Source organism: Bacillus sp. SD075 (assembly GCF_017355165.1).
Classification (GTDB): Bacteria; Bacillota; Bacilli; order Bacillales; family DSM-1321; genus Peribacillus.
In genome coordinates this window covers 1-57,671 of sequence record NZ_JADILK010000022.1, presented here as the reverse complement: position 1 = coordinate 57,671, position 57,671 = coordinate 1, and the positions used below count along the sequence as shown (strand labels likewise).

At 40.0% G+C, this 57,671-nt stretch carries 57 protein-coding genes and 1 riboswitch (1 of these 58 running past the window's edge); of the genes, 6 read left to right on the top strand and 51 right to left on the bottom strand.

Annotated features, from left to right (window positions below; all coding sequences use genetic code 11):
- The 11 genes from folE to IOC57_RS15435 all read right to left on the bottom strand — a co-directional run.
- On the bottom strand, positions 1–33 hold the beginning of the coding sequence (folE, locus tag IOC57_RS15485) for a GTP cyclohydrolase I FolE (protein WP_063233209.1). It extends 534 nt beyond the left edge of the window; the window shows 33 of its 567 coding nt (coding positions 1–33); its start codon is at positions 31–33; the stop codon falls past the left edge of the window.
- 302 nt (positions 34–335) lie between these two features.
- On the bottom strand, positions 336–608 hold the full coding sequence (locus IOC57_RS15480) for an HU family DNA-binding protein (RefSeq protein ID WP_034308023.1): 273 nt from the start codon (positions 606–608) through the stop codon (positions 336–338).
- 504 nt (positions 609–1,112) lie between these two features.
- A complete protein-coding gene (gene spoIVA / locus IOC57_RS15475; protein WP_207439562.1) occupies positions 1,113–2,591 on the bottom strand; it encodes a stage IV sporulation protein A in 1,479 nt (492 codons plus the stop codon).
- Positions 2,592–2,823: 232 nt separating this feature from the next.
- Entirely contained in the window at positions 2,824–3,549 is a 726-nt protein-coding gene (locus IOC57_RS15470; protein WP_207439561.1) for a hypothetical protein, read from the bottom strand.
- A 13-nt stretch (positions 3,550–3,562) separates the two neighbouring features.
- The gene (locus IOC57_RS15465; RefSeq protein ID WP_048681698.1) at positions 3,563–3,760 is read right to left on the bottom strand and encodes a DUF2768 domain-containing protein; all 198 of its coding nucleotides are present in this window, start codon (positions 3,758–3,760) and stop codon (positions 3,563–3,565) included.
- Between the two features lie 270 nt (positions 3,761–4,030).
- Positions 4,031–5,404, bottom strand: a complete 1,374-nt coding sequence (locus IOC57_RS15460) for a putrescine aminotransferase (protein WP_207439560.1) — start codon at positions 5,402–5,404, stop codon at positions 4,031–4,033.
- 300 nt (positions 5,405–5,704) lie between these two features.
- Positions 5,705–7,810: a sigma 54-interacting transcriptional regulator gene (locus IOC57_RS15455; RefSeq protein WP_207439559.1), complete on the bottom strand. Its 2,106-nt coding sequence runs from the start codon at positions 7,808–7,810 to the stop codon at positions 5,705–5,707.
- 900 nt (positions 7,811–8,710) lie between these two features.
- Positions 8,711–10,048 carry an APC family permease gene (locus tag IOC57_RS15450; RefSeq protein WP_207439558.1) on the bottom strand — a complete coding sequence of 446 codons (1,338 nt, stop codon included), beginning with the start codon at positions 10,046–10,048 and terminating at the stop codon, positions 8,711–8,713.
- A 385-nt stretch (positions 10,049–10,433) separates the two neighbouring features.
- A complete protein-coding gene (locus tag IOC57_RS15445; protein WP_207439557.1) occupies positions 10,434–11,486 on the bottom strand; it encodes an NAD(P)H-dependent glycerol-3-phosphate dehydrogenase in 1,053 nt (350 codons plus the stop codon).
- A gap of 16 nt (positions 11,487–11,502) precedes the next feature.
- Positions 11,503–12,813, bottom strand: a complete 1,311-nt coding sequence (gene der / locus IOC57_RS15440; RefSeq protein ID WP_207439556.1) for a ribosome biogenesis GTPase Der — start codon at positions 12,811–12,813, stop codon at positions 11,503–11,505.
- 498 nt (positions 12,814–13,311) lie between these two features.
- Positions 13,312–13,932, bottom strand: coding sequence for a YphA family membrane protein (locus IOC57_RS15435; RefSeq protein WP_207439555.1), 621 nt, complete (start codon positions 13,930–13,932; stop codon positions 13,312–13,314).
- A gap of 113 nt (positions 13,933–14,045) precedes the next feature.
- Between IOC57_RS15435 and IOC57_RS15430 the strand changes: the two genes are divergently transcribed.
- The gene (locus IOC57_RS15430; protein ID WP_069981702.1) at positions 14,046–14,177 is read left to right on the top strand and encodes a YpzI family protein; all 132 of its coding nucleotides are present in this window, start codon (positions 14,046–14,048) and stop codon (positions 14,175–14,177) included.
- 65 nt (positions 14,178–14,242) lie between these two features.
- On the opposite strand, the gene fni is transcribed toward IOC57_RS15430, so the two are convergent.
- The 20 genes from fni to IOC57_RS15330 all read right to left on the bottom strand — a co-directional run bounded on the left by fni (position 14,243) and on the right by IOC57_RS15330 (position 33,141).
- Positions 14,243–15,289, bottom strand: coding sequence for a type 2 isopentenyl-diphosphate Delta-isomerase (gene fni, locus IOC57_RS15425; RefSeq protein ID WP_207439554.1), 1,047 nt, complete (start codon positions 15,287–15,289; stop codon positions 14,243–14,245).
- A 19-nt stretch (positions 15,290–15,308) separates the two neighbouring features.
- Complete coding sequence (rpsA, locus tag IOC57_RS15420; protein WP_207439553.1) at positions 15,309–16,448, bottom strand: 30S ribosomal protein S1; 1,140 nt, start codon at positions 16,446–16,448, stop codon at positions 15,309–15,311.
- Positions 16,449–16,663: 215 nt separating this feature from the next.
- Positions 16,664–17,251 carry a lysophospholipid acyltransferase family protein gene (locus tag IOC57_RS15415; protein ID WP_207439552.1) on the bottom strand — a complete coding sequence of 196 codons (588 nt, stop codon included), beginning with the start codon at positions 17,249–17,251 and terminating at the stop codon, positions 16,664–16,666.
- Positions 17,248–17,922 (bottom strand): (d)CMP kinase, encoded by a 675-nt coding sequence (cmk, locus tag IOC57_RS15410; RefSeq protein ID WP_207439551.1) that lies wholly within the window; start codon positions 17,920–17,922, stop codon positions 17,248–17,250. The genes IOC57_RS15415 and cmk overlap by 4 nt, the downstream gene beginning before the upstream one ends.
- Positions 17,923–18,397: 475 nt before the next feature.
- Positions 18,398–18,583, bottom strand: coding sequence for a YpfB family protein (locus tag IOC57_RS15405; protein WP_207439550.1), 186 nt, complete (start codon positions 18,581–18,583; stop codon positions 18,398–18,400).
- Positions 18,584–18,705: 122 nt separating this feature from the next.
- Positions 18,706–19,002 (bottom strand): PilZ domain-containing protein, encoded by a 297-nt coding sequence (locus tag IOC57_RS15400; protein ID WP_207439549.1) that lies wholly within the window; start codon positions 19,000–19,002, stop codon positions 18,706–18,708.
- A 257-nt stretch (positions 19,003–19,259) separates the two neighbouring features.
- The gene (gene ypeB / locus IOC57_RS15395; RefSeq protein ID WP_207439548.1) at positions 19,260–20,615 is read right to left on the bottom strand and encodes a germination protein YpeB; all 1,356 of its coding nucleotides are present in this window, start codon (positions 20,613–20,615) and stop codon (positions 19,260–19,262) included.
- 14 nt (positions 20,616–20,629) lie between these two features.
- A complete protein-coding gene (gene sleB / locus IOC57_RS15390) occupies positions 20,630–21,436 on the bottom strand; it encodes a spore cortex-lytic enzyme (protein ID WP_286184906.1) in 807 nt (268 codons plus the stop codon).
- 158 nt (positions 21,437–21,594) lie between these two features.
- Positions 21,595–22,281 carry a glutamic-type intramembrane protease PrsW gene (gene prsW / locus IOC57_RS15385; protein WP_207439547.1) on the bottom strand — a complete coding sequence of 229 codons (687 nt, stop codon included), beginning with the start codon at positions 22,279–22,281 and terminating at the stop codon, positions 21,595–21,597.
- A 97-nt stretch (positions 22,282–22,378) separates the two neighbouring features.
- The gene (locus IOC57_RS15380) at positions 22,379–23,344 is read right to left on the bottom strand and encodes an asparaginase (protein WP_207439546.1); all 966 of its coding nucleotides are present in this window, start codon (positions 23,342–23,344) and stop codon (positions 22,379–22,381) included.
- Between the two features lie 24 nt (positions 23,345–23,368).
- The gene (locus IOC57_RS15375) at positions 23,369–24,337 is read right to left on the bottom strand and encodes a YpdA family putative bacillithiol disulfide reductase (protein WP_207439545.1); all 969 of its coding nucleotides are present in this window, start codon (positions 24,335–24,337) and stop codon (positions 23,369–23,371) included.
- Between the two features lie 155 nt (positions 24,338–24,492).
- On the bottom strand, positions 24,493–25,770 hold the full coding sequence (locus IOC57_RS15370) for a Glu/Leu/Phe/Val family dehydrogenase (protein ID WP_048681753.1): 1,278 nt from the start codon (positions 25,768–25,770) through the stop codon (positions 24,493–24,495).
- 266 nt (positions 25,771–26,036) lie between these two features.
- The gene (locus tag IOC57_RS15365; RefSeq protein WP_207439544.1) at positions 26,037–26,612 is read right to left on the bottom strand and encodes a genetic competence negative regulator; all 576 of its coding nucleotides are present in this window, start codon (positions 26,610–26,612) and stop codon (positions 26,037–26,039) included.
- A 91-nt stretch (positions 26,613–26,703) separates the two neighbouring features.
- The gene (locus IOC57_RS15360; RefSeq protein WP_207439543.1) at positions 26,704–27,597 is read right to left on the bottom strand and encodes a MerR family transcriptional regulator; all 894 of its coding nucleotides are present in this window, start codon (positions 27,595–27,597) and stop codon (positions 26,704–26,706) included.
- A gap of 98 nt (positions 27,598–27,695) precedes the next feature.
- On the bottom strand, positions 27,696–28,511 hold the full coding sequence (locus IOC57_RS15355) for a metallophosphoesterase (protein WP_207439542.1): 816 nt from the start codon (positions 28,509–28,511) through the stop codon (positions 27,696–27,698).
- A gap of 94 nt (positions 28,512–28,605) precedes the next feature.
- Positions 28,606–29,064, bottom strand: a complete 459-nt coding sequence (locus IOC57_RS15350; RefSeq protein ID WP_063233188.1) for a YpbF family protein — start codon at positions 29,062–29,064, stop codon at positions 28,606–28,608.
- A 140-nt stretch (positions 29,065–29,204) separates the two neighbouring features.
- On the bottom strand, positions 29,205–29,978 hold the full coding sequence (locus IOC57_RS15345; RefSeq protein ID WP_207439541.1) for a LysM peptidoglycan-binding domain-containing protein: 774 nt from the start codon (positions 29,976–29,978) through the stop codon (positions 29,205–29,207).
- Positions 29,956–30,582, bottom strand: a complete 627-nt coding sequence (locus tag IOC57_RS15340; RefSeq protein WP_207439540.1) for a CPBP family intramembrane glutamic endopeptidase — start codon at positions 30,580–30,582, stop codon at positions 29,956–29,958. Before IOC57_RS15340 ends, IOC57_RS15345 begins: the two co-directional genes overlap by 23 nt.
- Complete coding sequence (locus IOC57_RS15335; protein ID WP_207439539.1) at positions 30,572–32,077, bottom strand: RecQ family ATP-dependent DNA helicase; 1,506 nt, start codon at positions 32,075–32,077, stop codon at positions 30,572–30,574. Before IOC57_RS15335 ends, IOC57_RS15340 begins: the two co-directional genes overlap by 11 nt.
- Positions 32,077–33,141: a YpbB family protein gene (locus IOC57_RS15330; RefSeq protein WP_207439538.1), complete on the bottom strand. Its 1,065-nt coding sequence runs from the start codon at positions 33,139–33,141 to the stop codon at positions 32,077–32,079. Before IOC57_RS15330 ends, IOC57_RS15335 begins: the two co-directional genes overlap by 1 nt.
- A 290-nt stretch (positions 33,142–33,431) precedes the next feature.
- Here IOC57_RS15330 and IOC57_RS15325 point away from each other — a divergent pair, with 290 nt between their 5' ends.
- Positions 33,432–33,680 (top strand): ferredoxin, encoded by a 249-nt coding sequence (locus IOC57_RS15325; RefSeq protein ID WP_207439537.1) that lies wholly within the window; start codon positions 33,432–33,434, stop codon positions 33,678–33,680.
- Positions 33,681–33,822: 142 nt separating this feature from the next.
- Here the strand turns inward: IOC57_RS15325 and IOC57_RS15320 are convergent, their stop codons facing one another.
- Entirely contained in the window at positions 33,823–34,404 is a 582-nt protein-coding gene (locus tag IOC57_RS15320; RefSeq protein ID WP_207439536.1) for an ECF transporter S component, read from the bottom strand.
- Positions 34,405–34,569: 165 nt separating this feature from the next.
- Positions 34,570–34,706: riboswitch (FMN riboswitch) on the bottom strand.
- Between the two features lie 328 nt (positions 34,707–35,034).
- Between IOC57_RS15320 and serA the strand changes: the two genes are divergently transcribed.
- Entirely contained in the window at positions 35,035–36,609 is a 1,575-nt protein-coding gene (gene serA, locus IOC57_RS15315; protein WP_207439535.1) for a phosphoglycerate dehydrogenase, read from the top strand.
- A gap of 100 nt (positions 36,610–36,709) precedes the next feature.
- Here the strand turns inward: serA and IOC57_RS15310 are convergent, their stop codons facing one another.
- The 18 genes from IOC57_RS15310 to IOC57_RS15225 form a co-directional block, all read right to left on the bottom strand.
- Positions 36,710–37,930 carry a hypothetical protein gene (locus IOC57_RS15310; RefSeq protein ID WP_207439534.1) on the bottom strand — a complete coding sequence of 407 codons (1,221 nt, stop codon included), beginning with the start codon at positions 37,928–37,930 and terminating at the stop codon, positions 36,710–36,712.
- Positions 37,896–38,456, bottom strand: a complete 561-nt coding sequence (gene sigX / locus IOC57_RS15305) for an RNA polymerase sigma factor SigX (RefSeq protein ID WP_207439577.1) — start codon at positions 38,454–38,456, stop codon at positions 37,896–37,898. Before sigX ends, IOC57_RS15310 begins: the two co-directional genes overlap by 35 nt.
- Before the next feature lie 221 nt (positions 38,457–38,677).
- Positions 38,678–40,471 (bottom strand): ATP-binding protein, encoded by a 1,794-nt coding sequence (locus IOC57_RS15300; RefSeq protein ID WP_207439576.1) that lies wholly within the window; start codon positions 40,469–40,471, stop codon positions 38,678–38,680.
- Positions 40,468–41,184: a response regulator gene (locus IOC57_RS15295; protein WP_207439533.1), complete on the bottom strand. Its 717-nt coding sequence runs from the start codon at positions 41,182–41,184 to the stop codon at positions 40,468–40,470. Before IOC57_RS15295 ends, IOC57_RS15300 begins: the two co-directional genes overlap by 4 nt.
- A 295-nt stretch (positions 41,185–41,479) precedes the next feature.
- Positions 41,480–42,658 carry a c-type cytochrome biogenesis protein CcsB gene (gene ccsB, locus IOC57_RS15290; protein WP_207439532.1) on the bottom strand — a complete coding sequence of 393 codons (1,179 nt, stop codon included), beginning with the start codon at positions 42,656–42,658 and terminating at the stop codon, positions 41,480–41,482.
- Positions 42,651–44,300, bottom strand: a complete 1,650-nt coding sequence (gene resB / locus IOC57_RS15285) for a cytochrome c biogenesis protein ResB (protein ID WP_207439531.1) — start codon at positions 44,298–44,300, stop codon at positions 42,651–42,653. Before resB ends, ccsB begins: the two co-directional genes overlap by 8 nt.
- An 18-nt stretch (positions 44,301–44,318) precedes the next feature.
- Entirely contained in the window at positions 44,319–44,849 is a 531-nt protein-coding gene (gene resA / locus IOC57_RS15280; protein ID WP_207439530.1) for a thiol-disulfide oxidoreductase ResA, read from the bottom strand.
- 209 nt (positions 44,850–45,058) lie between these two features.
- Positions 45,059–45,799: a 23S rRNA pseudouridine(2605) synthase RluB gene (gene rluB, locus IOC57_RS15275; RefSeq protein ID WP_207439529.1), complete on the bottom strand. Its 741-nt coding sequence runs from the start codon at positions 45,797–45,799 to the stop codon at positions 45,059–45,061.
- Positions 45,800–46,111: 312 nt separating this feature from the next.
- Positions 46,112–46,639 carry a spore maturation protein gene (locus tag IOC57_RS15270; protein WP_396020833.1) on the bottom strand — a complete coding sequence of 176 codons (528 nt, stop codon included), beginning with the start codon at positions 46,637–46,639 and terminating at the stop codon, positions 46,112–46,114.
- A 13-nt stretch (positions 46,640–46,652) separates the two neighbouring features.
- The gene (locus tag IOC57_RS15265) at positions 46,653–47,246 is read right to left on the bottom strand and encodes a nucleoside recognition domain-containing protein (protein ID WP_207439527.1); all 594 of its coding nucleotides are present in this window, start codon (positions 47,244–47,246) and stop codon (positions 46,653–46,655) included.
- Positions 47,239–48,399, bottom strand: a complete 1,161-nt coding sequence (locus IOC57_RS15260) for a D-alanyl-D-alanine carboxypeptidase family protein (protein WP_207439526.1) — start codon at positions 48,397–48,399, stop codon at positions 47,239–47,241. The genes IOC57_RS15265 and IOC57_RS15260 overlap by 8 nt, the downstream gene beginning before the upstream one ends.
- Positions 48,400–48,556: 157 nt before the next feature.
- Positions 48,557–50,203 (bottom strand): FAD-dependent oxidoreductase, encoded by a 1,647-nt coding sequence (locus IOC57_RS15255; RefSeq protein ID WP_207439525.1) that lies wholly within the window; start codon positions 50,201–50,203, stop codon positions 48,557–48,559.
- A gap of 180 nt (positions 50,204–50,383) precedes the next feature.
- Positions 50,384–50,947: an alkyl hydroperoxide reductase subunit C gene (gene ahpC, locus IOC57_RS15250; protein ID WP_063233159.1), complete on the bottom strand. Its 564-nt coding sequence runs from the start codon at positions 50,945–50,947 to the stop codon at positions 50,384–50,386.
- Between the two features lie 443 nt (positions 50,948–51,390).
- On the bottom strand, positions 51,391–52,266 hold the full coding sequence (locus tag IOC57_RS15245) for a superoxide dismutase (protein ID WP_207439524.1): 876 nt from the start codon (positions 52,264–52,266) through the stop codon (positions 51,391–51,393).
- Positions 52,267–52,387: 121 nt separating this feature from the next.
- Positions 52,388–52,876: a YpuI family protein gene (locus IOC57_RS15240; RefSeq protein WP_207439523.1), complete on the bottom strand. Its 489-nt coding sequence runs from the start codon at positions 52,874–52,876 to the stop codon at positions 52,388–52,390.
- Positions 52,877–52,908: 32 nt separating this feature from the next.
- The gene (locus IOC57_RS15235; RefSeq protein WP_286184897.1) at positions 52,909–53,316 is read right to left on the bottom strand and encodes a hypothetical protein; all 408 of its coding nucleotides are present in this window, start codon (positions 53,314–53,316) and stop codon (positions 52,909–52,911) included.
- Between the two features lie 55 nt (positions 53,317–53,371).
- Positions 53,372–53,953: an SMC-Scp complex subunit ScpB gene (scpB, locus tag IOC57_RS15230; RefSeq protein ID WP_207439521.1), complete on the bottom strand. Its 582-nt coding sequence runs from the start codon at positions 53,951–53,953 to the stop codon at positions 53,372–53,374.
- The gene (locus IOC57_RS15225) at positions 53,940–54,707 is read right to left on the bottom strand and encodes a segregation/condensation protein A (RefSeq protein ID WP_207439520.1); all 768 of its coding nucleotides are present in this window, start codon (positions 54,705–54,707) and stop codon (positions 53,940–53,942) included. Before IOC57_RS15225 ends, scpB begins: the two co-directional genes overlap by 14 nt.
- Before the next feature lie 215 nt (positions 54,708–54,922).
- On the opposite strand from IOC57_RS15225, the gene IOC57_RS15220 reads away from it, so the two are divergent.
- The gene (locus IOC57_RS15220) at positions 54,923–55,015 is read left to right on the top strand and encodes a YjcZ family sporulation protein (RefSeq protein ID WP_082630362.1); all 93 of its coding nucleotides are present in this window, start codon (positions 54,923–54,925) and stop codon (positions 55,013–55,015) included.
- A gap of 124 nt (positions 55,016–55,139) precedes the next feature.
- On the top strand, positions 55,140–55,676 hold the full coding sequence (locus IOC57_RS15215) for a DUF309 domain-containing protein (RefSeq protein WP_207439519.1): 537 nt from the start codon (positions 55,140–55,142) through the stop codon (positions 55,674–55,676).
- 34 nt (positions 55,677–55,710) lie between these two features.
- Here IOC57_RS15215 and IOC57_RS15210 read toward each other — a convergent pair whose 3' ends face one another.
- A complete protein-coding gene (locus IOC57_RS15210) occupies positions 55,711–56,049 on the bottom strand; it encodes a GNAT family N-acetyltransferase (protein WP_207439518.1) in 339 nt (112 codons plus the stop codon).
- A 594-nt stretch (positions 56,050–56,643) separates the two neighbouring features.
- On the opposite strand from IOC57_RS15210, the gene IOC57_RS15205 reads away from it, so the two are divergent.
- Complete coding sequence (locus tag IOC57_RS15205) at positions 56,644–57,513, top strand: DUF1002 domain-containing protein (RefSeq protein WP_286184895.1); 870 nt, start codon at positions 56,644–56,646, stop codon at positions 57,511–57,513.
- Positions 57,514–57,671: the final 158 nt, after the last annotated feature.

Sequence of the window (57,671 nt, the reverse complement as noted above, 5' to 3'; positions counted from 1 at the left end):
TTCTTCTAATTTGGCATGATCAACATTAGCCATTTTTGTTCCTCCTAGAAATCAATAATATTATGTATTCAGATAAAAAATCCATGGCGTAGCACCCGGATATCCTTAATTGCATTTATTAAAGGAGACCCCTTCCCCATACATGCCTCCCTTGAAGGACCATTTCGTCGGAAGCGATTTCGGATGGGTATTTCCTTGTGACGGATTTACCGTCTGCAGCGTTTCTAAAATATTCACTGTCTTTTATATTATCACAGATGGAAATTAAGAAGCAAAAAAAGGGCCGCGTTTTCACGCGGCCCTTTTCGGTTAAGCACCCGTATGTAATGGTAGAATTACTTCACTGCATCTTTCAGCGCTTTACCGGGTTTGAAAGCTGGCACTTTGCTAGCTGCAATTTCGATTTCGTCACCAGTTTGTGGGTTACGGCCTTTACGAGCCGCACGTTCACGAACTTCAAAGTTACCAAAACCAATCAATTGTACTTTATCACCGTTTTTTAGAGCTTCTAAGATTGTATCAAAAACAGCATCAACAGCTTTTGTAGCGTCTTTCTTAGAAATTTCAGTTGCTGTAACAACTTCATTAATCAATTCTGTTTTGTTCATGCCATTCACCTCCTCCCAAAAGGAATCTTTATAAAAAATCATTATTACAACACTATAATAGTGATTTGATATTAGCTTCGGTCCAAAAATTTTCATTCACTGGCAATCCAGGATTATCAAGTCGGATTTTTTTCCAAATAATTCAACCAGAAATTTATAAATAGGTTGAAATCGCTGATATAACGCGTTTTCTGTATGTAGATTATCACAAATCCTATTAGCTTAGCAAGGGAATTCAAAAAATAATGGGAATCTTTTCATTAATAATTGTATATATTATAAATTTTATCTTTCACTATTCATCATTTCCTTTTTTTATAGAAATTAAACTTATTATATTGCTGAAAATCGCTTAACCACAGGGTTTTTTCAAGATTATACTAAAAAACTGCAGATTATTTCAAATATTAACGTTCATAAATGATATTTTTCTTGCGAACCTGACGTCAGTTGCATGCAAAAAGACCAATCCATAAATGGAGTTGGTCCAGCTTTTAAACGTTTTTATAAGATGATGGCAATCAATCCCCCACTGCCCTCATTAATTATCCTCTCCAGTGTTTCTTTCAATTTATAGCGCGCATTGTCTGGCATCATCGCTAATTTCACCTGTATGCCTTCCCTTACGTAGGAACTTAGGCTTCTGCCAAAAATATCGGAGTTCCAAATGGAAAGTGGATTGTCTTCGAAATCCTGCATCAGATACCGGACTAATTCCTCACTTTGCTTTTCCGTACCGATGATTGGCGAGAATTCGGATTCGACATCGACCTTGATCATATGGATGGAAGGAGCTACGGCTTTTAGCCTGACACCAAACCTAGCTCCCTGACGGATGATTTCCGGTTCATCAAGACTCATATCGTTAAGGGATGGGGCTGCGACACCATACCCCGTTTGTTTGACCATTCTCAATGCATCGGCCACCTGATCATACTCTGCTTTCGCATACGCAAAGTCCTGCATCAAAGATAACAGATGATCCTTGCCCCGAATCTCCACACCGACAATTTCCTTCAGAATATCATCATAGAGTTCATCAGGGGCGTATAGGTCGATTTCTGCAACACCCTGCCCCATCTCAATCCCTGCAAGCGCAGCGCGGTCAATGAACTCGAATTCATTGAATTGACCGACTACCCGATCAACATCCCGCAGGCGTTTAATATCCTTAACGGTCTCTTTGACCGCTTCCTGATAACTTTCCCTTAACCAATGATCCTCGCGAAGAACCATTACCCAGCTCGGGAGATTAACATTGACCTCGAGAACAGGAAATTCGTACAGGGCCTCACGCAGTACGCTGTAAACATCAGATTCCCGCATTCCTTCGACACTCATGGCCAATACAGGGATATCATACTTTTCCTGCAGGGATTCCCTTAGTGCTACCGTATTCGGGTGGTGAGGCTGAACGGAATTGACAATCATGATAAATGGCTTGCCAACCTCCTTCAATTCTTCGACAACCCTTTCCTCGGCCTCTAAATAATCACTTCGCGGAATTTCTCCTATTGATCCATCCGTCGTAACGACTACGCCTAATGTGGAATGATCTTGAATGACTTTGCGAGTGCCGATCTCAGCCGCTTCATTGAACGGAATCGGCTCTTCATACCAAGGTGTGTGAATCATGCGGGGACCATTTTCATCTTCATACCCCTTAGCCCCAGGTATAGTATAACCGACACAATCAACTAAACGGATGTTCACGTCGAGACCTTCAGCTACTTGAATCGATGCTGCCTGGTTCGGTACGAATTTGGGTTCCGTTGTCATGATCGTCTTTCCAGCAGCACTTTGAGGCAATTCATCCTGTGCCCTGGCACGGTCCGCCTCTGAAGGAATATTCGGAATGACGACTAGCTCCATGAATTTTTTAATAAATGTAGATTTCCCAGTCCTGACGGCACCGACCACCCCCAAGTATATATCGCCACCGGTCCGTTCAGCTATATCTTTAAAAATATCTACCTTTTCCAAGGTATCCCCTCCCGAATTAGAGTTTTGGGATTTCGTTTATCCATTTGCATTTATTTAGGACATTATATATCTATGATGTTGTCCTAAAAATTTATTCCAATTATTTACCTGGTTCAATCCCTTCCTCCACCAGAAATTTTATATAAGGGTTGTTATTTTAAAAGTAAGATGAAATAAAGATAAAAGAAATAACCCTTCCCCTACAATATATTTTGCAGAAGAAGGGTTATGCCTATTTTGTAAGAAATATTGGATTATTTGTTTTTTCATCAATTGTATATGGCATTGAAAAGGCAGGGACGAATTCCGAACTCTGAACCAGCAGTTCCCGGATATCTTCACCTGGCTTGATTTCCCCCTCATGCTTCTCCAATGCCTCAAGTAAGTCCGGGGTATAATCAACAAAAATGCTGCCTTGCCCATCGACTACAAGATATAAGTCTTTTTGTGAAAATGGGCTCGTGACCGTCGGAGCTTCCTTCAGGCCCATTTTCTCATAATCAAGCGTAAAGACATTATCGGACAACCTTTCCTTAAAGGGGGGGTATCCGTTGCTTTGTTGATAAGCAGTCAATCTCAAGGAAACATCCTGAATCTTCTGTGCCACCCTGACATCCAACAGCTTTACCGTCGGATCCTTTTCAACATTAACGAGGATATATTGAAAGACGCCTCCAGATTCAAAGGCATTGTCGGGTGGTTCAGCCATATACCTTGGTGAAATCTTAGAAAATTTTATGACATATTTTTGATAAATTGGTGTACCTGCCTCTTTTGTAACAATGGGCAAGATGCCGCCTTCATCTTTCTGAAATTGGTCCACTGCACTTTGGACGGATTGTATTTGCTCTTTATACGGCAGTTGGTTTTGCATTTTTTGCTTCTCCGGATATAAGCAGCCAGATAATGATACAGAGATGCATAATAAACATAATATTTTGAAAAAATTTCTCATCATTTCTCCTCACCTATCAAGTGGTTGGCCCGCTAAGAACAACGATAAGGATGATCAAGCCGGCTAGAATCATAAGTATGTATGCGATAATTGCTGTCAAGACTCTCCAAAAACCTTTTAATTTATAGCGGCTTAAGTAGATTAGAAATATGGAGATAACCATAAAGCCCATAGCTATAAAGGATATCCACATTTTTTGCAGAGCAGGTGTCATATCTTCATCACTCCTTTTTCCAGAAATTATTATAACATACCAAATTACGTTAAAGGAATTAAATCATTGTCCAATCTGTGCAATTCCCGTTTTCATGACTCATTTTCACGAAAAAAATTTTGAGGTACAAGTGTATAACAAGATTTATGTATAATAAGTTCCATACTGATCCAAAACCAATTAAAAAATCAAAAAGGTTTCGGAATGGGAACATTCCGAAACCTTTTTATCGAAAGGCTGAAACTAAGGCTGTTTCTCTGCTTAATTAAATTAAGATTGAAGCGTCGGCAAGACCTCTTTGAACGCTTTAATGACTGTATCGACTTCATCCAACTGAATAGTCAAAGACGGTTCAATCCTGATTGTTTTGGAATTTATAAGCGTACCCGCTACCAGGATGCCTTTATCAAAGAGGGCTTTTGAGAATTCATAACCCACTTCGTCTTTATGGAACTCAATACCAATCATCAGACCTTGGCCGCGGATCTCCAAAACCTTATCTTTGTGCTCATCGGCCACTTCCCTTAAGCCATTTAAGAAGTATTCACCAACTTCTGCAGCACGCTGCGGTAAGTTTTCTTCCAAAAGTACATCGATCGTAGCAATGGCCGCAGCACAAGCTAGTGGATTTCCTCCAAATGTGGTAGTGTGCATGAATGGATTGTCGAACCAACTTTTAAACACTTTCTCATTGGCTACGACAGCCCCTGCAGGCATTACTCCGCCGCCAAATGCTTTCGCTAAACAAATAATGTCCGGAACAACATCATATAGCTCAGAAGCGAACATTCTGCCTGTACGGCCCATTCCTGTTTGCACTTCATCCAAGATCAATAACGCATCATATTCGTCACATAATGCCCGAACCTGCTTTAAATAACCTTGCGGAGGAAGGATGACCCCTCCTTCACCCTGGATAGGCTCCAACAGCACAGCAGCTACATCTTCACCAACCAACGCACAACTTTCAAACGTTTTTCTCATCATATCCACATCACCGAAAGGTACATGACGCACACCTGGTATCAATGGAATGAACGGTTTTCTGAACATGCCCTTTGCCGTTGCCGATAGTGAACCAAGGCTTTTTCCATGAAATGATTTTGTGGTGGAAATGATCGTGTATCGGTCACTATACATTTTAGCAAGCTTAAGTGCAGCCTCCACGCTCTCGGTACCGCTATTCGTAAAGAACGAGTATTTTAGATCTCCCGGCGTGATTTCGGCAAGGATCTTGGCAAGCATTGCACGTAATGGATCAAGTAAGTCCTGGCTATGAAGGGCTTGTCTTTGCAATTGATCGGTTACGGCCTTTACTACTTTAGGGTTACGATGGCCAACATTATAAATACCAAAGCCACCTAAACAATCAATATATTTTTTTCCATTTACATCCGTAAAACAGGAATCTTGATCAGACCACTCCACCGAAGCGAATTGTGTGTCTTTAGTGACCGTCTTCCGGTATTCCAAAAACCCAGGGTTTACATGGTTACGGAAATTCTCGACCGTTTCTTTTGTTACCCAATGCGCATCTTCCTTTGAAATTTCTTTTTGTTCGATTAATTGAAGCACTTTTTTAATATAATCCTGGGTTGCTGATTGGTTAGCTTGAGTGTTTTTACTCTCTACGTTAATTGACATGTTATAATCTCCTTTTTTTTATATCTTTAGTGGATGGTTAATTTAAATTCCTTTATGAAACTTTGATGCTTACCTCCCTTTTTTCTTATGCTTATTAATCAAGCAAGAACCATGCCAAGTAAACCATCCAATGAAATCGCTTTTTTTTTTGATAAATCACTCTGAAACTATGCAAACATGCATATCATTATTTCACTTTGAATAATCTTCCTTGGGAAATTATAAAAAAGCTTGCCAAATGCCTCCATAAAGATAAAAGCCGTTGCCAAGTAAATTTCATCACTTGACAACGGCTTTTATTCAATATGCATTTTTTTCGATTTTCTTACTCTGTTCAGCTAACACTTTTTGATACTTCCTGCTCACTGACGATTGACTTATTCCGAGCGCTTTTGCCGCTTTGGTCGTAGTTTTATACTGTTTCATGGCAAGCATGATCAATTGCTCTTCGACATGATCCTGTGCCTCCTGCAGCGGAAGGATTCTCGTAATGATTGGTTTCGTTTGTTTAAAGTCACTGCCCACAGGTATGAACCTTTGAATGAAGTCAGCATCGATCATCTCTTCATCTGCTGAAACAACCAATCTTTCAATCATGTTCTGCAACTCACGAATGTTCCCCGGCCAGGTATAGACTTCCAGTATATTTAACGCATCGGGGGAAAAGTGGTAATTCCGCTGATACCTTTCATTCAGTTTTTGCAGGAAATGAAAGGCTAGCGGTGGTATATCCTCCGGCCTTTCCCTTAAAGGGGGCACATGTATGGGTATGACGTTCAATCGATAGAATAAATCTTCTCTGAACGTCCCCATCTCGACCATTTTTTCCAGACTCTTATTCGTGGCCGCAACAATTTGAACATCAATGGAAATGGGCGTAGTGCTACCAATCGGAATCACTTCCTGTTCCTGGAGGACCCGCAGCAGCTTGACTTGCAGATGTATAGGCATGTCACCCACTTCATCAAGGAATAAAACACCTTTATTGGCCTGTTGAAAGTAGCCTATCTTCCCATTTTTATCCGCTCCTGTAAAGGAACCCTTCGTATAACCAAACAATTCACTTTCAAGGAGGTTTTCCGGAATAGCCCCGCAATTTATCTTCAGGAAAGGTTGCTTGGATCGCCTGCCCATTTTATGAATGGCTTCAGCAATCACTTCTTTACCTACTCCCGACTCCCCGTTGATTAATACAGTAGATGAAAAATGAGCGATTTTCTTGACTTGGCTGATTATCTGCTCCATTTTAGGACTTGCAAAAACCAACTCTTTATAAAATTGATCCTGCTTTTTGAAGGAGTCGAGTTCTTTCCTCATTTCATTTAATTCCGATTTCAATTGTGTCGTTTCCGTTATATCCCTTGATGCAATGACGATTCGATCTATATTCCCTTTTTCATTGAACACGGGGGTGCCGACGGAAAGGACTTTCTTATTCGTTTTCGTATCCTGGACAATCGATACTTTCTTTTTTTGTTCAAGGACCAACCGGGTGACCGAAGGATTAAAGATCCCTTCATCTTCCAATTGCAAGAGATTCTTCCCGATATAATCTTTTAAATCCTTCCCCCAGAATCCTGAGATGATGCTGTCACTATAACGCAGCAGCTCTCCTTTTTGATTGACTACAAGTATTTCATCATAGATATTCGCTAAAATGGCATTCAAGTCTTTATTCGAGCTTTTTATCAATTCTATTTCCATGGCCATTTCCTCAACCATCGGTAAATCCTGAACGATGATGATCAGGCCTTCGACTTCTTTTTCATGGTTCAGAATCGGGCTATAGTCGACAAGCACACTCATGACTTCAGTAATCTCCAGCTGATTCAGAATACTGCTCCCGCTGGTAAACACGCTATGTATATGCTGATTATTGAAGATGTTCGCAGCAGGTTCTTGAAGGACTTGTTCAGAAGACATTTTTATCATCTTCAAGCCTGATTCATTGAAGTTCACGATATTTTTTTCTTTATCAGCCACAAAAATCCCCATAGGAATGGAGGTTAAAATAACATTTAACAGGTCTAAATTTTGTTTGCTGTCCTGTTTGAATAATTCAGCTAACACATCTTCCCTTTTTACATAACCGGTAAGCAGGCCCTCATCCGTTTTTATCAGTACGATAGGTTCACCGATAATTTGAAACAGATGCGGCAAGGAAATGTTAGGGTGCAATTTACAGACATTATCAATCGAAAAAGCATACTGTAAAAGCTGATCGACTGTCGTTACTTTTTCATTTAACGGGAGGTCATCCATGCGGATATACGCAAATACTTGATTTTCCTTCATAAGAAAGAAGAAAGGTTCCTGTATCTCATGAATTTTTTGGTCTGAAAATGTAGGCTGATCGATTGTTATAGTTATGAATGGTCTAATTTTATCATCCGGAATAGATAACATAGTTTCACTCTCCTTTTGTAACCTACCCTATATTTTATCATAATTCTGAATTGCAAGATAAAAAATAGCTTGTACCATTATTCATATCCAGCATTTCCCTTACTCCATTCCGCAACAAAAGGGCCCCTAGGCGGACCCTTTTAACCTAAAAATCAGATATGCAGCTTTGACTTAGAGATCCGTTCACCTTTTCTTGTAAATTCTAAGCAGGTTATCTTTTGCTTAAGCTGATAGTAATGATTCATGGATGGTCTTTAATACTCATCACCATAGGCTTTTTACACAGATAGGTCAACTTTAACCAATCATGGCGGTTCCATACCGTTTGCTATCCATAAAGGTTAATAAAGCACTTTAAGGACCCAATGGTACATGCTTTCAAAGCTTCTGCTACCGCCACTTTCACTTGTTCATTCATATAATTTCACAGAAGATAAAACGATGGATATGATCTTGAAAAACAAGGCGCCGAACGTTAGTACAGCATTTGCTTTCGCAACTAAACGTCACAATAATCAGTAAACTCAGCATCCACGCATAAGCCGGTACAGAAAGAAAAGCGGCTGAAAAGAAAATGCTGAACAACATGTACTTGACCATTGGAATGAATAATTGATCCATCATCAGTATCGACTATCCTACAAGTACACCGGCATATGTATAGATAGACTCTTTGGGTATACGCATATACCTGCGATCAATCCATACCTGTAAGCCGTGAAAAGCACAGCTCGCAGGCTCCCTGAACCATTCCATGTGACATCTATGCCCCATCCCATAAACATCCCTTATTAACTCAAGAACGAAAAACGAATCGAGCAACAGGCATGAGGATTTACGCCCTCTTCATTTTCTCATCAGCCATTTACCATTCCCTTTCGTTTCATGAATCGAGTAGATTCACTGTGCTTCTTCAAAACGGAATAGCGGAGGGGATTCCGTAAACCATTTTGTTCGATACAGAAGATAACCAATCCCTATTACCGCCCAGACAATTCCTAAAATCAAGGAATTCAGCTCGAGATTAAGCCACAGAATGAAGACCGATGCCGCGCCTAAAACTGGGGACAGAATAGTTGAAAGAAACCCTTTAATCGTTCTGAAGCTTTTGTTTCTCATCGCATGGACGATTACGCAAATATTCACGAAGGTAAATGCGATTAAAGCCCCAAAGTTAATAAGGGACGCGGCCGTCACCAAATCAAGGAATAAGGCAACCATCGATATGGACCCGACGAATATAACATTAAAAAATGGCGTGTTGTATTTAGTGTGGACAAACCCAAATAGTTTTTTCGGAATCATTTGGTCACGCCCCATGACATATAGCAGCCTAGAAACACTAGCATGAGAGGCAAGACCGGAGGCAAGGGTACCGCATAAGGTTCCCGCAAGAAAGAAAGATTGAAATAACTTCCCTCCCACGAAAAGGGCAATTTCCGGAGAAGCTGCTTCAGGATCGCTAAAACGGGAAACATCCGGGAAAAATAACTGTGTAAAGAATGATGCCGTTACAAATAAAACCCCTCCGATAAGAGCAGTCAAAAAGATGGCCCGGGGAATCGTTTTGGATGGATCCGGTGTTTCTTCCGATAAAGTAGTGACTGCGTCAAACCCCAAGAAAGAAAAACAAAGGATCGTAGCACCTGTTATGAGCGTCGACATTTCCATATGAGGCCCGATGAATGGCTGAACCGATAAGACCTCTCCAGTTCCTTCTCCGCCCATGACTCCTTTAACGACAAGTGCCACAAAAATAACAATGACCAACATTTGAAAAAAAACAAGGAAGCTATTAAAGTTAGCTGCAAAATTAACATTGAATAAGTTAATGACTGTCATTAAAAGGACAAATGCCACCACCCATATCCACGGGTATACTTTTGGAAAAAGAGCAGTTAAGTATATTTTTGTTAAAATGCCGTTCACCATAGGTAAAAATAAATAATCAAGTAACGAAGACCATCCGACAAGGAACCCTAAATGTGGATTGATCGTTTTTTGCGTGTAAGTATAAGATGAACCTGCCTGCGGATAAATTTTCACCATTTTTCCATAACTGGCTGCAGTAAATAACATGGCTAAAAGAGCAATGACATATGCGGTTGGCACATGCCCCCCCGTTTTTCCGGAAACTATCCCGAATGTATCAAAAACGACCATCGGCGTCATATATCCAACACCAAGCAATACGATATGCCATAAGTTTAAAGACCTTTTCAGCTTACCTGTTTGCATGTATCATTCCCCTTCCTTTTTTAGCGAGGAAAGTTAACCAACTTTCCTCGCCTCCCAGATAATTTTTTTGGTCATATTACACTTCGCAATTTTCATACCAAAAAAAATAGTCGATTTTTAACAAAAACCAAGGAAATATGCAGAACAATTTATGCAAATTTGAATAACTTATTCAATTATTCATAAATTAAAAGAGAACAGATGAATTTTGCCTATAAAAAAAGCAGAAGATATCTAGATATCTTCTGCTCATTTGACTAAATCCCCCGTGCCGAGGTCAAATTACTAGTTTACTTTCGTTGCATTGTATGCTGATACACGGCAAGGCGCATCATCAAATGCCTAATTTAATGAAATTCTTTTATGAAAATCAACAGATTGGAGGTTAATCCTGCTGCCTGCTATCCAATATGTTAAAAAGTTCTTCCATCTCATTCGTTTTTGATCGATTCATCAAAAGGTCAACGGCCTTTTTCACTTCTTCCCCATTGAATAAAACATCGTACAGGGCTTCAGTGATCGGCATGTTCACTTCGTACTTTTGAGCTAGTTGATAAGCGGCTTTAGTGGTTCTGACACCTTCAACGACCATCCCCATGTTTTCCAACACTTCTTCAAGCTTTTGCCCTTTACCAAGCATATTCCCTGCTCTCCAATTACGCGAATGGACACTTGTACAAGTGACGATCAAGTCGCCAATCCCAGCTAAGCCTGAAAACGTTAGTGGGTTAGCCCCCATGGCCACCCCTAGACGGGATATTTCAGCCAATCCTCGTGTCATTAATGCAGCCTTGGCATTGTCCCCGTAGCCTAAACCATCCGTAATGCCTGCAGCCAAAGCAATGATATTCTTTAATGCCCCTCCGATTTCAACACCAATCAAGTCCGGATTTGTATACACACGGAAATTATTATTGATAAAGATGTCCTGAACCCTTTCGGCAGCTTTCATATTCTTTGAAGAAACGGCGACTGTTGTCGGGTGACGCAGACTGACTTCTTCTGCATGGCTCGGTCCTGAAAGAACCACTATATCTTTAAGCCAATCCGCCGAAGAGACTTCTTCAATCATTTCCGATATACGAAGCAGGGAATCCGGTTCAATCCCCTTACTCACATGAACGATTGTCAACGGCTTATCATGAGCCTCTTCAATCTGACCAAGCACTTCCCGGTAGGCTTTAGTCGGCACAGCCAAAATTATTATTTCAATCCCGACCAATGCTTCCTTAATCGAAGAATACCCTTTAATCCCCAAAGGCAATTCAATCCCAGGCAAGTATTTTTCATTCGTATGATTTTGATTTATTTCATTAATTTGTTTCTGATTATGTCCCCATAATCGCACTTCATGCTGGTTATCAGCGATCACGAGCGCTAAAGCAGTTCCCCAGCTCCCAGCTCCAATCACTGCGATTCTTTCTTTATCTTTCACCATGTTATAACCACCTTTACTATTTCCTCTGGCGTCCAAAAATTCGTATTGGTGTTCCTTCAAAACCAAAGGCATCCCTAATTCGATTTTCTAAAAATCTCTCATATGAGAAATGCAATAACTCCGGATCGTTAACGAATACAACGAAAGTTGGCGGCTTGATCGCTACCTGAGTCGTATAATAAATTTTCAAACGGTTTCCATTATGTGTCGGTGTCGGATTCATCGCCACCGCGTCCATGACCACTTCATTCAATACATTTGTCTGAACACGGATAGCATGATTTTCACTAGCCTGGTCAATGACCGGTATTAGGGTATGTGTCCGTTTTTTCGTTAAGGCAGAAAGATAAATGATTGGAGCATAATCCAAGAATAGGAAATGGGCACGGATCTTTTCTTCAAAATCTTTCATCGTTTTTTCATCTTTCTCGATGGCATCCCACTTATTGACGACGATGATGACCGCCCTACCCGCTTCATGGGCATATCCGGCAATTTTTTTATCCTGTTCACGAATGCCTTCTTCAGCGTTCAGGACCACAAGAACAACGTCTGAACGTTCAATTGCCCTTAATGCACGAAGTACGCTATATTTTTCCGTACTTTCATACACTTTACCTTTTTTCCGCATCCCTGCTGTATCAATAATGACATATTCTTTGCCATTATATTTATAAGGAGAGTCAATCGCGTCGCGGGTCGTACCTTCAATATCACTTACAATTACACGTTCTTCACCTAATAATGCATTGACCAGAGATGATTTACCTACGTTCGGTCTCCCAATCAAACTGAATTTAATGACATCATCAGCATAATCCTGACCGCCGAATTTAGGGAAATGTTTGGCCGCTTCATCCAGAAGGTCACCAAGACCAAGCCCATGAGACCCGGAGATCGGGAATGGATCGCCAAAACCTAACGCATAGAAGTCATAAATTTGATCTTTCATTTCTGGGTTATCGACTTTATTTACTGCAAGGACAACTGGCTTCCTCGATTTATAAAGGATCTTAGCGACTTCTTCATCAGCAGCCGTTACCCCTTCACGACCATTCGTCATAAAAATGATCACATCGGCTTCATCGATGGCAATTTCAGCCTGCTGGCGAATTTGTTCTAGGAATGGCTCGTCACCGATATCAATTCCACCTGTATCAATAATGTTAAAATCATGTGTCAACCATTCACCAGAACTATAAATCCTGTCCCGAGTTACTCCAGGAACGTCTTCGACAATCGAAACCCGTTCTCCAACTATCCTATTAAAGATTGTCGATTTTCCCACGTTCGGACGACCGACTATCGCAATTACCGGTTTTGGCATTGCTATTCACCCTTTCTGCTACTATATCTCTGTCAAAGTCACGAAATTCATGAATGCATTTATTACGGTTGCTTTGCATTATTGATTTTCATTATTTCCTTTAAAAGGAAAAGGCTGTATCCATCATCATTTAAAGGAATCTTTCATCAGTATGAAAATCCCAACTGATGTTCAGTTAATCTCATCTAGTATTCACCGGCAGTTTGTCCACTTGACGCCCCAGTTCCTAAGGGTGTGAAGCCGAACCCTCTGCATGCTCAAACTTGATTATAATCAGCCCAAAAAAATGAAGAAAGCTTCGACATACGGCTTCCTTTTTAATTGTTTAGAGCATTTTACGATTTATCTACAGACCTCTAACTATCCTATAGTAACAAATTTCTCGCCAATCAACAATGATTGTATGAATAAAAGCCTCCCAATGCCAATTGGTTCCATTTATACTTCTGTCTTTCGATAAAGCGGCTAATACGCCCTATCTATTTTTCACCATACTCCTCATTGATTAAAATTCTCTTTCCCTTGTTTTGATAAAAATCTTGATTGGGATGCTAGATACATGTATTGGCCAACCAGTTCCAACATTCTCCACAGTATGTTTGCACCCAATACCAGCACTGCATTATCATGCCATACGTAAGCAAGTGCCACATAAGGTAAAGAGTGGTAAGCAAGCAATCCAGAATATATGATATCTCCCATCATCATCCCAATTAAAAGGACGAACAATCGATGTTTCCAATTTTTAAAAAGTAGTAGGATAAGATAATTCAGGAAAATACACAAAAGATAAGAGGGTTTCATGATGAGCCATATTGGATCAAGCAAAGAAAAAAGTTGAAAACTGGCATAAGCGAGAGTGATGATAAGGCTTCCGCTGATCAGTTCCATCATCTTGATGATTGATTTCTTCCTAATATACACACACAATATAAAGAAAAGATACGGACCGCTCAAATGCACGGAAACCAAGGGAGCCTCCAGTTTATAGCCCGCTAATACCATAACGGCTAATAAGTGAAAAAGAAAATCAAAACGAAAGGGAACCGTTTTCGGAATAAAAAACATGACAATGACCCAAACTATCCATGAAATCCAATAAAATATAATTCCATCCATGCTGCCGTCCCCCTTTTAGGAACATTATGGCTTGTTTATTCAAAGTATAAACGTAAAGCACGGCATTTGATGAGGAAAACCTTCCCTCTATCATTTAAAAAGGAGGTGTGAACATGGGAAAAGACCGGCAAGAGAAGAAATTGAAAGAAAGTAAACGAGTGGAGTCCGACAGGGACCAATCACTGGATCACAAAGGGGCAACAAGAATGGAAAGCCCTGAAGAGGCACGGAAAAGGAATAGTTAAGTCTATACCTGAACAAAAAGAAGCATCTCAATTCGTTTCAATTGAGATGCTTCTTTTGTGGTCATTCATTTAGCATACGCCGAACAATCAATGCCTCTTTGAGATAACCAATGATGGGTATTTCCTTTGATGACCAATTTCGATTTCCTTAGCTCTGAGATATTAGCGCACCCGAGTGCAGTCATGATGACCTTCAAATCTTCATGTATGTAATTTATTTCCTTAATCAAATTTCCCAAGCCCAACTCTTTATAAAGCTTGAGGAAATGTCCAGCTAATCCGACACCTTTCGCTCCTAACGCCAGGCTTTTTGTAATTTCCAAAGGGCTTTGAATGCCACCCGACCCGATGACTGATATCTGTGGTGAAACAGTAACTGCTTCGACAATCGAAGCGGCTGTCGGTATGCCCCATTCATTAAAATATCCGAGTATCTTTGCTCGTCTTTCATTCTCGATTTTAGCAAAATTCGTTCCACCAAACCCGCCTACATCAATAATTGAAACACCCACGGAATGTAATTGCTTCACCGTTTCCATACTCATCCCAAACCCAACCTCTTTTACGATGACAGGAATTCCGATTGTTCTATTGATTTTTTCTATTCTCGAAAGGGTACCCGCAAAATCTCTATCCCCTTCAGGCATGGTCAATTCTTGGATGACGTTAATATGAATCTGAAGGGCATTGGCCCCGATCATTTCGCTGGCCCGCTTAGCCTGTTCGACTGTTGCTTCACCACCGAGATTACCAATTAACACACCATCAGGATTTTCCTTCCTTACAACTTTAAAAGAAGCTTGCTGGCTAGAATCCTTGATAGCTGCCATTTGCGAACCTACCGCCATGGCGATGCCTGTTTCCCGTGCAGCAATGGCTAGGTCACCATTCAATTTTTCGGTTTCAGGGCCTCCGCCACCAGTCATGGCATTTATAAAAATTGGCGAACTTAATCCAAGTTCGCCAACTTCTGATGTGAGATTCACATTATTCAAGGAAATACCTGGTAAGCTTTGGTGAATAAACGAAATATCTTCTAGTCCGGTTTTATGCTGCTGTCCTGTCTTTAGCGCAAATTCTATATGATCTAATTTTCGTTGTTTTCTCTCCAAGGCCATCACCATTATTATCTTATTTTAGTTTTTTCAATTGATCACCGATCATTTCACCTAGCTGAAAGCCCTTCGATTCTTCAGGGAGCTCATAATCTGAAGTGTTGTAATTGGTTTGAGGTTCTTCAAGTTCCTTAATGCTCAATGATAGACGTTGATCCGATTCATTGACTTCCAGCACCTTCACTTCTACAGACTGGCCTTCTTTAAGTACTTCTTGCGGTGTGGCAATATGCTTGTGCGAAATCTGTGAAATATGGACAAGCCCTTCTACTCCTGGAAAAATCTCCACGAATGCTCCAAAAGAAACAAGGCGTTTAACGATACCTTCCAGTGTAGAGCCTTTGGCCGCTTTTTCCGCAATGCCTGCCCAAGGTCCCGGAAGGGTATCCTTAATGGATAGTGAAATCCTTTCATTATCACGATCGATGGATAGTACTTTCACCTGCACCTTATCCCCTTCGGAAACGACATCGGATGTCTTGTCGACATGCTGATGGGAAAGCTGGGAAATGTGGACAAGGCCGTCTACGCCTCCAATATCCACGAATGCACCAAAATCTGTAATCCTTTGGACCACGCCCTCAAGCACTTGCCCGCTTTCAATCTTATCCAAAACGGTTGCTTTTTGCTTTTCCTTTTGGTCTTGGACCACTGCCCGATGTGAGAGGATTAAGCGATTCTTGTCTTTCTCAAGCTCAACAATCTTGAATGTTAAAGTTTTGTTTTTGTAATCAGAAAAGTCTTCAACGAAATAGTCTTCTACTAGAGAAGCTGGAACAAAACCACGTACGCCTAGATCTACAACAAGCCCGCCTTTGACGACATCTTTAACTTCTGCCTCAAATACGTCTCCATTTTCAAATTTCAATTCCAGGTCATCCCATGCTTTAAGAGCGTCAATTTTACGTTTTGATAGAATGAGAGCTTCTTCTTCGACTTTAATGACTTCCAGCTCCAATGCATCACCTTCCGAAACGGCATCTGACGCCTTTTCAACATGCAGGCTTGAAAGCTCGCTGATAGGTATAATTCCATCAGTCTTGCTGTCTTCCACATTGACAATAACCTGTTTTTCTTCTACCTTTGAAACGGTTGCTTTAACTTGATCCCCAACTTTGTAATTGTTCACTTCTACCTGGTTCATATCTTCTGTCATTACTAACTCCTCCTTAACCCATGACTGATCAGCAAATTCCCTCTTCATCGGCCACATATTTTATTTAAAGTGGTTCAATAAAAACACTTTCCTAATAAAGATAAAAACAGTTTTTTCAGAGTAATAAAAAAATTTCTCCCTTTCATCCGCAATAAGGAACCATACCCTTATTTTATAAATTCTAACAAAATCAGAAAATTGTCAAGTATGAATGACTATTTATGCTCGGAAATCAATTTCCCAATTTGGTCCATGATGATTTTTGTAGCTTCATCGGCTGATATTTTCTGTTCGCGATATTCGGTGAAATTTATTGGAGGACCGTATACGACTTTCAACGGACGCAAAAATTTATATGGGCCGATGATTGCACACGGTATGATAACGGCATCAGATCGCAACGCGAAAAAACCAGCACCCGCCAATCCTTCTCCCAATTCACCAGTCTTGCTTCTGGTTCCCTCGGGAAACAGACCAATCGCCTTGCCCTCCTTCAAAAGCTTTAAACCTTTTCTAAGGGATTCCCGATCGCTATTGCCCCGCTTTACGGGAAAAGCATTTACTCTGGGTAATATACCCTTCAAAACGGGTGCTTGAAACAACTCTTCCTTCGCCATGAAATGAATGTCCCTTGGAGATGTCATGCCAACTACGGGCGGATCCAAATTATCAATGTGATTGGCACAGATCAATATTCCGCCCTCTTTAGGGATATGTTCCTTTCCCAGCGTCTTAACCCTATACGCAGGCGTTAAAACGCCTTTTACGACGTTCTTGGCAAATGTGTAAAAATCCAATGTCATCTTTTCCTCTCTTCTATTAAAGACATGATACTTTCTGCAACTTCCTGAATCGATAATGAAGTGGTATCGATTTCGATAGCATCCGCTGCCTTTTTCAGTGGCGATACCTTGCGTTCTGAGTCCAGCTTATCCCTTGTTGCGATTTCTTCCCTTAATTTTTCGATATCTGATGGAAAACCTTTCAATATATTTTCCTGATGCCTCCGCTGTGCCCTCTCATCCACAGAAGCGATTAGAAATACCTTTACTTCGGCGTTTGGTAAAACATGTGTACCAATGTCCCTGCCATCCATGACGACACCGCCATTTTCACCAAAGATTTGCTGCCTGCGAACCAATTCTTCCCGGATGCTCCGGTGCTTTGCCACTTCCGAAACGGAGCCTGTCACTTCATTATTCCTGATTTGGGCTGTCACGTCCTCATTATCCAAGAACACCAACTGTCCATTTTCACTTGGTCTTAATTCGATTTTCGTATTGATGAGAACTTCTGCTAATGCTTGTTCATCATCCAGGCGAATCTTTTGATTAAGGGCCTTATAAGTAAGGGCCCTGTACATCGCACCTGTATCCACATATATGTAATTGAACTTTTCTGCAACAATTTTAGCAACCGTGCTTTTTCCAGCAGCTGCTGGTCCGTCGATTGCGACTGATAATTTTTTTTCCATAAATCCTCCCAAGAATCCTACAATCATGCTGATTATTTAGTACCCTTTCATTTTATCACAACTAGCAGGAAAATCATTAATAAAAGGGCTGTGTACGTTCAAAATCACCTTTGTTCTTTTTTATCACTGCAGCCATCAAAATTATCCTTTATTGAAAATCTTCATACAAAAAAAGCGGATCACCGCTTCAGACTGTATACAAATTTGAGGAAAATCGAGTTTGCCTGCAGTATTTTATTGAAATACGAAAGCCAGTTGATTCCAGAAATCTGCTTCCTTGCCGCAAGAGTCTGTTGAGTCTCGGCTAGCCAGTTATTCGGCAGGAGTGTCGCATATTTCTTTAATCCAGGGGGCAGGATTATTCCAAATAAAAAGTAAAAAACATGAAGATAAGCAAGTCACTTTTAAAACCATGGTTCGGTGGGGAGTATTACGAATCTCCCTTTTGTCGACAAACTGAAACGGATAATCACTTTTACTTAGGGGTACCATTGAATGTTTCAATGATTTTCGTATAATTATTGCTAGTGACACCTTCATACCTTGAGAGCTTGGTCAAATCAAAGATTTGATCCTCCCTGCTCAAAAGGAACTGGAAAAAAAATAAGCAGGCCAATTGGATGATGATCACTTTAATTAATAGTCTTTCAAATGTTTTCAAAAGCCGCACCCTCCATCTATTTATATTAGCAGTATGGATGGAATCGCCGTTTTTCATTCAATCATGTTATACATACATGCCTTTTTTCTTTAAATCGACCTGCTTTTCAAATATAAATCTCATTAATGTCTGTCCATCATTTTTGTAGGTTCAAGAAATTGGACGTGCAGCAGCATATTGCCATGCTCTTTCTCCGATACGCGAATGACTTTGCTTTTCACCCTTAAATAATGAACCTCACCTGATTTTAGCGTAAGCGCCATCCACAGGTATAATTGCGAAACAGATTGTATATTAGTGCCCTTTAAAAACCTTATGAAAGCTCCGCCTGCACTGATATCCTCCGTTAATGCGCGAAAGGGGGTGAACTCTGAATATTCTGGATGAACGGCTGTATCCAAGGTTACACGCAGGCGCACGTATTACCTCCGTTGGATTTTCACAAACGATTCTCCTTCGGGCAGCAATAGTTGCACATTTCGACAACCATACAATTGAACTTTTCCTTCTGTGATGAGTATTTGGGTTCGAGCAATAATATACCACCAATTTTAAACATTTCACCTATGGATTTTCCCATAAATCCAATAATCTTTAAGTTATTATTTCATGAAATAATAAAAAGGGAAAGTGACTAAGCACATTTCCCTACAACTTTTGATTCATGATAAATGAATTAAATTAAATTTTCGTATATCGGCTCGGAATTCTTTAATTTATCCACCTTTTCTTCTTGACCGGTATCTGCATTAATGAAAATACGGTAGGTATCATCATTGATCGTACCGAGAAATTCATAACAAAGAACTTCTTCACCAATATCATTGATGATTAACGCCTTTCCTTCTTCCATTATCTTTACATTACTGTTGATTTTGCCCTTTGCTTCTTTCTCGGATATGTTCGGACTCCCTATTTCCCTGGTTTTATGTGATTTTAAATACTCGTCGGCTGAAAATCCTATAACCGATCCATCATCCAATGCGATTTTGACCTTGACTGAATCCGGATAAACCTTGACGCCATTTTCTGATGTCACGAAATTCAATAAGGCAATATTGTCGTACTGAGCGCTTTCAAATAATTCAAGTGAACTGAAATCATGTTCCTTTAAAAAATCTTCGGCATTTGTGTAAGCTTGATTCAAATCAATATTGGTTTTGTTTACGTCCCTATTATTTATATACCAAATAGGGTAACCGCCTTTTTTGGTCAAGTCCATATTCAATTCGGTATTGGAATCTTTATCGAGGATGCTGACACTATAAAATCCATAATCGGAACCTTTTCCATTTTCCTCAACCTTCACCTGCAAATTTTTACTTTTTGAGTGTGCATAGTTTTTTGCCGTTGCAATTGCTTCTTCTTTTGTAATGGTTTTACCTTGCAGATTTTTGAAATTCTCGTCCCTCTGTTGTGCAGAAGTAAAAGTAGGATTCATCTCATTCGTTTCCCCGTACCCAGATACTTTTTTCTCTACCGTCTTTAATCCGTCGATGATCGTGTTATCCGAATTCTCTTTCCCTGATGCAAGAGCCATTTCGACATCCATCCATCTTAAATTGTTTTTAAGGACCAGATACTGCACTTTTCTTAACTCTCCTTGGATGTCCCCTGCCTGTGTGTACAAGGATTGCAGAGTCGCATATTCCTGATCATTCAGTGGTTCTTTTTCAAGGTCACGTACCGCTGTTTTATAGCTGAAGTCCGCAATTTTTGATAAGAATTCCTCTGTCTTATTAAAAGGAAGTAAGGTCAATGGCAATTGACCAACATCACTTTGGGCTTCGGAAGTGATACGCCAAACATCTGTTAAAGCCGGGCTTAATGAATAACGTGAATTCATAGCCAAAGTACTCCCGACCTTATCGTGCAATAAATCCACTTGATAGCTTAAATCATGGAAGGCTCGCTGATACGTATTTTCCGCATTGATTAATACAGCATTTTTTTCCTTATGTTCTTGATAGCCCCAGAATGCAGTACCTGCAACAACTACAACAAGCAGGGCAATCACTATATTCCTGATCATTTCCCTTCACCTCTTTACTTACAAAAGATATGTTTTCCGATTCTTTTAATTTGTTCCCTTGACCAGATCCATTTGCTTGTTGCCGTATCGGGATTAAAGTAATATTCTGCGTTACCGCTTGGATCCCACCCATTGATTGCATCCACCACGGCCTCTTTCGCCCTTTCATTCGGTGTCAGCCAAATTTGTCCATCCGCAACAGCCGTAAAGGCTCCAGGTTCAAAAATCACTCCCGAAATGGTATTGGGAAAGGCAGCACTTTCCACCCTATTCAGTATTACTGCTGCAACGGCAACCTGACCTGTATAAGGCTCCCCTCGTGCCTCTCCATAAACGGCATTGGCCATCAGCTGTATATCGTTTTGAGAATATCCTCCTGGAAGGTTGGCTGATGTCGTTGTTTTGGAAGGGGCCTTATCGGAAGCGGTCCCTCCAGACGAAGACCCATTTCCTTTCGCCTTTACCTGTTTCTCAATAGGGACTCCCCCATAATAGGTGAACTCGTTCCCTTTATTGATCTGTTCATGAACAAATTGTTTATTGAAATTAGAGGCATTCGTCAACTTCTGTTTTGTTGTAGTCCCTGCCAAACCATCGATTGGAAGCCCGAAATCTTGTTGAAAGTTTCGAAGTGCCCAATATGTGCCCCATCCATATACACCATCAATCTTACCATTATAGTAACCGATGTTTTGGAGGCGTGCCTGCATTTCAATTACATCATCACCAACCGCACCTTTTTGAATGACTTGGCCCGAAAAGGCATTTGTTCTTGTTTCCGGGTAAATTCCGAAACAAATAGTTATACACGAAAACAGCAAAAGCCATTTCCATTTTGACGAAATTCCTTTCACCAAAAACACTCCTCTTTTTCTTGAATTAATGTAATTCTATTTTCTTCTTTACTGGCTTTTTTATTCCAAACATAAAAAAAACGGAGCGGGCAAAATATGCCAGCACTCCGTTTTGATATTATTCGTCATTTGCTAAGGTAATGATTTTGAGAAAGTTTTTCTGCGTGAAAGTCAGACAACAAACGTGCTTTCTTTACTTTTTTCATGCCTAACCACCATAGATAAATCATGAATGGCATGATAAAGTACACCCAAAATTTTTGGGAAACTAAAATATAATCGTAAACCCCATGTAATGAAATGGGTATGACCAATGCCAATAATAAATAGACCCTATTATTCGAAGCCGAAAATTTCGCCTGGCCCAAATAATATCCCATGATCACACCGAACAAAGCGTGACTGGATACAGGGAGAATAGCCCTGAGAAAAGCATGTTCCACCCCGTTGGCCAGCAGGTACAATATATTCTCCATTGTAGCGAATCCAAGGGAGACTGCAGCTCCGTAAACGATCCCATCATATGGCTCATCGAATGCCACATGCTGATAAATGACATAAATGAGTATGAACCACTTGAAGAATTCCTCAAGCAGTGCAGCCCATAAAAAAGCATTTGCTAAATCGGTATTCAAGATTTGTTCAGTTTCGAGCACATACTGTATGAACATAATCGGCAATACAAGAAATACACCGAATAAAAATGTTTTGACCACAACCGATATCGGTTCGGTTTCATATTGATCTTTCAAATAGAAATAGCTCAGTAGCGCCAATCCTGGCGCAATGGCCGCTGACAACATGACCAGCATTAGCTGACCCTCTTTTCATCTTCTTTTCCTTAATCGTACCATGGAATGAAGAAAAACTGAATCCAAGAATCAAGACTTCCAAATTTTATTTAATCCCTCAGTACTTAAAGAAGGTCTCATCTATTGGTTTTTCGCCTGCCAGCATGACAGCTAATTTAATTCGAGCCTTCTTGCTGTCATAATCAGCGCCTAATATCACACCGCGCTGTTTTAAATCAAATGCGCTGCCTTCATAATCATAAGCTGGGTAAACCTTTCCTTCTTCTGCACTTGTAGTCATGATGATCGTAATGCCTTTATCGATTGCAGCTTGTATGGAAGTTACCATTACAGGGGTAACTTGTCCCCTTCCTACACCTTCGAGCACGATGCCTTTCGCACCATTTGCAACTGCAGCATCAATAAAGAGGCCATCAGCGCCTGTATGGCACTTGATGATATCCACTCTGGGGATGCTTTTCAGGATATCATAACACTCCCTATGTAAAGGTTTTTGATAAATGCTGACGACATCATTATCAATTATCCCCAAATATCCGTAGCCAAAAGATTCGAACCCCTGCAAATTGGAAGCATGAACTTTTTTGACATACTTTGCTGAATAAATCCGCTCATTAAAAACGACCACTACACCAACATCCCTAATAAGATCACTCGCAGCGCATAATATGGAATTCCTTAGATTGGAATATACATCAGTTCCCACCTCTTGAGGAGACCGTTGGGAGCCGGTTACTACGATTGGACGTTGATCCTTACTCGTGAGATCAAGGAAATAGGCTGTTTCCTCTAGTGTATCCGTACCGTGAGTCACGACGATTCCTGTAACTTCAGGATCCTCCAGTTCCTTTTGAATGGCTGATTTAAGCTGTTGCATTCTCTCAAAGGACATGGACATACTTGAAATCTGGAAAAGATCAACCACTTTAACCTTGATATCGTTGGGCAATTCGCAAAGTGATGCCAACTCATGGCCAGTCAATGCACCAGAGGCCAACATACCATTCTCAGTTTCTTTACTGGCAATAGTCCCACCAGTCGTTATTAATGATATTTTTCCCATTCGGTCCCAGCTCCTCATTTAAAATTACTTTTCTTTAACAGCCAGATCATAAGCAATCAATCCACCATGAAACCTGCCGTTCTCGATGAAGATTTCGTTCGCATTATTTCCGGCTGCCAGTACCCCTGCAATGTAAAGACCTTTAACGTTCGTCTCCATCGTTTCCTCGTTATATGCGGGCCTCCCAGTCTGCTTATCAATAGTAATGCCCATTGAAGCTAAAAAGGAATGGTCAGGATGGTACCCAGTCATTGCAAAAACAAAATCATTTTTAATACTTTTTTCCTCATCACCTACATGATAGATGACACTGTCTTCCGTTATCCTGTCAACATTCGCATTAAATTCCATCTTGATCGTTCCATTGCGGACTAATGATTCAAATTCCGGAAGGATCCAAGGTTTGATACTTGAAGAGTAATCCGATCCTCTATAAAGGACTGAAACCCTTGCTCCTGATTTGACCAATTCCAGAGCAGCATCCACACTTGAGTTTTTGCCACCGATGACTGCAACATCACAATTAAAGTAGGGATGGCCCTCCTTGAAGTAATGAAACACTTTAGGGAGCTGTTCACCCGGTATGCACATATAGTTAGGATGATCATAGTATCCTGTCGATATGATCACACGTAGGGCTGTATAGTCACCTTTCGATGTTTTGACTAAAAACTTCCCATCTTCTCGTTTTTCCACTTTTTCCACTTTTTCAAATGTATTGATCCGCAACTCTTTCCTTCTGACTACCTCCCTATAATAGGCTAGCGCCTGATTGCGGACCGGTTTACGGTTTTCGATTATAAAAGCGATATCACCAATTTCCAGTTTTTCACTCGAACTGAAAAATGTTTGATGTGTCGGATATCGGTAAATGGAATCAACCACATTGCCTTTTTCAATAATCAGGGACTGTATTCCCACTTCTTTAAGAGCGATTGCAGCCGCCAACCCACAAGGACCCCCACCTATGATAATGACTTCTTCAACATTCATCTTTATTCCACTGCCTTTCCATGCACTATGTAATTCGTTCGTCCAATAAAATAATAAAAACTCCTATCAATACATGATAGGAGTTTTTACAAATCATTTCAATCATAATGCAATGAACATGATTTTTCTATAAATTTATACATGAATTGAATCTTTTAAATCCAACCACGGAAGCGAGAAGCTTCAGCCATTTTTCTTACGCCAATCATATAAGCCGCTAGACGCATATCAACACGCCTTGATTGTGCAAGTTCATAAATGTTATTAAAAGATTTCACAAGGATTTTTTCCAGCTTTTCGTCCACTTCTTCTTCAGACCAGTAATACCCTTGATTATTCTGTACCCATTCGAAGTAAGAAACCGTTACACCACCAGCAGAAGCAAGGACATCAGGAACAAGAAGGATTCCACGATCCGTTAGGATTTGTGTCGCTTCAATTGTTGTAGGTCCGTTAGCTGCCTCGACAACGATCGATGCTTTGATATCAGCAGCATTCTCTTCAGTGATTTGGTTTTCAATTGCAGCCGGAACTAAAATATCACATTCCAATTCAAGCAGTTCTTTATTTGAAATTGTACTTTTAAATAATTTCGTTACGGTTCCGAAACTATCTCTCCGATCGAGAAGATAATCGATATCCAAGCCTTCAGGATCATGAAGAGCACCATATGCATCCGAAATCCCAATGACTTTAGCCCCTGCGTCATGCATGAATTTAGCTAAGAAACTACCTGCGTTACCAAAACCTTGAATGACGACCCGTGCCCCTTTAATATCGATGCCGCGTTTCTTGGCAGCTTCATTGATACAAATTGTTACACCTTTAGCAGTGGCTGATTCACGGCCATGAGAACCGCCAAGCACTAGCGGTTTACCCGTAATGAATCCTGGCGAGTTGAATTCATCCATACGGCTGTATTCATCCATCATCCAAGCCATGATTTGAGAATTTGTAAATACATCAGGAGCAGGAATATCTTTCGTCGGCCCCACGATTTGACTAATTGCGCGAACATAGCCCCGGCTCAGCCTTTCAAGCTCACGGAATGACATATTACGAGGATCACAAACGATACCGCCTTTTCCGCCGCCGTATGGCAAATCAACGATGCCGCATTTCAAGCTCATCCAAATGGATAATGCCTTCACTTCACGTTCCGTTACATTAGGGTGAAAACGGATACCACCTTTTGTAGGCCCAACAGCATCGTTATGCTGTGCACGGTAACCTGTGAAAATTTTAACCGAGCCATCATCCATGCGGACCGGTATCTTCACCGTTAATAAACGCAATGGTTCCTTCAACAGCTCAAAAACCTCTTCCGGGTAACCCAGCTTATCCAAAGCTTTATGTATTACAGTTTGGGTAGACCTCAGTACGTCGTGTTTTTCTTCTTCATTTACATGGCTATTGCCTTTTGCCGATTCCATTAAAAGTACCTCCTAGAAAATCTCATCCATATATAAAATTATAATGTACAAATAGTCCTCTTCATGTGCTAGTATACACCTTCGTTACATTTATGCAAGAGTAAAAATGGGAATTTAAAAGTTGGAAATATTCTAAAAATGAAAACGTTATCATACCAACTGTTTTCTTACTCTTTTACCGTATATCTTCTTCGGCCGAAAGTTGAGACAAATAAGGCAAACCGCATTGTTTTTCAATGTGGCTGCCTTGTCTCATTCGTTTTACATCAGCTAAAGTGTGTGAGCAAAACATGTATCGCTTCATTTTTGATTATACAGGTTCCATATTCATTGATGCGGCTGAGTGTCAATGTAGATGCATGGCCATACTCAGCCGCTAAAGATATGACCGTATCATAGGTTGTGTCTTTAACATTTTCGATAAGTAAATAGTATCTTCCCTCAAAATGATAAAGAGTACTCTTAAGCAAGCCTTGAAAAGATAATCTATGAGATAATTGGACGATATCTTCAAAGTCACTGAAAACATACAGAATATGGGGGAAGTCATCAATTTTCACTTGTAAATCCAAGAATTCCTCTTCGTCATTCAATAATTCTTCTTCGTCTTTTGTCACAATGATTATCAACCCTTGAGCAGGCAAGGAGAAAATTTCGATTGCAATAGAACCGCTCATTTTAAAGCTGAGTTCTTCGCACGCTTCTTCGACCATATCCTGAAATAGCTTGTGGACCTTTAAGGAATTCCCTAAAATATCTTCTTTTGTTATACCTCTATCAATTAAATCATCGAGGGTCAAAAAAATCTTGATTTTATTATTAGTTAATCGCTCCAGTTTCATAAAAAAATGCCCCCTGGTTACCATCTTCATACATCATATGAAGCCTTGGTCGCAGGGTGCATATCCATTATTTCACCTAAGCTGCCGGCAGCTAACCTTTCAGCCATTCCTCCCATTTAGATTGCGTGTCCCCCATTAAAACTCCGCTGTAGGCCGTGCGGTTTTCTTCGGAAATAAAGCTAAGCGCCGCACCGCCGATACCCACCTTCAAATCCGGGAAGTCCTTTATCAACGCTTCAATCAGCCTAAATGTCCCATCAAGATTCTCTTTCAGTGAACATGACATGAATAGGTATGAGGGCTTTATGATGTTTAAAACGGTGAAAAGGTCCTTATCAGCAATGGATTCACCTAAATAAATGGTTTCATACCCTTTTCGCTTCAAAAAAATGGTGAAGACCAACAGTCCAAATTCATGTTTTTCACCGGGAGCACAAACGGTAAGGGCTTTCGGAAGAAAACCATTTGTCGGAATCGTATGCATAACTGAACTGATCCTGGATTTTAGAATGTTCGACGCAAAGTGTTCATGAGCGGAAGTAATTTCTCCCCTTTCCCACTTATCCCCAATCTGAACCAATATTGAACCAAGTACATCAACTATGGTTTGTTCGATTGTATACATGCTGAAAGCTTGACTTATCAGCATATGGGCTTTATTTTCATTGAAATTCAATAGAGCTTCGATTAATTCCTCCGATAACTTAATCGCTTGTTCATCTTTACGGTTCGTTTCAGGAACTCCAGGCGCAAGAGTGCCAGTACTTTCGAGAAGTGAAACAGCTTGGCTTATTGTAAAACCTTGCTTTGTTTTATTAATGAGCCACTTAAGGATTTGCAGATGTTTTTCTGTATACAGCCGGTGACCTGATTCATTCCTGACAGGTTCGATAAATTTATAGCGCCTTTCCCATGCCCTAAGGGTTCCCGACTGAATGTCTAGCAGTTTTGAAACTGCCTTTATATTATATTTACCTTCTTGCATGGTTTTACAAGGCCTCCAATAACTGTACGATCATTTGTTGAAATTATAGGGGATTTTTCAAAGTCTGTAAAATCCCGATATGCCCGACTAATAGCAGCCTAATAGGTTTTTTCCACAGCTTCGCCTATTTCAGTGTCTGTCCCCCTTTTTAGGGTGAAGAGGTGCGTTTCCGGCTTAGCCTCAAGCCTTAAAGGCACTGCGCTTGTCCCATAACCGTTACTCGTCATATATAAACAGCCCCCCTCTTTTTTTATGCTGCCGATCTGATAGGGCCCGAATCCGAATATGCGAATCTGCCCGCCATGGGTGTGACCTGACAGGACGAGGCTAATATGGTGTTCCGGAGTCAGCTGTTTCTTGACAAATGGATTATGGCTCACCAAAATCCGAAAATCTTCATTCCCGCAATCCGACAGGGCAAGATCAAGCCTATCACGTTCTTCCGATATATCATCAATGCCCAGAAGAGCGATTTTGCTGCCATTTTGAGACTCAAAAGAAACAGCTGTGTTATCAAGGATTTTCACACCGTGTTTTAAAAGAGCCGCATCCAGTTCATGGAAGTCTCCTTCATAATCATTATTACCCCAAACAAAATATAGGGGACCTAGTTCTTTTAGTTTCAATATATTTTTTTCCACACGTTCTAGGGGAACCCCGCTTTCCCTGATGTCACCGCCGATTATCACCAAATCTGCCTTGTCGCGAGCTTTCTCAATTAATTTATCCGAAACGACCCGTCGATGAAGATCGGATATGAAAAAGATCCGAACATCGCCAAAGCCTTCAGGAAAGTCTTTGAAATATAAGTCCTGAAAAATCACCCTATCTTGCATTGCCGTACGCCACATGTAAATGATTGTGGCAAATGACAGCAGAATGATGACTAAAAATAATCCAGATAACCATAACATCTTAGTTAAACCTTCTTTCCATCCTTATCCAAACGTACTTACATATAACCATAAAACCATATTACCCGCAATTAATTATGATTTTATGCGATCATCATTTATTTTCATGATATAAGTTAATATCATAATTCTTCTTCATCATTTCAAAAACCTTATGGCGGCTTTTCCATTCTTCCTCTTTTTCCCACAGTTGCTTACTTTTATTAATGATTTCACAGCGAAGCAGTTGAAACTCCTTTTCAGCCTTATCAAGCTTTTTTTTAATTAAAACCATATATCCATATAGACCAATTGCTGCCGCCAAAAAAAGGAAATGACTAAAATGGTCGACGAAAACACTAAACATACTGAAAAAGGAATAGGAATAAGGTACAACGATATAAAAATAAAGGTAAATCATAAAAAGGGCAGCAACAATCATGGTCGCCCATAAGCTTTGAAGGTGTTTCTTTTTTAGAGCCTCGAATTTTTTCTTTCGATCCACGACATTCTGCAGCATTTGTTTTGTTGCTTGATCCGTTTTCTCATCCAATAAAATGATTGTCGATTCCATCGCATTTCCTCCTCTACTCTTTCAAATCATGATATGAAAGAGTAGTGAAAAAAATGATAAAGTACCTATCACGTTTGCCTTCATACTGAACCAATTCCAACAATTAAAAAACACCCTGCCTATAAAGACAGAGTGCCATGTTATTTCTTGATCGGAATTTTCAATACCTGACCTTTGGAAATTTCATTGCCATTCAGCCCATTCCACTCCCTGATCAGAGCAATCCCTTCCTGTGATTTGTAGTAATTCATGGAAATGCGAAATAATGTTTCTTCACCTTGAACAGTATGTAAGACAACTTTGTAATCCTCTTCATCCGGTTTCCCGGCTGCCTTTTTCTTTTCTGCTGCTGCCTTATTGGCTTTTTCTTCAGCTTCTTGCTGCGCTTTAGCCTTAGCCTCAGCTTCTTGCTGCGCTTTGGCCTTTTCCTCGGCTTCTTGCTGTGCTTTGGCCTTAGCCTCATCTTCTTGCTGCTTTTTGGCCTTTTCCTCGGCTTCTTGCTGCGCTTTGGCCTTAGCCTCAGCTTCTTGCTGCGCTTTGGCCTTAGCCTCAGCTGTTTCTTTTTCTTTCTCAGCTCCAGCCTTTGCCGATTTTTTTTCCTTTAAATCATCTGCCGTTGCTGTAGTTGGAATCGATTCATTATCTTCAAAGACGACTTGGTCACTTTTCGTATTAGGTATAGGTCTATCCTGCAGATATGTATAAAGAGTATAAAATCCTATTGGAAGTAAAATAAAAAATAACGCTAATAATTGTATCATCGGGAACTTAATCTTCGTTTTACTTTTCTTCTTTTTATTCTGGTGTACTTTGCTTCGCTTGGGCAATGATGACTTAGCCCTCTGACGTTCAATTCGTGAACGAAGTTCACCAGCCTGATCGTTTTCTTTTTCATTCTTTTGTATTCGGTTCATTCAAGTCACCCCCTCTCTTGCTAAACCCTCTTTGTTTTTTGTTCCTGATTAAAATACCAAGGATAAAGTCAATCAAAAAGTGGGCCGTTATCGTCACGATGATATTATTAGTCATTTCAAATAGAAAACCGATAAAGAAACTCAAAACCAAAACATTTAAAAATAAAAACCAATTAAAGAGGTAACGATAATGAACGGCTGCAAAAATGAGGCTCGTCCAGAGCAAACCAAAATGTGTTTGCAACACTCCACGGAATAATATTTCTTCACTTATCGCTACCACTAAAGCCACGACAAAAATCTTCGGGTATGACAAATTACTGAAAATGCGTTCGTTAATACCGCCATCATCCTGAAAGGAAGATGGTGTCACTTTCATAAGCAATAAGTCAAATAACACGACAATGACTCCCGCGGGAACTCCAATCAGCAAAATGTTCAGGTCATCAAAGATAAATAAGTCGAAAAAAGCAGAACGGCCTTTAAATAAAATAATACCTAAAAAGATGGCTAACGTTAAGAGAATAATTTGTGTAAGGAATAAATTATATAGCAACTGTTTATCTGTAAGTTGCTTAATCATTTCAGCTTGCTTATTTTTCATTGCCATTTTCCTTTTTTAATAAGATATAAGCCAATTCCTTTTTCCACGTGGTAAAGGAATTGACGGGATCCACCTTGACTTCCGGCCATACATCAGCCATTTTTTCGGCATCCATCCCACATAAATCACAGCAGATGGGGTTTACTTCCCGATGCTTTTCTCCAAAGTAGTCCAGTATCCCTAAACGGCGACATTCCTGTGCATATATCCAGTGAAGGAATTTATGCAGCTTTTCTTGATTTCTTAATTTTCTCTCTTGACAATACCCTTTCATCTCTTCCACTTGATGAAAGCTATTGCCCGTAATGAACTGGGTAAAAAAACGCAGCTGAATTTCGTTCAACGAAAAGGATTGAGATAGCTGTTCTTTTTCTGAGAGGGTCATATTCATCGGGATTTTTTGTGATGCATTAAGAAAAGAACATACACCATCAATTTGCGAATCCGTAGGCAACTGTTGCTCCATCAAATGCAGGGGAAGCCCTTCATCCCCTTCGCCATATAATAAGACGGCCACACTTTGCTTCCGATCCCGTCCCGCCCTGCCTATCTCCTGAAGATATGCTTCCATCGTCGATGGGAGATGAAAATGTATAACATATCTGACATCGGATTTATTCACACCCATTCCGAAAGCACTTGTTGCACATATAATTTTTAACTGACCGGAAATGAATTGCTGCTGAATGAGCATCCTTTGTTCCTGTTCCATTCCACCGTGATAATAATTGACACTATCGATTCCGTTTTCCTGTAAAAACCCAGTGACCGATTCCGCCACTTTTTTAGAGGAAAAATAAATAATTCCGCTTCCGTTGAATTTCCTGACAAGCTCCAGTACACGGGCTAGCTTCTCATCGTAGTTGAACATTCGCTCGACAATAATTGCAATATTTTCCCGATCAACAGATGAAACGGTTTCCTTGACCGGCCCAATGTTGAGATTACCAACGATGTCCCTCCGGACCTCTTCGGTTGCAGTTGCTGTCAGGGCAAGAGTCAACGGATTGTTCAATTCACGCCTCACTTCTCCTAAATTCAAATAATCCGGACGGAAATCATACCCCCATTGTGAAATGCAGTGTGCTTCATCTATGACGAACAAACCTATGTCTATGGATTTTAAGGATTTTATCACACCCTCCAGGCTTAGCATTTCGGGAGATAAAAAGATAAAACGATAACTATGTAACCGGTCGAAAGCTTTTCTTTTTTGATTTAGCGTCAAAAAAGAGTTGAGCGTCAATACACTTTTTTCGCCACTCATCTTCAGCTGATCTGCCTGATCCTGCATTAATGATAATAACGGGGAGACAATTAGGACAGTCTTATTTAAAAGATAAGCCGGCAGCTGGTAACATAATGATTTACCTGATCCGGTCGGTAGCATCGCTAATGTATGACGGCCGGACATCAATGATTCAATTACTTCCTTTTGTCCAGGACGGAAATCATCAAATCCGAATTTTTCTTTGAGGACTTGTTCTATATTCATCATCCATCACCTATTTTCGCAAGTACAAGTCTTATTTGGAAAAAGCTTATCTGTTTATTATCGACCATCTGCTTGATTGCTTTAAGCTTTTTCGTTCCAAGTTCCTTAATAGCTTCATCAATTTCCCTCTCATCCTCGATAGTCACATAATCCGAAATCGGAAATCTCTTGTCCGATAAAACAATTTCTACGAGATGATCTTCGATGGTGTTGACTTTCAATCCACGAATTTCAGCTATTTCACCCAGATTTTTACCTTCCTGGATGTATCGTAAAGTAGTTTGTGTAGATTGTGTCAAATGAGGATTTCCACTTCTTCTCCAGTCATTGGTTAATGTGGACAAGAGAGGGCAATCCTTTCCCGTTTCCATTTCTGCAAGCATTTGATGCAATGAGTCAAGGAATGTAAAGCGAACATACTCTTCTTCTACACCTTTCCTTTTTGCAATCTGTTCAAACGTAAGTCCAATCCTATTTACCCCGGTTAATTTCCAAATGAAAATGTCTCGTTTCATATCACTTTGATTTTCTAAAAGGGATATCAATTCATCATATAAATGTTGAGCAATCAAGGCTCGATCCTGACGATTGGCATGTAAAAAATCTTTTACGAAGAATTGGATTTTGGGATTTCGTTGTATCGGATAAAAACGTCTTTCATTGTGGACAATATGGGATATGGTTTGAATGAGTAAGTTTAACCTTCCCCAGAAAACCGGGGTGATATTATGATACTTCCAACCATTTATATACGTCGGAAATGGATTATTTTTAAAGTAATCGACTAACATTCCTTCACCTTGCATACTAATTTCATATGCATCTGATTTATCCGTTAAATTAATCAAGTCATGCTTAAATAAATGTTCAATGTTTTGATTTAATTGCTTACGGGTAAAACGGGGTATTGTCCCAAAAATATCCGTTAACCCGAATAAATGGGCATCCTGGATTGTTTGTGACGATTTCTTCCCCTGCAGCATATGGTATATAGCATAAATGGAACGTTCGCCTTGAAATTTTTTTATTGCATATAGAATGATGGCCTGTAGATAATTATTCATGGGACTCACATCCTCGTTTCATTTAACCAATAAACCCATTGTAACAAAAAACTGCAAAAATCGCCGTTATTATTGCTGAATACAAGGGCAATAATGTGACTAAATGACGAACCCAGGAAAGAACCAGGTTAATTTTTTCAATGTTTTTTATTGACATTCAGCTACATGATAGTCATTATCAATACAATTTCTATTGAAAAGTTTGGCATTCGGTCTTACAATAAGAAAGAGATAATAATCTGTAATAAAAAGATTATCAGTTGTTAATCAACATAGGAGGGGTTATATTCATGGCTAAATTTACTATTGTGGATAAAGAAACATGCATAGCTTGTGGAGCTTGCGGAGCAGCGGCACCAGATATATATGATTACGATGACGAAGGGATTGCATTTGTTACCCTTGACGATAACGAGGGAATCGTTGAAATTCCAGATGTACTTATAGATGACATGATGGATGCATTTGAAGGTTGCCCAACGGATTCGATTAAAGTTGCCGAAGAGGCATTTGACGGAGATGCATTAAAGTTCGAATAAAGGTACAAGCCATTTTCAACCGAGAATGGCTTTTCTTTTTGCCAAAATTGCATTACATGTTCCCTTACCCAAATTAAATCCAAATAAAAAAACAACCGAATATGGATATCCGGTTGTTTTTTTACATCTATCGTCAATGCCATTAAGCATTTTTATATAATGTTTGCTTATTGATCCATGACTGTAATTTAATGAACAGCAACATGAATACAAATGTGATGAGCACGCCTTTTATCACGTTGAAAGGCAAAATTGCCGTCGTAACGAACTTTCTTGACTCAGGTGCCGACATTGCATCCCATCCCATAAAGAAGGTATAAGCCGGTAAAAAGACAAAATAGTTTAAAACACTCATGAATATTGCCATGGAAGCTGTCCCTGCAAGTAAAGCGAACGTCATCCCTTTTTTTGAATTGATTTTCTGAAATACATAATATGTCGGCAAGACGAAAAGTATTCCGGCTATAAAGTTAGCGATATGCCCCACAGGTACAGCAGTCATGGTCCCTGTCATGACTAAATCCAATAGATTTTTAATGAACTCGACTAGAATTCCAGCCATCGGACCGAAAATCAATGCCGCCATCAGTGCTGGTATGTCGCTAAAATCAACGTTGAGAAAAGGCGGGAATCCTGGAAACGGGAAATTTAAAAGCATCAATAAATAAGAAATGCTTCCCATCATGGCGAGTGTGACCATTTTTTTCACTTTGTTCTTTTTCATAGTTCTCTCTCCTTCTTTTCCGATCTACCTGAAAAAGAGGTTAGGGTTCCTTAATCATGTTGATGTTCAATAAAAAACCTTTAATTCCGATAGAATTAAAGGGATAAATTAAAGGTTACATCAAACAAACGTTCAGCAAATAACTGTTGAAACGCATCCAGGAACCTCCATCTTCTCCCATCCAGACTATACTGTCGGCTTTGGAATCACACCAAATCCTGCCTTGTAAGGCTCGCGGGCTTAGAAGAAGAAATTCCTTCATCACCGCCGGTGGGGAATTGCGCCCCGCCCCGAAGATAGACCTATAAAATTTTTATACTTCTCATTATATCTGAAATTCCTTTTTTTTGATAGCATTTTTTCTCAATTGATCTTTTAGGATGAATGTTAATCGTCATAGTAAATGGCTTAAAATACATCGTGATATACAAAATCGCAATTTTAAATAGTGAAAATTATTTTTTTATATGACATAAACGAAGCCATTATATCGCGACATTAAACAATTGATCAGATGATTTTCTTTTTATTAAGCGCTTACATATGGATGAGCCAAATTGACATTATCAGCATTTCAATTGTAAAATTAACTGAAATTTAAGATAATTTTCCCTAGGAAGGTGTATAGACGTGTATCGGATTTTAGTAGCAGACGCCATTAAACCAGAAGGACTCGGACCGCTATCAGAGGCATCCAATATTCATCTCATTCAGAAGACCGTAGAGGAAGCTGCAAACGAACTTGATCAGATCGATGCAATTCTCGTGAGAAGTGCAACGAAGGTTTCGGAAGATTTAATGAACCGTATGCCGCAGTTAAAAATTATAGCACGCGCTGGTGTCGGTGTTGATAACATAGACATCCCCGCGGCGACAAAACGCGGAATTGTCGTGGTTAATGCACCTGACGGCAATACCATTTCAACAGCTGAACATACATTCGCCATGATGGCTTCATTAATGCGCCACATTCCGCAAGCTTATGCTTCACTAAAGAATGGGGAGTGGAAACGTTCTTCATATACGGGAACTGAACTTCGTGGTAAAACATTAGGTATAGTTGGCTTTGGACGCATCGGAGGGGAAATTGCCAAACGTGCTAAAGTGTTTGGCATGGATGTCATTGTCTACGATCCGTTTCTGACTGTCGATCGTGCAAAGAAAATGTCCGTCATGTCCCTGCCGTTAGATGAATTGCTTCCTAAAGCAGATATCATTACTGTTCATACACCACTAACGAATGAAACTAGAGGATTAATCAATAAAGAAAAACTGCTTACCTGTAAAAAGGGGGTTTATGTACTGAACTGCGCCCGTGGTGGAATTCTAGATGAAGATGATTTATATGAAATGTTAGTTGAAGGGCATGTTGCAGGGGCGGCACTGGACGTTTTCGTCGAAGAACCTCCTATTGGCCATAAACTCCTTGAACTGGATAGCGTCATTGCTACACCGCATCTAGGTGCTTCCACGAAAGAAGCCCAATTAAATGTTGCCGTACAGGTTGCCCAAGAAGTCTTGACCTATTTCAAAGGAAATCCAGTCTCAAGTTCAATCAACCTTCCAGCCATATCTAAAGAAGTGTTTGAAAAAGTACAGCCATTCTATCAACTTGTTCAGCAAATGGGATCCATTGCTTCTCAGTGCATGAATGAAGGAATTCAGGAAATCTCGGTTACTTATGCAGGGGAATCATTGGATTTCGATACAGCGATTCTTACAAAAAGTCTAATATCCGGCTTTTTCAGATCAAGAGTTGATGCATCTGTCAATGAAGTGAATGCCTTGTTGATCGCAAAAGAGCATGGCATAACCATTGGTGAAAAAATCTCTGCGGACTCTTTAGGTTACTCGAATTTGATCAGCCTTAAAGTAAAAGGCGACAACCGTGAATTAACAATCAGCGGGACCTATATCGAAAATTACGGTTCTCGGATTGTAAGTTTGAATGGTTTCAAAATCGATTTTCATCCAGAATCGAATTTACTTTATATCCAGCATACCGATAAACCCGGTGTAATCGGTAACGTAGGTAAGGTCTTAGGTGATCATGGAGTGAATATCGCCACTATGCAGGTTGGCCGAAAAGAAGCTGGCGGGGAAGCCATCATGGTTTTGAGCTTTGATTTACCATTAGAAGACAATATGAAACAATTTTTAATGGAAACGGAAGAAATTACATTCCTGGCCCGTATTTCATTATAAGAAGAAAAAGCGCCCGTAAGCGCGGGCACTTTTTCTATGAATGCAAGGGGCTTTTGCCCAACCATAGACAGGGTTTACTACGCACCATCATATAGCTGCATCATTTCACTTGGTTCGGTGCTTTGGGCACCATTATGTCTTTAGTTAAATTCAGCTCGCCTACCTCTTCAATAGAAGCATTTTCAAACTTCACTTTTTCAAAACCAAAATCCTTAGCTATGAAGAGTATGGCTTCTAAAGCTTGAAGGGATTCCTCATTATTTTCTATGGCAGCTTGATCTGACAATTGAATGATCACAAGATCTCCAACATAGCTTATCCTTTCCCATTTCAGGTCATGCGGTATTGAAGGTGAAATCCCTTCGATGTCCTCCCCCCCTTTTCCAGCTTGCAGTGCCTCCTCAAAGTCCTGATAACCCATATTGCTTGGAACAAGGAATATGGGGGAGGTCTCATCCCTTTGGTATTGAAGGTATGTGCGATTTTTTTGATGAGGTATGACTTCCTCCTTTAAGTATCCCGCATGTGCAAACATCGCACCTTGCTTACCATCTGTAGAAAATGTCATTTTCTCTATTTTGGTATAGGAAAGCGTTTCCTCCATCGAATGGAGAAAAAGGGTATCTTCATCCAATAATGGGCTTTTTTCCTGAAAATCAATATGAGCAGTGGTCCTATCGTTTCCTTGGCTAATCTTTATATCAAGTGGAAAATAATCAGATAGCCCATATTGCTCTTCATCGATGTCGGACATTTGATTAACTATCAGATTCAATGTATCACTTTCGTCATAATGTTTGAGTTTAAATGAAATGGGAACGATGAAATTCATTTGATCATCTGGGACACCCATCGTAATGATCGATGCATTTTTAAGGTCATCTTGATAGATTGCTTGTGCAAATGTTTTTTCCTTTTCCCTTTTTCGAGGTTCCTTTTCTGAAACCTTGTCTTTAGATTCGATTCCCGTTTGCTTACTCGAAAACTCTTGATTATATTGTTTATCTTCTGAAGGATTTCCCTTGTTACTTGCATCCTCCCGTTCAATATCTGCCATTTCTTTATTTTCGGATATGGATAACTTCCCGCTACTGCCGCCCTCTTGATTTGTCGTTCCTTTTTTTTCAATAATTAACGAAGATGCCAAAACAACCAGTAAAAATAAGGAGGCAGCTCCCGCAATTAGAGGTATCCAGTTTTTCTTTCTCTTTTTATCATCTATTTTCGCAAACACCTCTGCCTTGGTTCTGTCATCTTTTAATTTTGGAAGCTCGCGTAGCATGTCTTCAATTTCGCTTTCTTTCCAACGGGATTTTCTCAATGGGGTGGCCCTCCTTCCCTGATAACTCTTCCATTAACTTTTTAATAGCCTTCAAAGCACGGTGCTGGGTCGTTTTTACCTTACTTTCACTCCAATTCAATACATCAGCAGTTTCCGTAATGGACAATCCCTGAATATATCGTAAAATGATGACGGATCTTTGATCGACGGTACACCGGTTTAAGCATTGATAAATATCTTGGATTTCATCGTTCATGATAGCCACTTCTTCAGGAATGGGCTCTTTATCTTTTATCAATTGCCTATCCCAATCAAAGTTAGGAAAGATTTTGTCTTTCCACCCTTTTTGTTTCCGAAAGTAATCAATCGTCACATTTCTTGCAATCGAATACATCCATGTTTTTTCACTGCTTTTTCCTTCGAAGCGTTCATACGCCTTCATCACCCGGATATAGACCTCCTGAACAAGGTCCTCAGCCGTTTCTCGATTTTTAGTCATATAAAAAATGAATTGATAAATATCCTGATGATATTTTTCATAAAGATCGTGGAAAACGGAATCCATCATTTCCCCACATCCGTTCAATAAATATAGTCGTCAATCCTAAATAAAAGTTACATACCTCGGTCTCTATCTTATTATAAGAATCCGTTAATTTCCATATATCCGGGACCTCTTAACTTGTTTTTCCTAAAAAAAAACAAAGACAAGTTGGAAAGAAATCCAATTGCCTTTGTCTTCTCAGTTCCTTATGAAACAAGATTTTTTAGCATGTCACCCATCATTCATTCAGCATTTTCCATAATTCGAGGAAGAATAAAACTGAACGTCGTCCCTTTATTAGGTAAACTGTTTACCGAAATGTAGCCATCATGGGCATTGATTATATTTTTTACGATTGCTAAACCCAATCCGGTACCCGAACGGCCGCGGGTCCTTGCTTTATCCGCTTTATAAAATCTCTCGAATACAAAAGGTAGATCTTCTTCGGGAATACCCGATCCAGAATCCCTCACATCTATAATCAGACCCCTTCGATCACTTGTCCTCTGAATGACATCAATGTTACCTCCCGGAGGAGTATGACGAATCGCATTATCAATTAGATTGGTCAAAACCTGTTCAATACGGTCGGGATCGAAATGCCATTCGATTTGATTGTCTTGCAGACTGGCTGATATTGTAATCCCCTTTTCTTTGGCTAGCCCAGAGAACTTACTTGTAATCCTCTTTAAATAAGGAGAAATAGGTACGCATTCATAGCTAAGGTTCATTTTACCCGATTCCAATTTAGCTAAATCGAGGAGATCATTGACTAAACGTCCCATTCTCAAAGACTCGTCATAGATGATGCGGGCCATTTCTACCTTTTCCTCTTCACTGCTCGCAATGTCATCCACGATCGCTTCACTATAACCTTGCAACATTGAAATCGGCGTTCTTAACTCATGGGATACATTCGCTATGAAATCCGTCCTAAGTTTGTCCATACGTCTTTCATCACTCATATCCCGTATGATGGCCACCGCTCCGCGAATATTGTCGGTATTTGTATATAGCGGACTGACAATAAATCCCCAATCACGGCCCTGCAAGGTGATTTCACCGACTTGCTCCTTATCGAAGGACTCTGATTCATCAAATAGATTCATCAAAACCAAGGGGACATTCACGTCATCTTCCCGGTTAAATCCCTTTTCAAAGTACCAGGATTGCAGAAACCTTTCTGCTGGCGGATTCGTTTCCAGAATTGTGCCATCTTTATTGAAGGTAATGACCCCATCAGCCATACTACTAAGGATGCTTGAGAGATGTTCCTTTTCCTGACTAAGTGCATTCATATTGAATTTCAGTTGCTTCCTCATCTGATTAAACGCTATGGCCAGCTCACCGATTTCATCTTGAGTCAGAATCGGGACCTTGGTATCAAACTTGCCCCGGGCAATCGCTAGCGCTGCTTCCCTCATCTTCACCAATGGCGCATTAATTCTTGTAGATAAAAAGAAAGCAAAAACCGTTGTCAAAATAATGGCGATCCCCGCTGCCAATAAAATGAACTGTGTAGTGGATTTTGTGGTTTCTTCCATGGACTCCAACGATTGAAATAGGAAAACTTCATCCTGTTCCCCGTTCAATTCAAGCGGAATGCCAACAACGATTGCTGATAATTCCTCGTTACCCATATCATCGGATAGTGCCATTTCTTTTTTTACCGTCTTTCTTTCCGTAAAAACCTTGAGCAAATCAGAATCATTTTTAATGGATTCCGGCGTGATTTCAAACTCATTATCTCCTCTGATGGATGAGAATACCATTTTGTCATCATTAAGAATGATCATTTTCGTTTCGTTGCCTATTAATTCCGAAGCTATTTGTAAAACCTCGTTGCTGGATCCTTGATGTTCATTGGTTACCTTAATAATTTGTTCAGCCGTTTTGGTTAAATCATTTTCAATATTTTCAATTTGAAAATTCTCAAAGAATTCAACCAGCAGAACGGTTAAAACGATTAATACAAACGACACGAGCAACAGGATCGTTGCCCATAGCTTCCCTACAACACTGCCCCATAGCATCAGTCATTAATGACTTCGAACTTGTAACCTACACCCCAAACGGTGACAATCATCTTGGCTGCGTTTTCGGATATACGGTTTAATTTTTCACGTAAGCGTTTAACATGAGTGTCTACAGTTCGAAGATCTCCAAAGAATTCATAGTGCCAGACTTCTTTTAACAATTGCTCCCGATCGAAAACCTTATCTGGGGATTTCGCAAGGAAATATAATAATTCATATTCTTTTGGTGTTAATGAAACCTCTTTGTTATCAGCAAGAACACGGTGTGCATCATTATCGATGGTTAGATGCGAGAAGACGATCACATCTTTTGCCGTCGTTTCCGTCTGCATGTAACTTGTACTTGAAGAGCGACGCAATAAAGCTTTAACCCTTAACACGACTTCACGGGGACTGAACGGCTTCACGATATAATCATCGGTCCCCACTTCGAACCCTTGCACGCGGTTCACTTCTTCCCCTTTGGCAGTCAGCATGATAATCGGTGTCGTTTTCTTTTCCCTTAATTCACGGCAAACTTCGATTCCATCTTTGCCAGGCATCATAATATCCAATAAAATTAAATCATATTCATTTTCAAGGGCTTTCGTTAAAGCCACATCCCCATTTTCAGCTTCATCAATTATGTATTCTTCCCTTTCCAAATACATCTTTAGCAACCGGCGGATTCTTTCCTCATCATCCACCACGAGAATTTTAATAGCATTATACATTATGTAATCAGCCTCCTATCCTATATTCTACAAAATGAAAACTTTCATGACTAATACTTTTTCCTTACAAAGTACGATAAAGAGCCAATTTTGCATGGCTTCCATGAACCTTTCACCATTTTGTCACAAAAAAAGACTTCGACCACTCACTTAGAGTTCATTCATGCTATTCAACCGAAATATTCTTATTAAAGGGAGTGACGGAAAAAGGGATCATTCTCTAGAAAAATCGATAAGCCAAATCCTCGACGTTTCTATCAAAAGACCCCCTTCATCTAAATATTACAATACAGAATCAAGCATATGAATGCAAACCAGCAATAACAAGATTAACGAATATCAAGTTAAACATTATAATGGCAAAACCGATGACGGCAAGCCAAGCTGATTTTTCCCCTTGCCACCCCTTTGACATGCGCAGATGCAAGAAAGCCGCATAAAACAACCAGGTAACCAATGCCCAGACCTCTTTCGGATCCCAGCCCCAGAATCGTGTCCAGGCCACTTGAGCCCAGATCATTGCAAAAATGAGGGCACCGAGTGTGAAAATCGGAAAACCGATAAGGACCGAACGATAACTAATCTCGTCCAATAAATTCAAATTCACATTTTTAACGATTGGTTTAATCAATGCTGCCACTCTTTTGCGAGCAATCAACCTTATTAAACCATACAGGATGATTCCCATACCGACTGACCAAAGTACCGTATTCAGTTTCTTAGCATTGATCAGTGCAGGCATGTCCACCAGCGGTTCAAATCGATCCGTCTCGATAAGTTTCCCTTCATTTGGACCTACCAATGCCGGTAGGTTGAATTCCTGCTTGGCCTCGGCACCATGTTTATCGACCCAATCGAAATTCGCCTTATAATCCATTGCAGCAAAAGAAGAAGTGCTGATGACGAAGCCGACGGTGCAGACTAATATGAACATGATGACTTCAAGCCAGAACGTTCTTTTGCTTGATTGTGTCTGATCGACGAATTTGATTAAATAAATGATGGCAGTAACGAAACTTATGGCAAGGATCGACTGTCCTGCCGCTGCAGTCGTTACATGAATATGAAGCCAATCACTCTGCAAAGCAGGAATGAGTGGCGAAATTTCTGTAGGGAACATACTTGCATATGCAATTATCAATAACGCAATCGGTAAAGCGAATAGCCCAAGGGCAGGTGTTTTATAAAGAAAATAAATTAGTATGAAAGCACCGACCAGCATCATTCCGAAAAAGGTCGTAAATTCAAACAGGTTACTTACCGGGGCATGGCCGGCAGCAATCCATCTAGTGATGAAATACCCAATTTGTGCCGCGAAACCGAGAATGGTGATGAAAATGCCCAGTTTAGCCCATTTGTTTTGTTTCTTTTCCTCTTCTCCGCGTTTATCCTTGATCGATCCCCCAAATAAAAAGGTAGCGATCAGATATAATAAGAAAGCTGCATATAAAAAGTTACTGCTTAATTCAGCCATTTAAAACTTCCCCCTTACTAGAAGATTTCTCCTCTTCAAGTTGATCCATTGGTTCGGAAAGTGATGTTGATTCTATAGCTTGTTTTATATCTCTTTTAATGCCGTGCCAGTTCTTATTTGTATGGCCGGCCATTAATATCTCATCATCTTTCCTCTTAATCCATATACGCCGGTGATTCCAATAAGACCCTTGGACAACGCCGATCATGAAAATGATACCACCCGTGAATAGGATCCAAAGCGTTAAATCCTTCCTGACGGTCAAAGCTGTGACATCCTGGGTTTCCACACCACTAAAAGCCATTTTATAAGTGTTTTCCCCTAAAGGCTCCACAGTCTCCTTAATCGCTACGAAACTGACTTCACCCTCTGGCTTATCCGGAGTATGCATCTTAAAGATAAATGCTGGATTATTCGGAATTTTCGATATCGTTCTAGGTTCGCCTTTTTCATCGAACTCGAAATCGGGGAAGTAACTGATCAAGTCAACGGAATATCCTTCTTTCAGCTCATATTTCTTTTGAGGATTATTCAAATCAACCTTTAAGCTTCCATATTCCTCTTCGGTTTTTTTATTTATCAAATTAAAAGCCATCGTACTGAGCTCATCCAGTTTATAATCTACTTGGTAGAGGGCATAATGATCATGTTTCAGAGGTTCATTGACTTTGATTTTATAATCTTTAAGCTTATCAAGATTCACTTTTTCCCCTGGTAAGGCTTCTCCCTTGCGCTCGTACAATGTTACATCGGATTGATAGGTTTTTACGATCGTACCGGTTTTATCAATTGCAGCACTGTACTGCTCATCTTCTTCATTCTCTTTGTCATACACTTCTAAGGTAAAGTCATTATTCTGGAGGTAATATTCACCATTTGTACCCGGGATTTCTTTTCTCTCGCCTTCACGCAGCCAAAGTACTTTGTCGATATACATTCCAGGGACGGAACGTAATAATGCCCCAATTAAGAAAATGATAAGTCCAATATGGTTTACATAGGGTCCCCAACGTGAAAAACGACCCTTTTCGGCAAGTATATGACCGTTTTCCTCCCGTATATGATAACGCTGCCTTCTTAGTCTATCCTTTACTTCTTCAAGGTTTAGATCTTGGTCTTCAAGCTTTGTCACCCCATAAATCCGCTGACGTTCCATGAAACCTTCATGACGTATGACCCCTTGCTTTTTTAACGATCGATACAATGGAAAAAACCGATCGATACTGGCAATCAATAGCGATATGCCCAGCATGCCTATGATAATCAAATACCACCATGAACTATACAAGTTATGAAACCCTAGTTCATAATACACCATTCCGAACCAGCCGTATTCCTGTTCATAGTGCTCTGCAGGCGTAGCTGCTGAAGGGATGTACATCTCCTGAGGTAAAATCGTCCCGATAGCGGAAGCGATCAAGGCAATGACAATGAGCGTTACCCCTACCTTAACGGAAGAAAAGAAGTTCCATATTTTATCGATGACCGTTTTTTTATATGTTTGTGACCGCCTGGCACTTCCTTCATATCTCATATCAATAAGCTTGTTTTCTTCTTCGTTACCAAGCACCATTCCGCATTTCCCACAAATCTTTGTGCCAAACGGATTTATGTGACCACAATCGCATTTTACTTCTTTCATGTCAAAAACTCCCCAATATTATGGTTTAATTCTCTCCATATACTTTTGGATGCTCTCTTCTGTCAAAGCTCCGGTGATGATATCTATCACTTTCCCCTCTTTATCAACCAAAAAGGTGACAGGCAATATATCCACGCGATAAGCATTTTCCACTTCCCTACCTTTATCGATCATGACAGGAAAGGTCAGATCATGCTTTGTAATGAAATTATTGACGGCATAGTCAGATTCCCCGACATTAACCGCCAATATTTCAACGCCCTGGTCTTTAAAGTTATTATATTGATTTTCCATATAAGGCATTTCATATTCACACGGCTTGCAATATGTACCCCAAAAATTCAGGAAGACGCCTTTTCCCTTGTAATCGGAAAGTTTATGCTCTTTTCCTTCCATATCAGTCAAGACGAAATTGGGTGCAGCGGATCCTTTTCTCAGGCTTTCATTCTTTTCTTTAGTGAAGTTCGTATAAAGGGCAAACACTAAAGCTGCACCTAAAAGCAGGAGAATGATGGTTCTGCTAATTAGGCGTCGCTTCTTTTTATCCATAGAAATCCTCCTAAGCCCACACTAAATTTAACCATACCATTATACCATTTAACTTCATGTCCTTTTTATTTACATTTCTGAAGGTTGTGTGACATTCTTTCCCGATTCATGAAGGAAAAGCCATTTACAGGTTGTTTTCCACCACCTCATTCTTCCAGGCGAAGAATGGGGTAGTGGTTTCAACCTATTAATACAGGAAGAATTCTATCTTACATTCTCCGTTGTTTAGGTTCGGTCGTTGCTAAAGTCCGCATTAATTTAACTTCATGTGGAGTCAGCTCCCGGGAATCTCCTGCTGTTAGACCGTCCAAAGTCAAGAAACCATATTGTTCCCTCTTCAATTTAATGACGGGATGGCCAATTGCTTCGAACATCCGGCGGACTTGCCTGTTCCTGCCTTCATGTATGGTGATTTCAACTATCGCCGTTTCCTTTTTCTTGTCGGTAGACAATACCCTCGTCTTGGCTGGCGCGGTCTTACCATCCTCCAACTTGATTCCTTTATCCAACTTTTTCAAGCTTTCACGCAAAGGCATTCCTTTCACTTTTGCCACATACACTTTATCCACTTCATGCTTCGGATGCATTAACGTGTTTGCAAATTCCCCGTCATTGGTTAAAATCAACAAGCCCGAAGTATCGTAATCCAGGCGGCCAACTGGATAAATCCGTTCATGGATGTAAGGAAAAAAGTCCGTAACGACTTTTCTATTCTTATCATCAGAAACTGCCGAAATGACGCCACGCGGTTTATAAAATAGGAAATAAACCGGGGCTTCTTTTTCAAGCGGGACTTCATTAACCTCAACCTTATCATTAGGCCCAACTTTCACACCTAATTCCTTCACTACTTTGCCGTTCACTTTTACCTTACCTTCTAAAATCAACTCTTCTGCTTTACGGCGGGAAGCCAGTCCAGCATGTGCTATAACCTTTTGTAATCGTTCCATCTATCTTCACCCCATAGTATAATCATTCGTTTGTTATTGTCTATACATACACAATCATACAATTATTACATATTGAGAGGCAAAAACAAAAGGTTTTTCGCGATTAAGAGCTTTTCTTTTATTATTACACCAATAATGGGACGGTTAAATGGGTTGGTTTCCATAATGAGTGTAACATAGCTTATTTTTCCATACAAAAAAATGTTTCTTTTAGATGAAAGTTTGAATCCGCTTAAAAATGGAGAGCTTAACATAGCGATTATATAAGAAAAAGACAAAAAAAAAGAAATGGAATCGCCCATTTCCCTACCTTTAATTCATACCGAAAACCAGTGTGACGACGATAACGGCAGCTATGATTCCGATCAAGTCCGCCAAAAGACCGACCTTGAGGGCATCTCCCATTTTTTTGATCCCGACCGCTCCAAAATACACGGTCAATACATAGAAGGTGGTATCTGTACTCCCCTGAATCGTGGCAGCCAAGCGCCCAATAAAGGAATCCGGTCCATAAACAGCTATCAGGTCGCTGGTTATTCCTAAAGCGGCTGTTCCGGATATTGGTCTAATAATCGCAAGGGGTAAAACCTCAGATGGAAAATGAAGAAGGGAAAGCAGTGGGTTCAGTGATTGTACAATGAAATCCAATGCCCCTGATGCCCTAAATACCGAAATCGCCACAAGCATCCCTACCAGGAAAGGGATGAGGGAAAAAGACATGCTGATTCCTTCTTTCCCCCCCTCAACGAATGTCTCATAGGTGGGAACTCTTTTCAATGTGCCGTACAGTAATATACAGAGGATCAAAATCGGTATCATCCAAATTGAAATGGTGGTCATCCAGTGCAACATCCTATTCCCTCCCGCTCTTCTTTCTCCTGTAATAAAAATATCGATCTATCGCGATCCCCCCAACGGCAGAAATGGCCGTTGCTATTATGGTCGGAAAAACGATGTCCGTCGGGGAGTGGGCATCGTAATTCATCCGAATCGCAATGACAGTGGTTGGAATCAACGTTACGCTTGAGGTATTGATTGCTAAAAAAGTGACCATCGAGCGGCTGACTGTTGCTTTTCCTCCATTTAGTTTCTTTAGCTGTTCCATGGCTTTTATACCAAGAGGCGTAGCTGCATTCCCCAATCCGAATGTGTTTGCCATCATATTGGAAAGTATATACCCCATAGCGGGATGATTAGCAGGCACGTCAGGGAATAGCCATCTCATGAAAGGCTTGAACAAGTTGGATAGTTTATCTAACAGTCCCGATTCCTCCGCTATTTTCATCAAACCCAGCCAAAAGACAAGTATGCTCATCAGTCCCAGGCAAAGGGTGACCGCTTCCTTTGCACTGACAAATAGAGCTTCATTCACCTGGTCCATCGTCCCATTAATCATCCCAAAGACAATACCGATCACAAACATCCCGACCCAAATGTAATTAACCATTGCGTCCGATTCCCAATACCGCTTCAAATATCTCAGCCCATGAAGATTGGAATGATTGTTGCTTGAAGCTTTCTTTTGATTCCCCATAAAAAATCGAACGCGTACCTATTTTCTTACCATCGAGATAGATGGATGCACTGCCGACCACTTCCGGGATTTTCCTTTTATCTTTCCAAGCTTTCTGGGGCTTCAACAATTTCATTTTCACATTGACCAATTTTCTCTCTTCTTTTGTTAGTGGATACGAAAAATCATTTTTAATGTAAACATGTCCTCTATATACTTTATTTTCCATATTTTTCACTATGCCTTCAGGTAAAATTTGGGTCGATTTATACTCCTTAAAGGCTGATTCGTACATTTGTATATGATCATTCCAATCATCCGGACCATTCAAAGTCACAGCAATCAGGTCATGCTCATTTTTTGTTGCCGTGGTGACCAAGGTCCGTTTTGCTAGTTTGGTATACCCTGTTTTCCCCCCTGTGCAATACTCATATAACTGTGTAAGCAGGCGATTTTTGTTTTTCCATACATAATCCCATTGTTCTGTGGAATTAGGTGCCCTGTGTTCCTTTGTACCGGAAATCCTTGCATACGTTTCATTTTGCATCGCATAACGAGTGAGTATGGCCATATCATATGCGGTAGAATAATGGTTCTTCGTATTATCCAAACCATGTGGATTTGAAAAATGGGTATCTTTCATTCCGATTTCTTCCGCCTTTTGATTCATCATCCAGACGAATCCATCCAAGCTTCCGCCAACCTTTTCGCTTATTGCGACTGCTGCATCATTACCTGAACGAAGCATCAAGCCATAAATCAAATCTTCAAGCTTAATTCTTTCTCCTTCTTTTAAATAAAGGGAAGATCCCTCCGTCCCGAATGCATTGCTGCTTACCTTCACTGTTTCATCCATTTGTCCCGATTCAATAGCCAAGATAGCCGTCATTATTTTCGTAATGCTTGCTATGCGATTCTTTTCATGGGCATTCACTTCATAAATGACCCTTCCGCTATCCTCATCCATTAAAATTGCACTATGGGCACTTACGGATACATTTGCTTTAGCGCTTTGAACAGGTGCCATAAAAGACAACAGGAGAATGACAATACACAAACTTGATAACCCTTTATATGGAAAACGCATGAGTGCCCCCTCGTCTCTTTACTTGTTTTTGTACAAGTTTATGCAAAGGGACAAGGGTTATGAATAAAAGAATGTAACCCTCCATGATATATACTGATTTTCAAGGGCATAAAAAAAAATCGATAGGAGGACACGCCCCTATCGATTTAGTGTACTATCATACTAATAATGCAGCGATTTCATCTATTTTCTTAGCTCCGAATACCACTTCTTCATCATTGATGATCATGGCAGGCACGCTCATGACTTTATATTTCTTCTTGATTTCCTGGAAATTGCTTATATCGACCATTTCAGCTTCAACGTTAGGATTTTCAATCGCTATGCGCTGTGCACCCACTACAACATCTGGACAGTAGTGGCATGCCAATGAAACCATAACCTTAATGTTCGCTTTTTTACTGATTCCCTTAATTGAATTCAGTACGACTGAATCCAGTGCTTGACCAGGTCCAGCCAGGTTATAGATAGCCAAAATGAAGGAATTCAACTCATGGCCGCCTGGTATACCGTGGTATTTGACGCCGCTGTATTCACCATTCGAATTCAAGAGGGAAACGACAGGGAACTTATCTGCATTGATTTTTTCTTCAATTTCCGTATTTTCCCCCTTGTTATATAACTCAAGATGAAGCTTATCCCCTAATTCCGCAACATCCAACAAGAAGTCTCGCAATTCGACAGATTTCGGTAAACTTTCATCAACGATGGACACCAATGTAACGTCGCTCTCCATCTTGCCGAAGATTCCCTTTAATTGGCCACGTAACGCGTCACTTAATAAAGCGCTCTTGCCTGCAGGGACAGCTGCCTGTTCTTTTTTCGCCGGTTTTTCAACTTCAGGTTCATCTTTGATTCCTAGGCGATCTTTTTCTTCTTCAATATATTTACCGGCATCCGTTGCTGCAATCGCTCCATCAGATACAGCTGTGATAATCTGGCGTAAGGATTTTGGCCTTAGGTCGCCAGCCGCATAGACACCATTCACATTAGTCTTCATATCATCATCGGTTAAAATGTAACCAGCATGATCCATTTCGATATGGCCCTTGAAAATCTCTGTTTTCGGCTCGTAACCTATGAAAACGAATACCCCAAACGTATTGTCTTCTTCCTTAGCCTTATATTCAAATTCTTCTTTGGTCGCGTTATTGATGAACCGTGCACTTTGAATCATCCCGTCTCCGTATACCCCAAGGATTTCCGTATTGAATTTCACTTCAATCTTATCATTTGCCATTACTTTATCAACAATGGACGGGGCACAAGAGAAGCTTGATTCTCGGGCGATGATCGTAACTTTTGTAGCAAAACGTGTCAGGAATATTGCTTCTTCAGCGGCAGCATATCCTGCCCCGATAACGAAAACTTCCAACCCTTCAAAGAATTCACCATCACATGTTGAACAATAAGCTACACCGCGGCCAGTAAATTCCTCTTCACCTGGAAATCCTAGTGTTCTTGGAGAAGCACCCGTTGCAATGATGACGGCGCGTGCATGGTAGTCCCCGCCAAGGGTTTTAACGACTTTCACCTCACCGGAGAAATCCACGCCCGTTACATCAGCTTTGGCGAATTCAACGCCAAAATCTTCGTTTTGAAGCTTCATTTCCTCAACTAACCTAGGGCCCGAGATATGACGGATACCAGGATAATTGGCTATTTCCGACGTAGTTGCAGCTTGTCCACCGCCAGTTCCTTTTTCAAGAATTATTGTTTTTAACTTTGCTCTTCCTGCATAAACGCCGGCTGAGAGGCCTGCAGGTCCGCCACCAATAATTAATAAATCATATATTTTTTTCATCTTTTGTGCTCCTTGCTGAATGATAATACGTGCTAAACTGATAATTTTGAAAAACAAAAGGCACTTATTTTAGGTAAGTGCCTTTTGTCATAAGATCTTCCAGGACGAATTATCCCAGTAATCGTAATCAATGCTGGTGTGTCCATTACCTGTAGAAATGGACGACCATCCCATTAAAAATTAAAGTTTACCTACAAGGTCTAGGCTTGGTTCAAGAGTAGCTTCACCTGGAGTCCATTTTGCAGGGCAAACTTTATCTCCATGTTCCGCTACGAATTGTGCAGCTTGAACTTTTCTTACAAGTTCTTCAGCATTACGGCCAATTCCTAGGTCATTAATTTCGTATGCTTTAATTTGTCCTTCTGGATTTACGATGAAAGTTCCACGTAGAGCCAATCCATCTTCTTCAATCAATACACCGAATTGACGGGATAAAACGTTTGCTGGGTCAGCTAACATTGGATATTGGATTTTACCGATTGTATCAGTAGCATCCGCCCATCCTTTGTGGCTGAAATGAGTATCTGTTGAAACTGAGTAAACTTCACAACCAATTTCCTTGAATGTTTCATAGTTATCTTGAAGATCAGCTAATTCAGTTGGACATACGAAAGAGAAGTCAGCTGGGTAGAAAAAGAATACTGCCCATTTTCCTTTAACATCTTCAAGTGTAACTTCTTTGAATTCTCCTGCATGGTATGCTTGTACTTTAAAATCTTCAACTTGTTTATTGATCAATGACATAATAAATTCCTCCAATAGCTAATTTTTTTATCTGCTCCTGTTTATAATAATTATTAAATAGAAACTAGTCAATAAATATACCTTAATAATTTTTAATTTCACAAATTGGTCACAGTTTTTATATTGATATAAATTAATTATTTTTAAAAACCCATAGTACTTCAAAGTAGCATTTTTAACACATTTCCAATGTTATTTCAAGGATTTAAATAAGACATATGCTCATTATTTCGTGAGATGATATCATCTCCTTTTCTAATCTAATTATAATATCCAAATGAGAATCACAAGTCGCTTTCAAATAAAATTCGCAGCTCTCTCTTCCTATCTTTCCCATATTCCCCCTAAAAAATTCTTGATACAAAATTTCAAAAAAAAAACGAACCTTCACGGCTCGTATGGTTGTAATTGGTTCTCCAAAGACTTTTCCTGCATTTTACCAGTTATTGTTTTTTCCAAATAAGCTTTTTTGCTTCGGTGAACCTTACGGCTGTTTTCGGCCAGTTTACAACATCCCACCATTTGTCCACATATGCGGCCCGATTATTTTTATATTGCAAGTAATAAGCATGTTCCCATACATCAAGAACAAGGATTGGGATCGTATCCCACTGGGTCAAAACCATATGCAATTCCGATTGAAGTATTTCTAGCCGCCGCGCACGCGGAACCCAGACTAATATGGCCCAGCCAACACCTTCTACTTGCTTGGCAGCTTCACTAAAATGACTTTTAAAAGCTGCAAAGCTTCCAAAATCCTTCTCAATCTGTGTACGTAAATCCCCCCTTGGCTGTCCGCCTCCTCCCGGAATCATCACTTCCCAGAACAGCGTATGGAGATAATGGCCTGATCCATGAAAGGCTGCTTCCTTTTCCCAATGTTTCAACAAGGAAAAATCATTCGTTTCCCTCGCTTTTTTCATCATCAGTTCCGCTTTATTAAGACCATCTACATATGATTGATGATGCTTATCATGGTGCAGATACATGATTTCCCTTGAAATCGTCGGTTCCAAGGCCTCATAGGCATAAGGTAACGGCGGTAGCGTATGCTTCCCAATCGGCACTGATTGCCTTTCCTGTATATTGAATTCCCGAGCGAGTTCTTCAATTTCCTCGTAGACCCGGGCCATCTCTTCTTCAATCAGTGCCATATCCTCATAATCCATTTCTTCCTCATCCATATCTTTTGTCAACTCGGAAAGCCGTTCAACATTTGACAGTAATGGCGAGTCGGTGATATCGATCTTCTCAAGATATTCCATCACTCCATCAACCCAATCACTTACCTCTTTAGCATAATCTCTTACTTCAGACATCTTGCAACCTCCTCTTAACCTTTATACACATAAATCATCAAAGTATTTTATGTTTCGATTAAGAGGAAATTCCATTCATAGCTAAAAAAACAGCAAGGCCTATTAAGCCTAGCTGTTTTCATTATCTTGATTGTAACATTTTCGTCCGGTAATCCGTTTCATAAAACTCCAATTCTTCACGCATGGTCTGGAATCCACTTTCCACGGCCTTCAGAATGGATATTATGCTGTCAGGTACACTTTGGTGAAATTTAATCGAGTTTTTTCCTGTATAGGCAGATCTGCTGTCCTCGAACCACCGATCTGATTTTGGGGAAAAGTATTCTTCGATACATTGATGATAAACTCTATAAAGCGTCTTTTCAGCTGCAGCTTTATTGAAAACATCATTTTTCAGAACGATTTGGCAAGCCTCCAAGCCCTCTTCACAACTTACAAGCATTCTTCTTAAACTAGAAAGGATTCCTTTATAATAGGTTTCATCCCCGCTTTTTTCCTCTTGCAGCTTAGAATAGGTCGTCTCATTTATAAATCCTTCTAGCTGAGCCACTGTCGTTTCTAAAAAGCCTTTTACATCCTCAAGCTGAGATTTTACCAATGTATTCCCCAACCGTGAACCCTCCTCAAAATAATTAAGATTGATTATAAATAGTCAACATGTGATTCTATATCATATGGTTTAGCTTGATCAATAGATATAAACACTTTCTCCAATTTTTCAAAATCTATATTTTCGAAATAACCAGCCAGCTCTTTTTCTGCATTAATATATATACGTTTTCGGTCAACTAGGCCCGGGTCTTTGAGTAGACAGACCAAGGCAATGATATCAGCCATATAAATATCTCTGCTATGGGTTTTGAATATAGGATTGGCGGGATATGGAGTCCAACTAGTGACCATCTCATCAAAATAACGAAGATACAGTACATTCAACGTCATTTCTTCTCCATCCTTTATGTATTGTATAACGGATCGATTAAAGAAGTCCTCAGGTGAATTTGACTTTTCCTTTTCAAGCCCAAACCCATTACATGCAACAATTTGCACCCGCAATCCCCCCGCATTCATTTTTTTCTATATTATCACAATTTATAGAAAAATGTTATTCGATTGTTTGCTGAAATTTTTCAAAAAACAGATCGGCTTCACCATTTTCAAAGCTATCATCCGAATTATCGGCGAGAGGCGGTAATTCATCTATGGAATTCAGGCCGAAATAATCCAAAAACTCTTTTGTTGTCCCATATAAATAAGCCCGCCCGGAGCCTTCGGCACGTCCGACCTCTTTTATTAAGACTTTAGTGACAAGTGTATGAATGGGACGTTCCGTTTTCACTCCGCGAATTTCATCAATTTCAGCTCTAGTTATCGGCTGCTTATAAGCAATGATTGCGAGTGTTTCCAATGCCGCCTGGGACAAGCCTTGAGTGCTTGATGTTTCCACTAGTCTTTTCAAGTAATCCGAGTGCTCTTTTTTTGTCGTCATTTGATAAACACCCGCTATTTCAATCACCTGAATCCCGCGTATATCCGATATATATTCTTCCTTTATACTTTCAACGATGTCCGTTGCTTGATATTCCGTAATTTCCAGGACTGAGGCAATTTGTTTGACGGAGAGACCTTCATCTCCGGCAGCAAACAATAATGCCTCAAGAATCCCTTTCCAATTAATAACTTCCAACTGGTTCTACACCTTCCTTAGCAGCAATCATGATCTCCGAAAAATTATCTTCCTGTTCAACGATGATTTCATTTAATTTCATCAGTTCCAGCACCGCCATAAAAGTGATGACGATATGCTCTTTAACCGGGAGCGAAAACAGTTCAAAAAAACTTTTCTTCCCTTTAATTGATTGTAGCTCAATCATGATTTCATCCATTCGTTTCTCTATCGATATCTCTTGTTTCGTTACTTTGGTGTAAAGCGGCTTTTGAATTTTTTGCCTTCGCAGCAGTTTTTGCAGAGCACCCAACATATCGTATAGACTTACGTTCAACTCTTGTTTATCACTTTCCGCTTCTTTAACATAAACAGATAAATCACTTGGGGGTTTAGTGAACATCAAGCTGCGCTCTTCTTCCATCCCTTTTAATTCTTCAGCTGCATATTTATACTTTTTATATTCTAATAGTTTTTCCACAAGCTCATCCCGTGGATCTTCCTCAAATATTTCCCCATCTTCATCAATCATTTGTTCATCCTCATGCTTTGGCAGCAACATTTTACTCTTGATGGCAAGCAGTGTTGCAGCCATCACCAGATATTCGCTGGCCACATCCAATTCCAGATGCTGCATCGTATGGATGTACCCTAGGTATTGATCTGTTATATCGGCCATCGGAATATCATAGATGTCTATTTCCAGGCGATTAATCAAATGCAGGAGTAAATCCATTGGACCTTCGAAAGCGTCAATTTTTATATTATAACCCATTAAATTACCTCATTTAAATCTAATTGGCCGATAAAGGCCTATTTCTTTTTCTTATCAAGTATAGTGGATTGCCGCCCTTTATCCAAATAATAATTTACTGTCCTCAGAAAAGTTCTTTAAACGGATTTCCAACAAATGGGTCTGCGCCCAATCACAATCCAAAATCCAACATAACCTAGAAATGTAAGAATAGCAGAACAAAGGAGGTACTCATTATGGGTGCAGGTGGTTTTGGAAGCGGCGGCGGATTCGCGTTTATTGTAGTATTGTTCATTTTATTAGTTATCGTCGGTGCTTCTTGGTGTTAATTGAAGACTGATGAATCAAGCTGATTGCCTTGCAATCGGCTTTCTTTATTTTCCAAGAAAAAATTCTATGCTAAACTTATTGAGTATACAAACTTGATTCCAATAAACAAAAGGGGTGCTCCTATTGTATTACGCGGAAGACTACCTTTCTTTCCTTTTCCATTTCCATGGGACAAGGGATTACTTCGAATGTCATGAAATTCTTGAAGAATATTGGAAGGAAACCGCACCAAAAGAGCGTGACTCTCATTGGGTCGGGCTCATTCAAATTGCGGTTGCCCTGTATCATGATCGTAGAGGAAACAAAAAAGGGGCTGCAAGGACCCTGTCTAAAGCCCTGACAAATCTCCACTCTAAAAAGACCGAGCTCCTGAAGTTGGGGCTCGATCCAGATCGCCTGTTCAAATTGCTCGAGGACACCCATGAGCGAATGCTATCACAAAAGCCATATGAAAGCATTAATCTGCCGATAGCTGATCAAAGCTTGATCGAAAAATGCCAGTCCATGTGTTTTCATGAAGGGTACATATGGGGTGCAGATAGCGATATGGCTAATTCATCAATAGTCGATAAGCATCTAATGCGCGATCGTTCGGATGTCATTTCTGAAAGGGCTCGACAGCTATCCCTTCGAAAAACAAGAATGGAGGACCGCCCTTAAAGGTGGTCCTCCATTCAAGCTTTCATATTCAGAATTATTCACACCTGTCAAGAAAGCTTTCCGTAAACTCATTTGCTTTTAATTCTTTGTCAGGATATTGTTCCTTGATGGCCCTGACCATCGTTTTACCGATACCTTGCTTCCGAAAGGATGGATTTACAGATATATGTTGTATCTCAATGTTGTTTGGAGAGACCTCTATCCCGATCAAGCCAGTAATCTCTTCATCTTTCCATAAGAACAGCTGAAGATTTTCATCCGTTTCATAATTTTTCATCGTATTTCGAAGCGTTTTTATCTCTTTTTCATTTGGCATGAAAGATAATAATCCCATGGCAAACTTCTCATAACTTTTCTTATACTTAATCAACATAATATCCCTCGTTACTAAATAACGTTTTTATTATCTACCTATTTCCAATTAATTTGCTTTGAATAATAATCCTCACATATAACATTTACATCATACATAAAAACCTCGTTCGTTTCAACATCACTTTCAGCACTTGATTTATCGATGTGCTATGTGCTATGTGCTATGTGTTAGGCGATAAATAGCCAGTATACGATTCCCCACAGCAAAGAGATAATTAGCATCATAAGTAAAAGAGTCTTATTACTTTTCCTCATCCCATACTCCCTTTATGAATGGTCCAAATATTTAAATAACGAATTCATTCTACTATAACTTAACACAATCTGACAAATATGCTTGCAATCTTGCTTCGATTTTACTACATTGGTAAAGTGATCTAGGTTCATAGAGTACCATCTTAGGTATAAAAGACAAGGATACCCCAGATTCTTCGTTAAAAGAACATAACTATCTTGGGCTATATAAATTTTTTTCAGGAAAATATGTATCTTTTTTATCCTTGGTTTCGTCAAATACTATGAATCTGATATAAATTGCCGCCCTTTTATTGAAAGATTCCCAATTCAGCAGGAAAGGTTAAGGAGGATTATCATGAAAAAAATGAATAAATGGGTCATTGTAACCATTTTATTATGTCTATTATTGCCATATAAAGCTTTTGCAGATGCAGCTGTTGGTGAAATGATCGTCACACTTGGTGAGAATTTGACAAATGAACAAAAAAATATGATTTTATCAGAAATGAAAGCACCTAATGATGTTGAGGTTCTAACGGTTACAAATGCGGAGGAACATGAATACTTAGGAGACTATATCGCTAGCCGTCTGATCGGTACAAAAGCGATTTCATCTTCTGCCATTACTTTGGAGGAAAAAGGTACCGGACTTAAATTGGAGTCGAAAAACATTAACTGGGTTTCCGATGAAATGTATATCAATGCCCTGGCTACAGCTGGAGTAAAAGATGCTAGCGTATATGTCACCGCACCCATTCCCGTTTCCGGTACAGCGGCTTTGACAGGGGTCATTAAAGCCTATGAAATCTCTGCCGACAAGAAGATTCCTGAAGATGTGAAACAGGCAGCGAATGAAGAAATGGTGAAAACAGCAAAATTGGGTGACGAAATCGGTACAGAGGAAGCCTCTGCACTGGTTACGAAAATCAAAGAGGAAATGGCTGCAAATCCACCAGCCAATACTGAAGAGGTCCGCGAAGTTGTCGAGTCTTCAGCAAAAGACCTTGGAATCGCCTTAAATGATGATCAAGTCCAAAGTTTAATTGATTTATTCAATAAGCTAAAAGAATTAGATATTGACTGGAACGCTGTCGGTGATCAGCTTACTGCAGCTAAAGATAAGCTTTCCCATTTTCTTGAATCCGAAGAGGGTCAATCGTTTCTTGATAAATTGAAAGAAGTCTTCAGTAGTTTAATAGACGCGATTAAATCACTTTTCAGCTGAATCAAATAAAAAGAGGATGGCCAATGCCATCCTTCAGACTGTAGACAAACTCGATGAAAATCGAGTTTGTCTACAGTTTTTTTGGCTTGTACAAATTTCAGGCACTCGCTTTCCGCGGGCGGTCCGGGAGCCTCCTCGGCGCAATTGCGCCGAGGAGG

Coding starts and splice junctions, on each gene's coding strand:
- IOC57_RS15480 (WP_034308023.1), bottom strand. CDS start 608: ATGAACAAAACAGAATTGATTAATGAAGTTGTTACAGCAACTGAAATT.
- IOC57_RS15470 (WP_207439561.1), bottom strand. CDS start 3,549: ATGATGAGAAATTTTTTCAAAATATTATGTTTATTATGCATCTCTGTA.
- IOC57_RS15465 (WP_048681698.1), bottom strand. CDS start 3,760: ATGACACCTGCTCTGCAAAAAATGTGGATATCCTTTATAGCTATGGGC.
- IOC57_RS15460 (WP_207439560.1), bottom strand. CDS start 5,404: ATGTCAATTAACGTAGAGAGTAAAAACACTCAAGCTAACCAATCAGCA.
- IOC57_RS15455 (WP_207439559.1), bottom strand. CDS start 7,810: ATGTTATCTATTCCGGATGATAAAATTAGACCATTCATAACTATAACA.
- IOC57_RS15450 (WP_207439558.1), bottom strand. CDS start 10,048: ATGCAAACAGGTAAGCTGAAAAGGTCTTTAAACTTATGGCATATCGTA.
- IOC57_RS15445 (WP_207439557.1), bottom strand. CDS start 11,486: ATGGTGAAAGATAAAGAAAGAATCGCAGTGATTGGAGCTGGGAGCTGG.
- der (WP_207439556.1), bottom strand. CDS start 12,813: ATGCCAAAACCGGTAATTGCGATAGTCGGTCGTCCGAACGTGGGAAAA.
- IOC57_RS15435 (WP_207439555.1), bottom strand. CDS start 13,932: ATGGATGGAATTATATTTTATTGGATTTCATGGATAGTTTGGGTCATT.
- IOC57_RS15430 (WP_069981702.1), top strand. CDS start 14,046: ATGGGAAAAGACCGGCAAGAGAAGAAATTGAAAGAAAGTAAACGAGTG.
- rpsA (WP_207439553.1), bottom strand. CDS start 16,448: ATGACAGAAGATATGAACCAGGTAGAAGTGAACAATTACAAAGTTGGG.
- IOC57_RS15415 (WP_207439552.1), bottom strand. CDS start 17,251: ATGACATTGGATTTTTACACATTTGCCAAGAACGTCGTAAAAGGCGTT.
- cmk (WP_207439551.1), bottom strand. CDS start 17,922: ATGGAAAAAAAATTATCAGTCGCAATCGACGGACCAGCAGCTGCTGGA.
- ypeB (WP_207439548.1), bottom strand. CDS start 20,615: ATGATCAGGAATATAGTGATTGCCCTGCTTGTTGTAGTTGTTGCAGGT.
- prsW (WP_207439547.1), bottom strand. CDS start 22,281: ATGCTGGTCATGTTGTCAGCGGCCATTGCGCCAGGATTGGCGCTACTG.
- IOC57_RS15380 (WP_207439546.1), bottom strand. CDS start 23,344: ATGGGAAAAATATCATTAATAACGACTGGTGGGACTATTGCCAGTAAA.
- IOC57_RS15375 (WP_207439545.1), bottom strand. CDS start 24,337: ATGAATGTTGAAGAAGTCATTATCATAGGTGGGGGTCCTTGTGGGTTG.
- IOC57_RS15370 (WP_048681753.1), bottom strand. CDS start 25,770: ATGGAATCGGCAAAAGGCAATAGCCATGTAAATGAAGAAGAAAAACAC.
- IOC57_RS15365 (WP_207439544.1), bottom strand. CDS start 26,612: ATGAAACTGGAGCGATTAACTAATAATAAAATCAAGATTTTTTTGACC.
- IOC57_RS15360 (WP_207439543.1), bottom strand. CDS start 27,597: ATGCAAGAAGGTAAATATAATATAAAGGCAGTTTCAAAACTGCTAGAC.
- IOC57_RS15355 (WP_207439542.1), bottom strand. CDS start 28,511: ATGTTATGGTTATCTGGATTATTTTTAGTCATCATTCTGCTGTCATTT.
- IOC57_RS15350 (WP_063233188.1), bottom strand. CDS start 29,064: ATGGAATCGACAATCATTTTATTGGATGAGAAAACGGATCAAGCAACA.
- IOC57_RS15345 (WP_207439541.1), bottom strand. CDS start 29,978: ATGAACCGAATACAAAAGAATGAAAAAGAAAACGATCAGGCTGGTGAA.
- IOC57_RS15340 (WP_207439540.1), bottom strand. CDS start 30,582: ATGAAAAATAAGCAAGCTGAAATGATTAAGCAACTTACAGATAAACAG.
- IOC57_RS15335 (WP_207439539.1), bottom strand. CDS start 32,077: ATGAATATAGAACAAGTCCTCAAAGAAAAATTCGGATTTGATGATTTC.
- IOC57_RS15330 (WP_207439538.1), bottom strand. CDS start 33,141: ATGAATAATTATCTACAGGCCATCATTCTATATGCAATAAAAAAATTT.
- IOC57_RS15325 (WP_207439537.1), top strand. CDS start 33,432: ATGGCTAAATTTACTATTGTGGATAAAGAAACATGCATAGCTTGTGGA.
- IOC57_RS15320 (WP_207439536.1), bottom strand. CDS start 34,404: ATGAAAAAGAACAAAGTGAAAAAAATGGTCACACTCGCCATGATGGGA.
- sigX (WP_207439577.1), bottom strand. CDS start 38,456: ATGGATTCCGTTTTCCACGATCTTTATGAAAAATATCATCAGGATATT.
- IOC57_RS15295 (WP_207439533.1), bottom strand. CDS start 41,184: ATGTATAATGCTATTAAAATTCTCGTGGTGGATGATGAGGAAAGAATC.
- ccsB (WP_207439532.1), bottom strand. CDS start 42,658: ATGGCTGAATTAAGCAGTAACTTTTTATATGCAGCTTTCTTATTATAT.
- resB (WP_207439531.1), bottom strand. CDS start 44,300: ATGAAAGAAGTAAAATGCGATTGTGGTCACATAAATCCGTTTGGCACA.
- resA (WP_207439530.1), bottom strand. CDS start 44,849: ATGGATAAAAAGAAGCGACGCCTAATTAGCAGAACCATCATTCTCCTG.
- rluB (WP_207439529.1), bottom strand. CDS start 45,799: ATGGAACGATTACAAAAGGTTATAGCACATGCTGGACTGGCTTCCCGC.
- IOC57_RS15270 (WP_396020833.1), bottom strand. CDS start 46,639: ATGACCACCATTTCAATTTGGATGATACCGATTTTGATCCTCTGTATA.
- IOC57_RS15265 (WP_207439527.1), bottom strand. CDS start 47,246: ATGGTTAATTACATTTGGGTCGGGATGTTTGTGATCGGTATTGTCTTT.
- IOC57_RS15260 (WP_207439526.1), bottom strand. CDS start 48,399: ATGCGTTTTCCATATAAAGGGTTATCAAGTTTGTGTATTGTCATTCTC.
- IOC57_RS15255 (WP_207439525.1), bottom strand. CDS start 50,203: ATGAAAAAAATATATGATTTATTAATTATTGGTGGCGGACCTGCAGGC.
- ahpC (WP_063233159.1), bottom strand. CDS start 50,947: ATGTCATTGATCAATAAACAAGTTGAAGATTTTAAAGTACAAGCATAC.
- IOC57_RS15245 (WP_207439524.1), bottom strand. CDS start 52,266: ATGTCTGAAGTAAGAGATTATGCTAAAGAGGTAAGTGATTGGGTTGAT.
- IOC57_RS15225 (WP_207439520.1), bottom strand. CDS start 54,707: ATGGGTTATAATATAAAAATTGACGCTTTCGAAGGTCCAATGGATTTA.
- IOC57_RS15220 (WP_082630362.1), top strand. CDS start 54,923: ATGGGTGCAGGTGGTTTTGGAAGCGGCGGCGGATTCGCGTTTATTGTA.
- IOC57_RS15210 (WP_207439518.1), bottom strand. CDS start 56,049: ATGTTGATTAAGTATAAGAAAAGTTATGAGAAGTTTGCCATGGGATTA.
- IOC57_RS15205 (WP_286184895.1), top strand. CDS start 56,644: ATGAAAAAAATGAATAAATGGGTCATTGTAACCATTTTATTATGTCTA.